The organism is Faecalibacterium sp. Marseille-Q4164 (assembly GCF_017377545.1).
GTDB classification, from domain to species: domain Bacteria; phylum Bacillota; class Clostridia; order Oscillospirales; family Ruminococcaceae; genus Faecalibacterium; species Faecalibacterium duncaniae.
Genome location: NZ_JAFREJ010000018.1, coordinates 1 through 48218 on the forward strand (window position 1 = coordinate 1; position 48218 = coordinate 48218).

Annotated in this window: 44 protein-coding genes, 3 tRNA genes and 1 other annotated feature; of the genes, 26 read left to right on the forward strand and 21 right to left on the reverse strand. The window is 59.0% G+C overall.

What is annotated here, in order from left to right:
• The first annotated feature begins 227 nt into the window (after positions 1 to 227).
• Both J3352_RS12080 and J3352_RS12085 read left to right on the forward strand, forming a co-directional pair.
• Positions 228 to 557: a PadR family transcriptional regulator gene (locus J3352_RS12080; RefSeq protein WP_005936428.1), complete on the forward strand. Its 330-nt coding sequence runs from the start codon at positions 228 to 230 to the stop codon at positions 555 to 557.
• The gene (locus J3352_RS12085; protein WP_156067337.1) at positions 554 to 1222 is read left to right on the forward strand and encodes a hypothetical protein; all 669 of its coding nucleotides are present in this window, start codon (positions 554 to 556) and stop codon (positions 1220 to 1222) included. Before J3352_RS12080 ends, J3352_RS12085 begins: the two co-directional genes overlap by 4 nt.
• Before the next feature lie 124 nt (positions 1223 to 1346).
• Here J3352_RS12085 and J3352_RS12090 read toward each other — a convergent pair whose 3' ends face one another.
• The 5 genes from J3352_RS12090 to J3352_RS12110 all read right to left on the reverse strand — a co-directional run bounded on the left by J3352_RS12090 (position 1347) and on the right by J3352_RS12110 (position 7299).
• On the reverse strand, positions 1347 to 2885 hold the full coding sequence (locus tag J3352_RS12090; protein ID WP_156067339.1) for an AAA family ATPase: 1539 nt from the start codon (positions 2883 to 2885) through the stop codon (positions 1347 to 1349).
• A 12-nt stretch (positions 2886 to 2897) separates the two neighbouring features.
• Entirely contained in the window at positions 2898 to 4340 is a 1443-nt protein-coding gene (locus tag J3352_RS12095) for a VWA-like domain-containing protein (protein WP_156067341.1), read from the reverse strand.
• Positions 4324 to 5400 carry a leucine-rich repeat protein gene (locus tag J3352_RS12100; RefSeq protein ID WP_156067343.1) on the reverse strand — a complete coding sequence of 359 codons (1077 nt, stop codon included), beginning with the start codon at positions 5398 to 5400 and terminating at the stop codon, positions 4324 to 4326. Before J3352_RS12100 ends, J3352_RS12095 begins: the two co-directional genes overlap by 17 nt.
• 63 nt (positions 5401 to 5463) lie before the next feature.
• Entirely contained in the window at positions 5464 to 5616 is a 153-nt protein-coding gene (locus J3352_RS12105; RefSeq protein WP_005936439.1) for a hypothetical protein, read from the reverse strand.
• A 24-nt stretch (positions 5617 to 5640) separates the two neighbouring features.
• A complete protein-coding gene (locus J3352_RS12110; protein WP_156067345.1) occupies positions 5641 to 7299 on the reverse strand; it encodes a glutamine--tRNA ligase/YqeY domain fusion protein in 1659 nt (552 codons plus the stop codon).
• Between the two features lie 204 nt (positions 7300 to 7503).
• Here J3352_RS12110 and J3352_RS12115 point away from each other — a divergent pair.
• A tRNA-Pro gene (locus J3352_RS12115) sits at positions 7504 to 7579 on the forward strand.
• 61 nt (positions 7580 to 7640) lie between these two features.
• Here the strand turns inward: J3352_RS12115 and J3352_RS12120 are convergent.
• Positions 7641 to 8072: an Rrf2 family transcriptional regulator gene (locus J3352_RS12120; RefSeq protein ID WP_005936443.1), complete on the reverse strand. Its 432-nt coding sequence runs from the start codon at positions 8070 to 8072 to the stop codon at positions 7641 to 7643.
• Between the two features lie 281 nt (positions 8073 to 8353).
• On the opposite strand from J3352_RS12120, the gene cysK reads away from it, so the two are divergent.
• The gene (gene cysK, locus J3352_RS12125; protein WP_005936447.1) at positions 8354 to 9286 is read left to right on the forward strand and encodes a cysteine synthase A; all 933 of its coding nucleotides are present in this window, start codon (positions 8354 to 8356) and stop codon (positions 9284 to 9286) included.
• A 92-nt stretch (positions 9287 to 9378) separates the two neighbouring features.
• Positions 9379 to 10320, forward strand: coding sequence for a tRNA-dihydrouridine synthase (locus J3352_RS12130; protein WP_005936449.1), 942 nt, complete (start codon positions 9379 to 9381; stop codon positions 10318 to 10320).
• 45 nt (positions 10321 to 10365) lie between these two features.
• Here J3352_RS12130 and J3352_RS12135 read toward each other — a convergent pair whose 3' ends face one another.
• Positions 10366 to 10611, reverse strand: coding sequence for an IreB family regulatory phosphoprotein (locus tag J3352_RS12135; protein WP_005936452.1), 246 nt, complete (start codon positions 10609 to 10611; stop codon positions 10366 to 10368).
• Positions 10612 to 10798: 187 nt separating this feature from the next.
• Between J3352_RS12135 and J3352_RS12140 the strand changes: the two genes are divergently transcribed.
• Together J3352_RS12140 and J3352_RS12145 are read left to right on the forward strand one after the other, a co-directional pair.
• The gene (locus J3352_RS12140) at positions 10799 to 11215 is read left to right on the forward strand and encodes a holo-ACP synthase (RefSeq protein WP_005936455.1); all 417 of its coding nucleotides are present in this window, start codon (positions 10799 to 10801) and stop codon (positions 11213 to 11215) included.
• 143 nt (positions 11216 to 11358) lie between these two features.
• On the forward strand, positions 11359 to 11709 hold the full coding sequence (locus J3352_RS12145) for a type II toxin-antitoxin system PemK/MazF family toxin (protein WP_005936458.1): 351 nt from the start codon (positions 11359 to 11361) through the stop codon (positions 11707 to 11709).
• A gap of 53 nt (positions 11710 to 11762) precedes the next feature.
• Here the strand turns inward: J3352_RS12145 and J3352_RS12150 are convergent, their stop codons facing one another.
• The gene (locus J3352_RS12150; protein WP_035395062.1) at positions 11763 to 12149 is read right to left on the reverse strand and encodes a metal-dependent transcriptional regulator; all 387 of its coding nucleotides are present in this window, start codon (positions 12147 to 12149) and stop codon (positions 11763 to 11765) included.
• A gap of 403 nt (positions 12150 to 12552) precedes the next feature.
• Between J3352_RS12150 and J3352_RS12155 the strand changes: the two genes are divergently transcribed.
• Entirely contained in the window at positions 12553 to 13695 is a 1143-nt protein-coding gene (locus tag J3352_RS12155; protein WP_005936461.1) for a ribose-phosphate pyrophosphokinase, read from the forward strand.
• A 96-nt stretch (positions 13696 to 13791) separates the two neighbouring features.
• Here J3352_RS12155 and J3352_RS12160 read toward each other — a convergent pair whose 3' ends face one another.
• Genes J3352_RS12160 through J3352_RS12170 form a run of 3 tightly spaced genes read right to left on the reverse strand, consistent with a single transcriptional unit; the run spans position 13792 to position 16385 of the window.
• A complete protein-coding gene (locus J3352_RS12160; protein ID WP_005936462.1) occupies positions 13792 to 14343 on the reverse strand; it encodes a Fe-S-containing hydro-lyase in 552 nt (183 codons plus the stop codon).
• Positions 14344 to 14357: 14 nt separating this feature from the next.
• The gene (locus J3352_RS12165; RefSeq protein WP_156067347.1) at positions 14358 to 15197 is read right to left on the reverse strand and encodes a fumarate hydratase; all 840 of its coding nucleotides are present in this window, start codon (positions 15195 to 15197) and stop codon (positions 14358 to 14360) included.
• A 15-nt stretch (positions 15198 to 15212) separates the two neighbouring features.
• Complete coding sequence (locus J3352_RS12170; RefSeq protein WP_097772743.1) at positions 15213 to 16385, reverse strand: NADP-dependent malic enzyme; 1173 nt, start codon at positions 16383 to 16385, stop codon at positions 15213 to 15215.
• A gap of 280 nt (positions 16386 to 16665) precedes the next feature.
• Here J3352_RS12170 and J3352_RS12175 point away from each other — a divergent pair, with 280 nt between their 5' ends.
• The 9 genes from J3352_RS12175 (at position 16666) to rfbB (ending at position 30276) form a co-directional block, all read left to right on the forward strand.
• A complete protein-coding gene (locus tag J3352_RS12175; RefSeq protein WP_242651707.1) occupies positions 16666 to 17808 on the forward strand; it encodes a trigger factor in 1143 nt (380 codons plus the stop codon).
• 237 nt (positions 17809 to 18045) lie between these two features.
• Positions 18046 to 20658, forward strand: coding sequence for an ATP-dependent chaperone ClpB (clpB, locus tag J3352_RS12180; protein WP_097772741.1), 2613 nt, complete (start codon positions 18046 to 18048; stop codon positions 20656 to 20658).
• 306 nt (positions 20659 to 20964) lie between these two features.
• On the forward strand, positions 20965 to 22284 hold the full coding sequence (locus tag J3352_RS12185) for an HlyC/CorC family transporter (RefSeq protein WP_097772740.1): 1320 nt from the start codon (positions 20965 to 20967) through the stop codon (positions 22282 to 22284).
• A 155-nt stretch (positions 22285 to 22439) separates the two neighbouring features.
• Positions 22440 to 23510, forward strand: coding sequence for a sporulation protein SpoIID (locus J3352_RS12190; RefSeq protein WP_097772739.1), 1071 nt, complete (start codon positions 22440 to 22442; stop codon positions 23508 to 23510).
• Between the two features lie 131 nt (positions 23511 to 23641).
• Positions 23642 to 26071, forward strand: a complete 2430-nt coding sequence (locus J3352_RS12195; RefSeq protein WP_156067349.1) for a glycosyltransferase family 2 protein — start codon at positions 23642 to 23644, stop codon at positions 26069 to 26071.
• Between the two features lie 4 nt (positions 26072 to 26075).
• Entirely contained in the window at positions 26076 to 26867 is a 792-nt protein-coding gene (locus tag J3352_RS12200) for a glycosyltransferase (protein WP_005936487.1), read from the forward strand.
• A gap of 287 nt (positions 26868 to 27154) precedes the next feature.
• Positions 27155 to 28042: a glucose-1-phosphate thymidylyltransferase RfbA gene (gene rfbA / locus J3352_RS12205; protein ID WP_156067351.1), complete on the forward strand. Its 888-nt coding sequence runs from the start codon at positions 27155 to 27157 to the stop codon at positions 28040 to 28042.
• A gap of 19 nt (positions 28043 to 28061) precedes the next feature.
• Positions 28062 to 28982 (forward strand): dTDP-4-dehydrorhamnose reductase, encoded by a 921-nt coding sequence (gene rfbD, locus J3352_RS12210; protein ID WP_005936494.1) that lies wholly within the window; start codon positions 28062 to 28064, stop codon positions 28980 to 28982.
• Between the two features lie 229 nt (positions 28983 to 29211).
• On the forward strand, positions 29212 to 30276 hold the full coding sequence (gene rfbB / locus J3352_RS12215) for a dTDP-glucose 4,6-dehydratase (protein ID WP_156067353.1): 1065 nt from the start codon (positions 29212 to 29214) through the stop codon (positions 30274 to 30276).
• 299 nt (positions 30277 to 30575) lie between these two features.
• On the opposite strand, the gene J3352_RS12220 is transcribed toward rfbB, so the two are convergent.
• From J3352_RS12220 to J3352_RS12235, 4 genes are all read right to left on the reverse strand, one after another.
• A complete protein-coding gene (locus tag J3352_RS12220; RefSeq protein ID WP_097772737.1) occupies positions 30576 to 31031 on the reverse strand; it encodes a DUF3592 domain-containing protein in 456 nt (151 codons plus the stop codon).
• 87 nt (positions 31032 to 31118) lie between these two features.
• Positions 31119 to 32195 carry a 6-phosphofructokinase gene (locus tag J3352_RS12225; protein WP_156067355.1) on the reverse strand — a complete coding sequence of 359 codons (1077 nt, stop codon included), beginning with the start codon at positions 32193 to 32195 and terminating at the stop codon, positions 31119 to 31121.
• Between the two features lie 148 nt (positions 32196 to 32343).
• Positions 32344 to 32416, reverse strand: a tRNA-Pro gene (locus tag J3352_RS12230).
• Between the two features lie 34 nt (positions 32417 to 32450).
• Positions 32451 to 32524 (reverse strand) — tRNA-Gln (locus J3352_RS12235).
• Between the two features lie 177 nt (positions 32525 to 32701).
• Between J3352_RS12235 and J3352_RS12240 the strand changes: the two genes are divergently transcribed.
• Positions 32702 to 33583 (forward strand): CPBP family intramembrane glutamic endopeptidase, encoded by an 882-nt coding sequence (locus J3352_RS12240; protein ID WP_156067357.1) that lies wholly within the window; start codon positions 32702 to 32704, stop codon positions 33581 to 33583.
• Positions 33584 to 33669: 86 nt separating this feature from the next.
• Complete coding sequence (locus J3352_RS12245; RefSeq protein WP_035395069.1) at positions 33670 to 35154, forward strand: C69 family dipeptidase; 1485 nt, start codon at positions 33670 to 33672, stop codon at positions 35152 to 35154.
• Positions 35155 to 35242: 88 nt separating this feature from the next.
• Here J3352_RS12245 and J3352_RS12250 read toward each other — a convergent pair whose 3' ends face one another.
• From J3352_RS12250 to J3352_RS12275, 6 genes are all read right to left on the reverse strand, one after another.
• A complete protein-coding gene (locus J3352_RS12250) occupies positions 35243 to 35797 on the reverse strand; it encodes a DUF4358 domain-containing protein (RefSeq protein ID WP_156067359.1) in 555 nt (184 codons plus the stop codon).
• 158 nt (positions 35798 to 35955) lie between these two features.
• Positions 35956 to 36396: an Lrp/AsnC family transcriptional regulator gene (locus tag J3352_RS12255; protein WP_097771813.1), complete on the reverse strand. Its 441-nt coding sequence runs from the start codon at positions 36394 to 36396 to the stop codon at positions 35956 to 35958.
• A gap of 601 nt (positions 36397 to 36997) precedes the next feature.
• Complete coding sequence (gene hflX / locus J3352_RS12260; RefSeq protein ID WP_156067361.1) at positions 36998 to 38263, reverse strand: GTPase HflX; 1266 nt, start codon at positions 38261 to 38263, stop codon at positions 36998 to 37000.
• Positions 38260 to 38865, reverse strand: a complete 606-nt coding sequence (locus J3352_RS12265; protein ID WP_156067363.1) for a GNAT family N-acetyltransferase — start codon at positions 38863 to 38865, stop codon at positions 38260 to 38262. The genes hflX and J3352_RS12265 overlap by 4 nt, the downstream gene beginning before the upstream one ends.
• Before the next feature lie 160 nt (positions 38866 to 39025).
• Entirely contained in the window at positions 39026 to 39358 is a 333-nt protein-coding gene (locus J3352_RS12270) for a type II toxin-antitoxin system RelE/ParE family toxin (protein ID WP_156067365.1), read from the reverse strand.
• Complete coding sequence (locus J3352_RS12275; protein WP_035395070.1) at positions 39355 to 39621, reverse strand: type II toxin-antitoxin system prevent-host-death family antitoxin; 267 nt, start codon at positions 39619 to 39621, stop codon at positions 39355 to 39357. Before J3352_RS12275 ends, J3352_RS12270 begins: the two co-directional genes overlap by 4 nt.
• Positions 39622 to 39706: 85 nt before the next feature.
• Here J3352_RS12275 and J3352_RS12280 point away from each other — a divergent pair, with 85 nt between their 5' ends.
• The 7 genes from J3352_RS12280 to J3352_RS12310 all read left to right on the forward strand — a co-directional run bounded on the left by J3352_RS12280 (position 39707) and on the right by J3352_RS12310 (position 47936).
• The gene (locus tag J3352_RS12280) at positions 39707 to 41497 is read left to right on the forward strand and encodes a bifunctional homocysteine S-methyltransferase/methylenetetrahydrofolate reductase (RefSeq protein WP_156067367.1); all 1791 of its coding nucleotides are present in this window, start codon (positions 39707 to 39709) and stop codon (positions 41495 to 41497) included.
• Between the two features lie 31 nt (positions 41498 to 41528).
• Positions 41529 to 41760 (forward strand) — a binding site (T-box leader).
• A 56-nt stretch (positions 41761 to 41816) separates the two neighbouring features.
• Positions 41817 to 44522, forward strand: a complete 2706-nt coding sequence (locus tag J3352_RS12285) for a valine--tRNA ligase (RefSeq protein ID WP_097772728.1) — start codon at positions 41817 to 41819, stop codon at positions 44520 to 44522.
• A gap of 4 nt (positions 44523 to 44526) precedes the next feature.
• Complete coding sequence (locus tag J3352_RS12290; protein WP_005936544.1) at positions 44527 to 45036, forward strand: VanZ family protein; 510 nt, start codon at positions 44527 to 44529, stop codon at positions 45034 to 45036.
• A 4-nt stretch (positions 45037 to 45040) separates the two neighbouring features.
• A complete protein-coding gene (locus J3352_RS12295) occupies positions 45041 to 46306 on the forward strand; it encodes a folylpolyglutamate synthase (protein ID WP_156067369.1) in 1266 nt (421 codons plus the stop codon).
• A gap of 184 nt (positions 46307 to 46490) precedes the next feature.
• Complete coding sequence (locus J3352_RS12300; RefSeq protein ID WP_005936547.1) at positions 46491 to 46805, forward strand: anti-sigma factor antagonist; 315 nt, start codon at positions 46491 to 46493, stop codon at positions 46803 to 46805.
• A 2-nt stretch (positions 46806 to 46807) separates the two neighbouring features.
• Complete coding sequence (spoIIAB, locus tag J3352_RS12305) at positions 46808 to 47248, forward strand: anti-sigma F factor (RefSeq protein ID WP_097772726.1); 441 nt, start codon at positions 46808 to 46810, stop codon at positions 47246 to 47248.
• Between the two features lie 19 nt (positions 47249 to 47267).
• Entirely contained in the window at positions 47268 to 47936 is a 669-nt protein-coding gene (locus tag J3352_RS12310) for a sigma-70 family RNA polymerase sigma factor (protein WP_156067371.1), read from the forward strand.
• Positions 47937 to 48218: the final 282 nt, after the last annotated feature.

Below are 48218 nucleotides of genomic sequence, written 5' to 3' on the forward strand. Positions count from 1 at the left end.
GTGCCCAAGATAGTTCGCTGGAAACGGCGCGTGAAAATAGGTAGTCGCCGACTTAAGTAAAGCTCTGAGATGAAAGTCTCAGGGCTTTTTTGTTGTGTATTACCAAAATGCGAAGATACAGTTTGTTCAAACCGCGCATAGCGTACTGCTTGACAAACTGACTACTATGTAATACAATGTAGATAGGCTACAACGCATTGCATAGTAGATAGAAAGGAGGAAGCGGATTGGAAAATAATGCACAGCTGCTAAAGGGTGTATTGGAATATTGCGTGCTGCGGCTGATTGAAAAAGAACCAACCTATGGCTATGAAATAGTGATGCAGTTAAAACAGGTCGGTTTTGCAGAGATCAGCGAAAGCACGCTGTATCCGCTGCTTTTACGCCTGGAGCAGCAGGAGAAGGTGACAGTGGAGCGGCGACCTTCTCCCAAGGGACCAAGCCGGAAGTACTATGTGATCACCGAAAGGGGGACGGATTCTCTTTTGGATTTTCAACAGGAATGGAACCGCCTGTGCGGTTTGGTAGAAAAGATTTTTCGGGAGGATAGAAGATGAATAACTATTTCACCTTGCGAAGAGCGAACCGTCTGCGCGTAAAACTGCTCAACAGCAAAAGCCAGGAGCAAATCAGAGAGGTTATTCGATATCTGCGGCGTACCAGTTGGGATGAGTGCGGCGTAGAGCTGATATACAGTGACCTGATCGATATGGCGGTGCAGGCCAATGAGAATGAGCAGGAACTGTTCAACGTGATTGAGGATGCAAAAACCTTTGCTGAGGAGGTTAAGTCAAGCCTTAAAACTTTGAGGACTGGAGATTATTTCTGGTTTGTGGCACCACTGTATTTCTTCTTTGGCTGGGGGATAGGGGGGCTGCTGCTGTATCCGGTGGTTCCGGACTGGGTGTTTGAACTCTCACTTGGGTATTTGGTGCAGCTTGTGGTCTGCATAACTGCTTTTTGCTGGCTGTTCCGGAAGATGATGGAGCAGGCGGGGTTTCCGCCAAGCAAGCATCGTCTGAAATACTGCGGCTGGCTGGTGCTTTATATTGCAGTGCTGTATGCAACAGGTGCATTTTTTACACGGATCGCTGGAGCTTTTGTTTTGCTGCGCCTGCCGATTTTGCCTTATGCCCTTTTTAGCCTCCTGCTGGGTGCGGGGTTGTATGGCATAAAATTTTGGAAGTATGGCAAAGATGAACGCTTGAGAGAACGTATCTGAATCCTCCTTATGATGTACGTCTGCCGGGCCGTGGAAAACGAGTTCATCCCTGACCTGAACAAAGTAAAGAAGCGCTTCATCCTCTCCCGGATGAGGCGCTTCTTTTCTCATAGATGATGGGTGCTTACTGCCCTCCGTGGCGGCGGGCCTCGGCGGCAAGCTCCTGCTGCAGCGCGGCCTTGCGATGGTCGAGCAGCAGGTCTTTGTTGTACCGGAAATAGCGGTCACAGCCATTTTCGGTGATGAAGGCATGGGAGGCGGGATTCAAGGTCAGCTCCGTGACGAACACCACCATCTCCTGGCTTTCGGCAAAGGCATTCTCCATAAAGTCAAATGCAGCTTCCAGTGCGGCGCTGGCGGCTTCCTGTGCCTGATCCCGGGCCTCTGCAAGGGACTGGAACTGTATGCGCAGGAGATCAAAGGCGGGCTGTGTGCTCACAGCATTGGCACGGCGCAGCTCCGCATCCCAGCTGCGGAGGGCGGCATATACCTGCAGGCGGGTATTCAGCGCGTCATGGCTCAGCAGACCGGCGGCACGCTTGCGCTGGGTCTCGGCATCATAGTCCGTGACCATCTGACCGAACAGGGTAAGCTCCCCATCCGGGATGTCTGCAGGCAGGGTGGAAAAGCCCTGTTTGGCCTCCCTCAGGAAGGCGTAGCAGGCATCGGCAACGGCATCGGCCTGCCGGGAAGCAGTGAACCGGGTGTTCAGACCGGATAGAATCAGACTGACCAGCGAGAGCCGTTCATCAAACGGTGCATTGAGCAGGCGGGCATAAACGGCAGGCTTGACCTGACCGGCCAGGATCTCCTCTACGCCGTAGTCATCACGATACTTATAATAGAGATCAAGATAGGCAGAGAAGTCCTCTGCGATCTTCTGGTGCTGGAGATACTGCCGGATGAGTGCTTCATCTGCCTGCAGGCCCAGCGATTCATAGGTGTCCAGCAGGTTGGACAGATCCTCCCAGCCGCGGGCAGTGACGAACTGTGTGCCGTCCACATCGGCGTTGATCTGGTAGAAATTCTGGGGATGCAGATCGAGGTAGCTCAGGATGGCACTGTGGATGTGGGCTGTGCGGGCGTAATCTTTCCATACCTGCAGGTCGGGCTCAATGTCCATCCGACGGACACGGTCCAGCGTGACGATATCGAAATCGCGGACGGATTTGTTATACTCCGGCGGGTTGCCTGCCGCCACGATGACCCAGCCGGCAGGCACTGCCTGGTTGCCGAAGGTCTTGCACTGCAGGAATTGCAGCATGGTGGGGGCCAGCGTCTCAGAAACGCAGTTGATCTCGTCGATGAAGAGGATGCCCTCTTTCAGGCCGGTGGCTTCCATCTTGGCGTAGACGCTGGAAATGATCTCGCTCATGGTGTATTCGGTCACAGAGACATCCTTGTCGCCGTAATGGCGCTGCCGGATGAAGGGCAGGCCCACGGCGCTCTGGCGGGTGTGGTGGGTGATGGTGTAGGCCACCAGTGCCACGCCGCACTCCCGGGCGGCCTGCTCCATGATCTGGGTCTTGCCGATGCCCGGAGGGCCCATCAGCAGGATGGGGCGCTGCCGGATGGAGGGAATGGCATACTCGCCCAATGCGTCCTTGGCCAGGTAGGCTTTGACAGTGTGTTCAATCTCTTCTTTGGCGCGTTTGATATTCATAAGTTCACATCCTCACGAGTTGTTCAATTCACGGTAAGGGTCGTCCTCTTCGGCCAGCGCGTCGGCCAGTGCCGATGCGGCCCGGGCCGTTGGCCCTGAAAATTCATCCTCATCCAGAACCACCTTCATGGCCCAGGGGGGAACGTTGGCATCATCGAATTTTTCGCCCAGGAACAGGAACGCGGTATCGTAGGCCGGGCGGCGGGCCGGGTAGGTGCCCATGCCATCGGTAAAATAGAGCAGGCCCCGCAGGTTGGAGAACTTCTTCTCGGCGCAGAGCTGGTTCACATATTCAAAGGCAGGCCGGAAATCGGTGCCGCCGCCGCCCCGCAGCTCAAAGTGGTTCATGGCATGGATGAGCTCGTCTTCGTTACGGATGAGCAGATCCTGCCGGATGGCGTTGTCTGCCTGAATGAGATGCAGATTCATCCGGTGGAAGAAGTTCTCCCGCCCTTTCAGCAGGGTATAGGTCTCGGCCAGAAAGGCCCGTACCAGCTCGCCGGAGGTGGAGTAGCTGGTGTCAATGACCAGCGCCAGTTCCTCGATCTTCTTGCTCTCCCGGGTCTCCAGGGGCTCGATCAGGGGCATGTTGCCGTAGACCGACAGGCCGTAGGTGTAGAAGTTCAGGTCGAACTCATCCGGATCGAGGTGGACCTCCTCCCGGGTCACGCAGAACCGCCGCAGGAAATCCTGATAGCTCCGGCGGCTGCGATTGGCGGCCTTGACCTGCTGCTTCAGGGCATCGGCACCGTCACCGGCTTCCTTGTCCCGCAGGTCCAGCTCGGTCTGCATCCGCTCACCGATCTTCTGCCACGTCTTCTGGGGCAGGGGCGTGGGCATCTGCTGGGGCTGCTCGGGGGCATCCTTGGGCCACAGGCGGTGGTCATCGGTGTAGAATTCCCGCTCCAGCTGGCGCAGAATGCCGGGGGTCTGGCCAGCCAGCCACCGGTAAGCCGGGGCAGCGGCCACCACCCTGCCCTCCGCGGCAATGGCGGCGTAGGCGTTCTGGCGCACCCAGGTCAGCGGGCGCTTGACACTGGAACGGTTCAGGCTGTCCAGCACATTCTCCACGGCGATATCGCAGGCCAGATTCCACAGCCGGGCATCCCGCTTGCCCTTGAGCCAGAGATGCCGGAATACGCAGTGGAATACCGTGTGCAGATACAACCGATTGAGATATTTTGGGTTCTCCTGGTAGAGCCGCAGCAGGGCGCTGGGCTGATAATAGAGGTTCACGCCGTCTGTGGCCAGCACGCCGCACCGCTCGTCCGGTACCGGGGCCAGGGCACTGAGCGCCATATCCAGAAAGCGGAAATCAAGGTACAGCCCGCTGCGCACCACAGCCAGAACCTCGCCGCCCATCCGGGCCTGCCACTCCTCGTGGGTCTCAGGGCGTTTGGATGCAAAGGGCTTGCGGGGGTCGAAGAATTTTTCTTTTTCAGAAATCAAAATCATACCTCCGCTTCTTCGGGGCGGAACCCCTCTTTTTGTGCTCTGCGTCGGCCAGCAGTGCAGCAGCAGCTGCGTTGTCTGCCTTGGCGGCAAGCGCCGCGCCCTCAGCAAAGGCAGCAGAATCCAGCACATCCAGCGCCAGCAGATCCTTTATGCTGTCGGTATCCTGTGCCTTCAGCAGGCGCTGGAGCACAAGGCCGGTGTGAGCGGCCAGAAATTCCCGGTAGGAGGCCTTTGCCTTTTCGGCCAGGTTCCATGGCCAGCGCAGGCGGTCGAAGCAGAGCATGGCCGCCACGCCCTGATCCTCGGCGGCGTGGCCGTCCGGGAAGATGGCATCATATTCTGCGGAAAGGACTTTTCCATCCAGAAAACACTGCCTGTAATGATATCCCTGTCCAGAAAAGGTGTGAAGCAGGATGTGGGCGGGGCTTTCCTCTACATCCTCCCAGTAGGCGGGGTACCACAGCCCCGCCCGGGGATGCGCTTCGCCCGGGAGCCAGAACAGTGCCCGCACAGCCTCGGTGATGTTGTTCACAAGGGCGAACAGGCCGGTCTTTTCCTCGGGAGCGGCCCGGACAAGGAGGTCTGCCAGCGCAAAGCAGTTCAGAAACACATCGCTGCCCACGGTCAGATCTCCGGCTCCCACACTGAGCCGCCGCAGCCTGCGGCAGTTGTAAAAGGCGCAGCTGCCGATGACCTGCAGGCTGTCCGGCAGGGTGATCTCCTCCACGAAATTGCCGCACACCGGGTGCAGATCCTCCGGGGCAGCAGGCCCTTCCCCGAAGTCAAGGTCATAGCGGCCGTGCTGTCCGGTCAGGTCACGGCCAAAGGCCTGCACAAGGGTGCAGGTGCCGTCCGGGCCGACTTCATAGCGGCAGAGCGCATCGGCCCCGGGCAGGCTTCTGGGCCTCTCGGAGAAGCAGTAGTCCCCCAGCTCGGTGATGGTCAGCACCCCGCCCTCCGGGCCCGGTACGCTTGCGGGAAGGGCCGCACAGGGCGTGTCGCCGTAAACACGGGTCAGGCGGGCGGTGTTCTTCTGTAACGGGATGATATCGATAAACATAGGGTCTCCTAACAAAAAAACTGCTGCACGGGCAGAGCCGTGCAGCAGTTGGGAGGGATGCGGTTACTGTGCGGCCTGTGAAGAAGCGGTAGAGGCGGCCGCATTGTCGGCAGCTGGAACCGTGCCGGTATTGGCAATATACAGGCTGAGGAACACACCCATGATGAGGGTGGCAACAGCCATCAGGATCGCATTCCGGATCAGATGCTTTTTCATCTGTTTGTACTCCTTTGAAAGGATTTACTTTGCAGGCTTGAAGCTGTCGCGCAGGGTGACCACGCGGTTGTACACGCCGGGGTTCTTGCTGTCCGGGGTGAAGAAGCCGGTGCGGACAAACTGGAACTTCTCGCCGGGCTTGGCATCCTTCAGGCTCTCTTCCAGCTTGCAGCCCTTGCGCACCACAACGCTCTCGGGGTTCAGGTAATCCTTGTAGTCGCTGCCCTCGGGGATGGCGTTCATGTTGGCCTCGGTAAACAGCTTGTCATACAGGCGGACTTCAGCATCCACAGCGTGGTCAGCGCTGACCCAGTGGATGGTGCCCTTGACCTTGCGGCCATCGGCGGGGTTGCCGTTGCCGGTCTCAAGGTCGGCGGTGCAGTGGATGGCGGCGATGCTGCCGTCGGGGTTCTTCTCCACGCTCTTGCACTTGACGATGTAAGCGCCCATCAGACGAACCTCGCCGCCAATGGTCAGACGCTTGAACTTCGGGGGCGGCACCTCGGCAAAGTCCTCACTCTCGATCCACAGCTCGCGGGTAAAGGCGACCTTACGGGTGGAGGCATCGTTGGCTTCGCGGTTGGGGTTGTTGGCCACCTCAAAGAACTCGGTCTTGTCGGCGGGATAGCTGTCCACGACCAGCTTTACAGGGTCCAGCACGGCGATCCGGCGCTGGGCGGTCAGGTCCAGCTCACTGCGGATGCAGGCTTCCAGCTGACGCATGTCGATCAGGTTGTCGGACTTGGAGATGCCGGCCTCCCGCACAAAGGTGAAGATGGAGGTGGGGGTGTAGCCGCGGCGGCGCAGGCCGCACAGGGTCGGCATCCGGGGATCATCCCAGCCGTCCACGATGCCCATTTCCACCAGCTCGCGCAGGTAGCGCTTGCTCATCACGGTGTTGGTCATGTTCAGGCGGGCGAACTCGCGCTGCTTGGGGAACTCGGTGCCAAAGATATTCTCGATGACCCAGTTGTACAGGGGACGATGATTCTCGAACTCCAGGCTGCACATGCTGTGGGTGATGCCCTCAATGGCATCCTGGATGGGATGCGCAAAATCGTACATGGGGTAGATGCACCACTTATTGCCCTGGCGGTGGTGTTCAGCATACTTGATGCGGTAGATGGCCGGGTCGCGCATGTTCATGTTGGGGCTGGCCAGGTCGATCTTGGCACGCAGGGTCTTTTCGCCCTCCTGGAACTCACCGGCACGCATCCGGCGGAACAGGTCCAGATTCTCCTCCGGGGTGCGGTCACGCCACGGAGAGGGACGGCTGGGCTTGCCGGCATCGGCACCACGGTACTCGCGCATCTCGTCACGGGTCAGGTCGTCCACGTAGGCCTTGCCCTCCAGGATGAGCTTCTCGGCGTACTCGTAGCACTTGTCAAAGTAATCGCTGCCATAGAAGATGCCGCCGTTGGGGTCAGCGCCCAGCCAGTGCAGATCCTCAATGATGCTGTTGACATACTCCTCACCCTCGCGGGCGGGGTTGGTGTCGTCCAGGCGCAGGTTGAACTTGCCGCCATACTGGTTTGCGATGGACCAGTTGATGTAGATGGCCTTGGCGCTGCCGATGTGCAGGTAGCCGTTGGGCTCCGGCGGGAAGCGGGTATGGATCTCGCTGATCTTGCCCTCGGCCAGGTCAGCATCGATGATCTCCGTCAAAAAGTTTTTATCTGCCATAGTGGTTTCCCCCTTGGTTTCAGGGCATCGCAGCCCGGAATTACACTTTCTTTCAATACACTTTATAATACACCATTTTTGGCTCTGCTTCAAGGCAAAAATACAAAGTAAGGGTGGTTTTCGGTGCCATGAGCAGATTTCCGCATTCTGCGCACTTGACGAATGCGCAAAAAAAGGGTATAGTATGATAGTATTCAGATTTTACGGGGTGTTGCGCAGTTGGTAGCGCGCCTGCTTTGGGAGCAGGAGGCCGCGAGTTCGAGTCTCGCCACTCCGACCACGAGAAAAGCCACGATAAACCGTTTATAAGCGCGGTTTTGTCGTGGCTTTGTTTCTGTCATTTAGATGATATAATCATTCCCCGCCTGATCGGGTGCGGCGAGGTCGGCCAGAGTGATCTTGCCAAAGTAGTCGGCGATCATGTCGTTCAGGCCCTTCCACATCGTATAGGTTCTGCAGTTGGGCAGCCGCTCGCAGGCGGGAGCACCGGGCACAAGGCAGCTCACGGGGGCAAGGCTGCCCTCGGTCAGCAGCAGGATCTCTGCCACAGTGTACTGGTCGGGGGTGCGGGTCAGCCGGTAGCCGCCGCCCTTGCCGCGCAGACCTTCCAGAAAGCCGTTCTGCACCAGCACCTTCAGGATGTTTTCCAGATATTTTTCCGAGATCTCCTGCCGTTCGGCGACCTCCTTCAGCGGCACATACCGCTCCGCCTGGTGTTCGGCCAGGTCGATCATTACGCGCAGTGCATAACGGCCCTTGGTTGAAACGATCATAGCTTTTCTCCTTATCAACCCCTCAGACGCTTTGCGCCAGCGGCCCAGTCAGGGGCGGCAATGCGCAGGCATGGATGGTGGGGTTGTCCTCTTCTCATTAACAAACCTATTATACAACAGGGTTTGTAACTTTTCAATCGCTTTTTCGTTTTTCCATTGACAAAGGGGGAAAAGAGGACTATAATACCATCAAACCTACAAACTATGTTGGTTTACAGGAAATATGGAATGCGTCAGAATAACATCCCGGGCTCTGCGCCCGCAGAGGGAGGACTTTTACTATGAGCAAGATTTACACTTCCGCAGATCAGCTGATTGGCCACACTCCGCTGCTGGAGCTGACCCATATTGAGAAGGAAGCAGACCTGAAGGCCACCGTTCTGGCCAAGCTGGAATACTTCAACCCCGCCGGCTCTGTCAAGGATCGCATTGCCAAGAAGATGATCGACGATGCCGAGGCCACCGGCAAGCTGAAGCCCGGTTCCGTGATCATTGAGCCTACCTCCGGCAACACCGGCATTGGTCTGGCCGCTGTGGCCGCTGCCAAGGGCTACCGCATCATCATCGTGATGCCCGAGACTATGAGCGTGGAGCGCCGCCAGCTGATGAAGGCTTACGGCGCAGAGCTGGTCCTGAGCGAGGGCGCAAAGGGCATGAAGGGTGCCATTGCCAAGGCGGATGAGCTGGCAAAGGAGATTCCCAACGCCTTTATCCCCGGCCAGTTCGTGAACCCTGCCAATCCGCAGGCACACATCGAGACCACCGGCCCTGAGATCTGGGAGGACACCGATGGTCAGGTCGATCTCTTTGTGGCTGGCGTTGGCACCGGCGGCACCGTTACCGGCGTGGGCAAGTACCTCAAGAGCAAGAACCCCAATGTCAAGGTCGTAGCTGTGGAGCCTGCCTCCTCTCCTGTGCTGAGCAAGGGCGTTGCAGGTGCGCACAAGATCCAGGGCATCGGCGCGGGCTTTGTGCCGGATGTGCTGGATACCAAGGTCTACGATGAGATCATCACCGTGACCAATGAGGATGCCTTTGCGACCGGCCGCTTGATCGGCCACAAGGAAGGCGTTCTGGTGGGGATCTCTTCCGGTGCAGCGGTCTGGGCTGCGCTGGAGCTGGCAAAGCGCCCCGAGAACGCAGGCAAGAAGATCGTTGCTCTGCTGCCCGATACCGGCGACCGTTACCTGTCCACCCCGCTGTTTGCCGAATAAGCTGTAACCCCACAAGCCGCTGCGCAGAAATTTTTGCGCAGCGGCTTTTTTTGTGCTACAATAAACCCATCAATTCCAAGGAGAACTCTGTTATGAACTACTACGCCGCCCCGATGGAGGGGCTGACAGACCGCATCTGGCGGCAGGCCCACCAGCGCTGGTTCGGTGCACCGGAGGCCCCGGTGCGGTACTATGCGCCGTTTCTCTCGCCGCCGGAGAACCGGGTGCTCATCAAAAAGAAGATGGCTGAGCTGGAACCGGCGGCCAACCCGGGGGTGCAGGTCATCCCGCAGCTGCTGGCAAAGGACGGCGAACTTGCGGCCTGGATGATCGGGGAACTGCGCCGGATGGGCTATACCGAGGTCAACCTGAACTTCGGGTGTCCCTCCGGCACCGTGACAGCCAAGGGCAAGGGTTCCGGAATGCTCCGGGACCCGCAGAAGCTGGATGCCTTTCTGGACGCTGTTTTTTCGCAGGCAGGTGGGTCGGTGTCGGTCAAGACCCGGTTGGGCGTGGCCCGGGCGGAGGAGTTCGGGGAGATCCTGGACGTTTACAACAAATACCCCCTCTGCGAGCTGACCATCCATCCCCGGGTGATGAAACAGCTCTACCGCGGCCAGGCCGACCGGGAAGCCTTTGCTGCCTACCTGCCCGCCTGCACTGCTCCGGTCTGCTACAACGGCGATGTGACCACCGTGGATGACCTGCGGGCACTGGAAGCGGCATTCCCGGAACTGTCTGGCATCATGGTGGGCAGGGGCCTCATCGCAGACCCTGCCCTTCTGCGCAAGGCTGTGGGCGGCCCTGCCGCTTCCCGGGAAGAACTGCGCGGCTACCATGATGAACTCTATCACGGCTACACCGAAGCCTTTGGGATGGCCAGCTGTGCCGTGAGCCGGATGAAAGCCCACTGGTTCTATCTCATCCACCTTTTCGATGGGGCCGACGCACTGGAAAAGCCCCTGCGCAAGGCCCGGGAAGGCTGGGAGTATGAGACGGTGGTGAACCAGATCTTTGCCTGCTGGCCAAAATAAAAGCCCGCCGCCTCCTGCGAGGCAGCGGACTTGTGTAAGCGCGGCTCAGACGTTCAGGTAGCTGCGGAGCATGGCCTGCAGCAGATCGTCACGGTCAACTTTGCGGATGAGGGAGCGGGCTCCCTTGTATGTGGTGATATAGGTGGGATCTTCGGACAGGATATAGCCCACCAGCTGATTGACCGGATTGTAGCCCTTTTCCTTTAATGCATCGTACACCTGCTGTACGATCTCGTGAATCTCGTAGTCCTTTTTGTCGTGGATCGAAAAAATAGCAGTCGCGTCGCCCACGCAATGCACCCCCTTCGGTATCCCTCTCGCATTCCGTTCCGAGAGGTCATTGGAACTTATAGCCCATTGTACACGAAATGAACGCTGACTTCAAGATTCCAAGCTGGAATTTGCACACTTTGCCTAAAAATTTTTGAAAATTTGAGTAAAAAGAACGGAGCGAATTTTCCCGTTCAGGAGGTTTTTCATGGTCTACGGAATCGGCTGCGACCTGTGCAGCATTGCGCGGATGGAAAAGAGCCTGCTGGGTCCCCATGGCGCGGTCTTTGCACGCCGGGTGTTCGGCCCGGCGGAGCAGGCGGCACTGGGCCTGCCTCTGGCAGAAGAAGAGGGCACGGCCCGCCGCACCGCCCATACCGTGGCCAGCGCGGCGGCGGACTTTGCGGCCAAGGAGGCTTTCCTCAAGGCGGCGGGCACCGGTCTGCGGGAGCCCTTCTCCCTCTGCGAGATCGAAGCCGTCCGCCTGCCCGGCGGGGCACCGGCCTATCGCTTTTCCGGCCGGAGCGCCCAGTGGGTGGAAGCACGCCGCCTGCGGGCACATCTCTCCCTGAGCCATGAAGACGGCATGGCCATGGCGTACTGCATCCTGGAAACGGAAACCTGAACTTCCCGTCTGCATACAATGGAATAAGCCCGCGCGTGCATAGCGGCCCTGCAGTCGGCTCATACTAAAGGCAGAGCGACTGAGGATGCGCAAAACGCACCACATAGCGGGCGCATCCTCCAAGATCAGGGAGGGAAGATTCCATGGAGGTACACAGAGGAGAAGTTTTTTACGCCGATCTTTCGCCGGTGGTGGGCTCGGAACAGGGCGGCATTCGGCCGGTGCTCATCGTCCAGAACGAGATCGGCAACCGGCACAGCCCCACCGTGATTGCAGCGGCCATTACATCCCGGCTGGACAAAGCCCGCCTGCCCACCCATATCAACATCCGGGCGGCAGATACCGGCCTTGCCAAGGACAGTGTGGTGCTGCTGGAACAGATCCGCACACTGGATAAGCACCGCCTGCGCGAGCGGGCCGGGCAGATCACGCCTGAGGATCAGCGCCGGGTGAATCAGGCACTGGATGTCAGCCTTGGGCTGGACAGCTACTGACAAAAAAATGAGACTGCCAAGGCCTGGCAGTCTCATTTTTTTGATGATTCCGGTTATTTTACGCTGTCCTGCGCGTCGTGGAGCAGGGCATATTCGCGGATCTTTTCCAGCGTCTGCTCGCTCAGGATATGCTCTGCCTTGCAGGCATCCTCGGCGGCGACCTCCTCGTCCACGCCCAGCTGCACAAAGAAGTGGGTCAGCAGGCGGTGGCGGCTGTAAATGCGCTCTGCGATCTCGCGGCCCGGTTCCAGCAGGGTCAGGTTGCCCTCACCGTCCACCGCGATATAGCCGTTCTCCCGCAGCTTCTTCATGGCAATGCTCACGCTTGCCTTGGTATAGCCCAGCTCATTGACCACGTCGATGGAACGGACACGGCCCATTCTCTGGTTGAGCATCAGGATCGTTTCAAGATAATCTTCTGCGGATTGGTGGATCTGCATGGTATCGGCCTCCTGCCTTCTTGATTCCCGGCCCGGGGCTGAAAACGCACGTCGGTTCGGTTTGTTATAGAATACCACATTCTCCCGGGGGATGCAAGCAATCCCTGAAAGTTTGTTAAAACAAACCAACTGAAACATGAAAAATCTGTGGGTTTGTGCGCAGGAACCACCGGTCAGCAGGCGGGGGGAAGGGGAAGAGGAAGGTAAAAGGAAGGTTTTTTGTGTGAAACTCACAGTCTCCAACGTGTTTTTGAACAACAGCTGTGCAAGCCGCAGAAAATGGCTCCAAGACAGAAATTAGGTGTGTCGAAATCTGTTTTTTGTGATAAAATAAAAACAGATATGCGCTTTCAGCATCTGATTTCATCGTCAAGACAACAGGAACATTGAAGGAGTTGTAAGTATGTCCAACGAGATCAATCCGATGGCATTTTTCCAGGAACCCAGCGTGGCAGACCTGCGTCTGCTGGCCTGCCCCGGTGCAGAGGAGCTGACCAAGCTGATCGACCAGCATCTGGTGGAATGGGCAAAGTCCGCAGGCGTGGAGAAGGATAGCTTTATCATCCCCTGCGAGTGCCCCCGCTTCCAGAGCGGTGACGCAAAGGGCCTGGTCAGGGAGTCTGTGCGCGGCGACGATATCTTTATCGTTATCGATCCGGGCAATTACAGCGTTACCTACAACCTGTTCGGTTACGAGAACCACCTCTCCCCGGATGACCACTTTGCCAACCTCAAGCGCCTGATCCAGGCAGTGGCCGGCAAGGCACACCGTGTGTCCGTTATCATGCCCAGCCTGTACGGCGGCCGTCAGCATCGCCGCGTGGTTCGCGAGAGCCTGGACTGCGCTGTGGCCCTGCAGGAGCTGCAGACCATGGGCGTGCGCAACATCATCACCTTTGATGCCCACGATCCCCGCGTTCAGAACGCTGTGCCGCTGCTCAGCTTCGACAATGCAATGCCCACCTATCAGGTGCTCAAGAGCCTGCTGAAGAAGAACCCCGAGATCAGCTTTGATAAGGAGAAGTTCATCGTGGTCAGCCCCGACGAGGGTGCCATGAACCGCAACATGTACTTCTCCAGCGTGCTGGGCTGCAACCTGGGTATGTTCTATAAGCGCCGCGATTACACCCGCGTGGTGAACGGCCGCAACCCCATTGTGGCACACGAGTACCTGGGTGATTCCGTTGAGGGCAAGACTGTCTTTATCGCCGACGATATCATCGCTTCCGGCGAGAGCATGCTGGAGGTTGCAGGCAACCTGAAGGAGCGCGGCGCTGCCCGCATCATTGCCAACGCGACTTTCCCGCTGTTCACCAGCGGCCTGAAGAAGTTCGATCAGGCAGTTGCCGATGGCAAGCTGGACTACGTTGTGGGCACCAACCTGACCTACCGCCAGCCCGAGCTGCTGACCCGCGACTGGTATGTTGACGTGGATGTCTCCAAGTATGCTGCCTACTTCGTGGTGGCACTGAACCACGATATGTCTGTTTCCAGCATCATCGATCCCATCAAGAAGATCGAGGCTCTGCTGGCAAAGCGCGGCTGATCAGAAAAAATGCAATGCAAAAGGAGCTGTACTCCCGCGGGGGTACAGCTCCTTTTTGTATGTACAGCATTTGGCAGAAGCCGGGGCTGCTGTTCCTCAGCGGTTCCGGTAGGCCTCTGGGCCTTCCAGATACAGATCCCCGCCGTGGGCATCCAGGATGACAGTCAGGGGCATGTCCTGCACGGTCAGGCGGCGGACAGCCTCACAGCCGAGGTCGGGCCAGGCGATGACTTCCAGCGTCTGGACACTCTTGGCCATCAGGGCACCGGCACCGCCCAAAGCGGCCAGATAGACTGCACCGTTGCGGACAACGGCCTCCTTGACAGCGGCATCCCGCTTGCCCTTGCCGATCATAATTTTGTTGCCCAGGTCCAGCAGGCGGGGGCTCATGGCATCCATCCGGCCGCTGGTGGTGGGGCCGGCAGAGCCGATGACCTCACCCGGGCGCTCCGGGGTGGGGCCGACGTAGTAGATAGCGCTGCCCTCAAGGTCGAAGGGGAGCGGTTCGCCCCGGTCCAGTGCTTCGATCATCCGCTTGTGGGCCTGATCCCGGGCGGTATACACCACGCCGGAGAGCAATACGGTATCGCCTGCCCTGAGGGGGGCCAGATCCTGGGCGGTGCAGGGGGTGGTCAGTCTGTATTCCATTGCAAAGCCCCTCCTTACAGCTGGGCCGACGCGCGGCGGGTGACATGGCAGGAAACGTTCACGGCCACGGGCAGGCCCGCCACATGGGTGGGCATCTGCTCAATGGCAAGGCCCAGACAGGTGGTCTGGCCGCCAAAGCCCTGCGGGCCGATGCCCAGCTCATTGATGGCGGTCAGCAGCTCCCGCTCCAGACCGGCATAATAGGGATCGGGGTTGGGAACATCCAGCGGGCGGAGCAGTGCCTTTTTGGCCAGATAAGCCACCTTGTCAAAGCTGCCGCCTACGCCGATGCCCAGCACGATGGGCGGGCAGGGGTTGGAACCGGCCAGCTGGACGGTCTCCAGCACGAACTTCCGGAAGCCCTCCACGCCGTCGGCGGGCTTGAGCATCTGGATGCGGCTCATGTTCTCGCTGCCAAAGCCCTTGGGGGCCACGGTGATGGTGCAGCCGTCGCCGTCTGCCAGATGAACGGTGATGGCGGCGGGGGTGTTGTCGCCGGTGTTGCCCCGGCGCAGCGGGTCGGCCACGATGCTCTTGCGCAGGTAGCCGTCGGTGTAGCCGCGGCGCACGCCCTCGTGGATGGCGGCTTCAAAGCTGCCGTCGATATGGACATCGGTGCCCAGCTCCACAAACACGCAGGCCATGCCGGTGTCCTGGCAGATGGGCAGGTCTTTTTCTCTGGCGGCGCTCAGGTTGGACCACAGCAGGTCCAGGGTATTCTTTGCCAGCGGCCAGGGCTCTTCCTGCCGGGCCTTGTCCAGCGCCGCCTGCACATCCTGCGGCAGGCGGGTGTTGGCCTCGATGCAGAGCCGGGCTACGGTATCGGTGATGGCTTGTGCGGAGATGTTCCTCATCTCGTGTTCCTCCCTTTACAGGCGGGCAACGCCGGTCTCGCGGGCAGCCTTTGCCACGGCAGCAGCCACGGCCTCGGCCACACGGGGGTCGAACGCGCCGGGGATAATGTTCTCCTCGCTGCGGTCGGCATCGGTGATCAGGTCAGCGATGGCATAGGCTGCGGCCAGCTTCATCTGATCGTTGATATCGCGGGCGCGGACGCTCAAAGCTCCCTTGAACAGGCCCGGGAAGCAGAGCACATTGTTGACCTGGTTGGGGAAGTCGCTGCGGCCGGTGGCCATCACGCGCACGCCGCCTGCCTTGGCATCGTCCGGCATGATCTCCGGGGTGGGGTTGGCCATGGCAAAGACGATGGCATCCTTGTTCATGGTCTTGCACAGCTCGGTGGTCAGGATGCCGGGGCGGGACACGCCGATGAACACGTCGGCTCCCTCGATGGCTTCCTTCAGGCCGCCCTTGATCTGGCGGGGGTTGGTCACCTCGCCCAGCCAGTTCTTGTGGGCCTCGGCGCTGTTGCAGCCCTTGTACAGTGTGCCGAACTGGTCCACGGCCACGATATCCTTGGCACCGGCGGTCATCAGCATCTTGATGATGGCAGTACCGGCAGCGCCGGGGCCGTTCAGGACGATGTGCACGTCCTCCATCTTTTTGCCCACCACGCGCAGGGCGTTGATGAGGGCAGCGGTCACCACGATGGCGGTGCCGTGCTGGTCATCGTGGAACACGGGGATATCCAGCTCCCGCTCCAGCGTCTCTTCGATCTCAAAGCACTCGGGGCTCTTGATATCCTCCAGATTGATGCCGCCAAAGGTGGGGGCAATGGCCTTGCAGGCTGCGATCACGCTGGCGGCATCGTGGGCATCGATGCAGATGGGGAAGGCATCCACGCCGCCGAACTCCTTGAACAGCACGGCTTTGCCCTCCATCACAGGCAGACCGGCCTCGGGGCCGATGTCACCCAGGCCCAGCACGGCGGTGCCGTTGGAGACAACGGCCACCATGTTGCCCTTGAAGGTGTACTTATAAACATCGTCGGGGTTTTCCTTGATCCTGCGGCAGGGCTCGGCAACGCCGGGGGTGTAGGCGGTAGACAGGTCATCGCGGGTCTTGACCTCCACCTTGCTGGTAATGCCCACCTTGCCGTGGTGGGTCTCGTGCATTTCAAGGGCGGCTTTGTTGTAATCCATGGGGTGTTCCTCCGTTTGTATCGGGCGCTTCCCGCGGAAGGGAGCGGCCGGGGTTTCTCGTATCTCTTTTATTTTAACAGAACCGGGTGGGCATTTCCACCGGAAAAGCCGCTTTTTCGGCCGGTGCCCCGCAAAAGTCGGACAAACCAGGCGCTCTATTTGTGGAATTTCCGCAAAATTCTTTTCTTTTTCACTTTTGCCCTTTATAATAAGGTCTGTACTATGCGACACGAATCTGAACCCGGCGGGATGCCGGTGTTCCAACAGGAGGAACTTTATTTTGAAAAAGATCATCACAAAGGCGGTCTGCCTGCTCTGCGCCGGTGCGCTGGTGCTGGGCGCAGCAGGCTGCTCCAAGTCCGCTGACTCTTCTTCTGCCGCTTCCAGCACAGCCGCCGCTGTTTACGGCAGCGCGGAAGATTACGATTACGAGAACTTCTCCTACAGCAGCGGTCTGGACGAGAACGGCTACTGGGAGGGCGTGAAGGCGCTTGACTATGTCACCCTGCCCGAGAACTTTGCAAGCCTTACCTTCAAGCGTTCTGAGATCGAGCCCACCGAGGAGGAGATCCAGAGCGAGATCGACAGCCTGCTCAGCGACCACGCCACCGAGAAGCAGGTGACGGACCGTGCCGCAGCGGACGGTGATACCGTCAACATCGACTATGCCGGTTCCGTGGATGGCGTTGCGTTCAGCGGCGGCACTTACAGCGGCTACAGCCTGACCCTGGGCAGCGGTACTTTCGTCGATGGCTTTGAGGATCAGATCGTAGGCCACACCCCCGGCGAGACCTTTGATGTCACCGTGACCTTCCCGGAGGGATACAGCGATTCTACCGATTCCGAGGGCAACACCGTTGTCCTGAGCGGCAAAAAGGCTGTGTTCTCCGTTACCCTGAACTATATCAGCGAGAAGGTCCTGCCCGAGCTGACCGATGCGTGGGTGGCCGAGAACTACGGCGAGAGCGATGATGTTCACACCGTGGAGGAGCTGAAAGCGCTCTACCAGAAGATGCTCTACAACACCAACCTGCAGAACGCCATCATGGACGACCTGCTGGCGAACTCCACCTTCAAGGAGCTGCCCAAGGAGGTCACCGATTATCAGGTGAACCAGTGCCTGAACTACTACTACACCATGGCCAACTACTACGGCTACGATCTGGACAGCTTTGTGCAGACCGCCGCTGGCTATGAGAACGCCGATGACCTGCTGGAGGGGATGAGCGACAGCATCACCACCTACTCCAAGGAGGCTCTGCTTTATCAGGCAGTGGCCGAGACACTGGACATCGTGCCCACCCAGGAGCAGATCGATACCTATTCCTCCTACACCGGCACCTATGGTGAGAACTACTGCACCATGGTCGCCCTGATGGATGCCGTCACCGATGCGCTGACGGAAAGCGCAGTGGTGAGCTGAGTGCCCTGCCCCCATATCAAGAGAACTTGTGCCGCTTCGGGTCCGCCGGGGCGGCATTTTTGTCTTGTTTGCAAACAATTTGTGAATTGTTGCCGTACCATCGAAAACCCTATTGACAAAGTGGGGTGTTTGGAGTATAGTTTTAGCAGTCGAACAGATAGAGTGCTAAAAATGAAATGGCAATCAATCTGAAAGACTGCTGAAATAACATTTTCGGTACGAATGGAGGTCGATTCTATGAATACCAATCAATATACGCAGAAAACACTGGAAGCTCTGCAGGCTGCCCAGCAGCTGGCTGTGGAGTACCAGCACAACGCTTTGGAGCCGGAACATCTGCTGCACGCCCTGGCTTCGCAGGAGCAGGGCCTGATCCCGCAGCTTCTGCAGAAGCTGAACGTGGACCCGGGCAGCTTTGCCGCTGCTGTGGCTGAAAAGCTGTCGGCCCTGCCCCGGGTGTCCGGCTCTGGCCGTGACCCGGACAAGGTCTATATCTCGCAGGCAGCGGATAAAGTCCTGAGCGCTGCCGCCCGGGAAGCCAAGGCCATGAAGGACGAATACGTCAGTGTTGAGCATGTGTTCCTGGGCCTGCTGGATGAGCCGACCCAGAACACCACGGAGCTGTTCCGCGCCTTCAACATCAAGAAGGATGCGTTCCTGCAGCAGCTGACTGCCGTGCGCGGCAACCAGCGCGTGACCAACGACAACCCCGAGGATACCTACAACGCTCTGCAGAAATATGGCCAGGATCTGGTCGATCTGGCCCGGAAGCAGAAGCTGGACCCCGTGATCGGCCGTGATCAGGAGATCCGCAATGTGATCCGCATCCTGTCCCGTAAGACCAAGAATAACCCCTGCCTGATCGGTGAGCCCGGCGTTGGCAAGACCGCCATCGCCGAGGGCCTGGCCCAGCGGATCGTGCGCGGCGATGTGCCCGAGAACCTGAAGAACCGCACCGTGTTCAGCCTGGACATGGGTGCGCTGGTGGCCGGTGCAAAGTACCGCGGCGAGTTTGAGGAGCGCCTGAAGAGCGTCCTGAATGAGGTCAAGAAGAGCGAGGGCAAGATCATCCTCTTCATTGATGAGCTGCACACCATCGTGGGTGCGGGCAAGACCGACGGTGCCATGGACGCGGGCAACCTGCTCAAGCCCATGCTGGCCCGGGGCGAGCTGCACTGCATCGGTGCAACCACGCTGGACGAATACCGCCAGTATATCGAAAAAGACCCCGCTCTGGAGCGCCGGTTCCAGCCGGTGCAGGTGGATGAGCCCACAGTGGAGGACACCATCTCCATCCTGCGTGGCCTGAAGGAGCGCTATGAGGTGTTCCACGGCGTGAAGATCAGCGATAATGCGCTGATCGCCGCCGCAACCCTCTCTGACCGCTATATCACCGACCGCTTCCTGCCGGATAAGGCCATCGACCTGGTGGATGAAGCCTGCGCCATGATCAAGACTGAGATGGACAGTATGCCCAGCGAGATGGATGATCTGGCCCACCGCATCACCCAGCTGCAGATCGAGCAGGTCAGCCTGAAAAAGGAGACCGATGCCCTGAGCCAAAGCCGCCTGCATGAGCTGGAAAAGGAACTGGCCGAGCTGCAGGATAAGTTCCGCAGCATGAAGGCAAAGTGGGAAAACGAGAAGAACGCCATTGGCAAGGTGCAGACCCTGCGTGAGCAGATCGAGCAGACCAATGCCGCCATTGAGAAAGCCCAGCGTGAGTATGACCTGAACAAGGCTGCTGAGCTGAAATACGGCAAGCTGCCCGAGCTGCAGAAACAGCTGGAAGCGGAGGAAAAGCTGGCCAACGAGAAGAAGGAGGACAGCCTCCTGCGTGACCGCGTGACCGATGAGGAGATCGCCCGCATTGTGGCCCGCTGGACCGGCATCCCGGTGGAGAAGCTGGTAGAGGGCGAGCGCGAGAAGCTGCTGCATCTGGACGATGTGCTCCACAAGAGAGTCATCGGTCAGGACGAGGCCGTGACCAAGGTGAGCGAGGCCATCCTGCGCAGCCGCGCCGGGATCGCCAACCCCAACCGCCCCATCGGCAGCTTCCTCTTCCTCGGCCCCACCGGTGTGGGCAAGACCGAGCTGGCCAAGGCGCTGGCACAGGCTCTGTTTGACGATGAGCGCAACATGGTGCGTATCGATATGACGGAGTATATGGAGAAGTTCAGCGTCAGCCGCCTGATCGGTGCGCCTCCGGGATACGTGGGTTATGAGGAGGGCGGTCAGCTGACCGAGGCTGTCCGCCGCAAACCCTACAGCGTGGTGCTGTTCGATGAGGTGGAAAAGGCCCACCCCGATGTGTTCAACATCCTGCTGCAGGTGCTGGACGATGGCCGCATCACCGACAGCCAGGGCCGTACCGTGGACTTCAAGAACACGGTGATCATCCTGACCTCGAATCTGGGCAGTGACATCATCCTGAACGATCTGGAGCAGCGCCGGGCACAGGGTTCCAACGAACTCAGCGACGAGGCAAAGCATCAGATCGACCTGCTGCTGAGGAGCAAGTTCCGCCCCGAGTTCCTGAACCGTCTGGACGAGATCGTCTACTACAAGAGCCTGACCAAGGACGAGATGCGCAAGATCGTGGATCTGCAGCTGGCAGACCTGCGTAGCCGCATGGACGAGGGCAAGCATCTGAATCTGGACGTGACCACCGCCGCCAAGGACTACATCATCGATTCTGCCTACGACAGCGTCTATGGTGCCCGCCCCATCAAACGGTTCATCCAGAGCCGGGTGGAGACTTTGATCGCCAAGGCGATCATTCAGGGCCGCTATGCCGAGGGCAGCACCCTGACCGTGGATTACGACGGAAATGCCCTTGTGCTGAAATGATTTTCCACAGTTTTACCAGTTTTGTACCTCTGTGCCGGCTGTAATGCTTGCATGGGGGTGCGGAATATGATATTATAACAAGTAACATTGATGTGCTTTTCATCGCGGAACAGCCACGGTGGAAAGCACATTTTTGTATCCCTAGGAAAGAACTCCTTCCGTCATCGCTGCGCGATGCCACCTCCCTCGGTGAGGGAGGCTGACCGTGCGGCAAGGCTCCCTCTTTGAGGGAGCTGGCTGCGAAGCAGACTGAGGGAGTCCGTTCTTTAATAAAAAACAGAAAGCTGAGTGTGATTTTCCTTTATTATGGACGATGGCAGTATGACGCTCTGGGTAGCGCTGGTGATCCTGGTGGGTTTCTCCGCCTTTTTCTCCGCATCCGAGACCGCATTTTCCTCCCTGAATCAGATCCGCCTGAAAAGCCGCGCCGAGGACGGCGATTCCTCTGCCGCCCGGGTGCTGGCCATGGCGGAGCAATACGATAAGCTGCTTTCCACCATCCTCATCGGCAACAATATCGTGAACATCGCCGCCGCTTCCATCGGCACCATCCTGTTTACCCAGATGCTGGGTGCCGAGCGGGGCGCAACGATGTCTACCATTGTGCTGACGATCATTGTGCTGATCTTTGGCGAAGTGACTCCCAAGAGCCTGGCCAAGGAGATGCCGGAAAAGGTGGCCACGGCAGTCTCGCCCTTCCTTGTGCTCCTGATGGCCCTGATGACCCCGCTGACCTGGCTGTTCACCCAGTGGAAAAAGCTGCTGGGCCACTTTGTCCACAGCGGCGAGGCCGATACCATCACAGAAGGTGAGCTGATGACCATGGTCAGCGAAGCTGAAAACGACGGCGAACTGACCGACCGGGAAAGCGAGCTCATCCGCAGCGCCATCGAGTTCGATGACGTGGAGGTGGAGGAGATCCTGACCCCCCGTGTGGATGTGGTGGCTGTGGAGGATGATATCCCGCTGGAGGAGCTGGCCCAGACCTTTGCGGAGTCCGGTTACTCCCGTCTGCCTGTCTACCACGGTACCATTGATAACATCATTGGTGTGGTACATGAAAAGGATTTCTATATCGCCCGCCTGAAAAAGGCGACCAAGATCGATGATCTGGTGGTGCCCACCCTGTATACTACGGGCTCCACGCAGATCTCCCAGCTGCTGCGCACCCTCCGGGAGCAGCACCACCACCTGGCCGTTGTTGTGGACGAATACGGCGGCACCGAGGGTATCATCACGCTGGAGGATATCCTGGAAGAGCTGGTGGGTGAGATCTGGGATGAGCACGACGAGGTCACTGAGGACTTCCGCAAGCAGTCGGACGGCAGCTGGCTGGTGTCCGGCTCTGCCAGCGTCGATGATCTGTATGAGGAGCTCGACCTGCCGGAGGAAGAGGACATCGATTCCAATACCGTCAACGGTCTGGTGCAGGAAAAGACCTGCCATCTGCCCAAGGTAGGCGACCGCTTTACCCTGGGCGAGTACGATGGTGTTGTTACCCGCACCGCCAAGCGCCGCGTGACGGAGGTGCGCCTGACCCCCGCCGCCCCGGCTGAGGATGCCGAGAAGGACGACGAAAAGGATAAGCGCTTCTCCCGCCTTGCACAGCGCGGGGAGAGCCGCTGACAGGAAGCATAAGATAGAAACAGTGAAACGCCGCCGGGTGGAGCTTTTTGGCTCTGCCCGGCGGCGTTTTCTTGATTCAAGTCCTTGCCCGCGGCCCTGCACTGTGCTAAACTGAATAAAATACAGAACGCAGGAGGACAAGGAACTTGAAACGGATGTCGAAGTTTGCGCGCCGGTGTGCGGCGCTGATGCTGGCGGTGGTGCTGCTCTGCATGGCAGTGCCTGCCGCCTTTGCAGCGGAAGGGAACACCCTGCCCGCCGGTGCCACCACCATGGGCGGTGCCAACACTACTCTGATCCCGGACGAGGAGGAAAACTGCCTGAGCTGGCTCTTCGGCTCCGGCGATACCATCACCATGCCCTACCTGAACGTCAAGGGGCAGGGCCTGCGCCGGAACGTGACCCTGGATCTTGAGGACTGTCTGGTGGGCATCACCTACACCGAGCTGGGCTCCATCGGCAGCTATGTCAGTGACGCGGCGGCACAGCAGGCGTGGAAAGCGCAGGCGGTGGCCATCCACTCCTATCTGGAATACCACAAGAAATACGGCTCTTCGGCCAACGCGCTGGTGTACACCCCCGTGGACCAGATCCCTTCCTCTGCCCGCAGCGCCATCCGCAGGGCAGTCTCTGAGGTCAAGGACGAGGTGCTGACCTGCAACGGCAGCGTCATCGATGCAGTGTGGTCGGCCAGCGCGGGGTACAACACCCAGACCGGCGTGTACGGCACCTGCTCCGGTCTGGATGCCTGGGGCACCGATGTGCCCTATCTGCAGAGCGTGGAAAGCCCCTACGAGGAGCAGTATCACAACCTGATGCGCCGGATCATCGGCAAGGATTACCGCTACATCGAGTATAACGACAGCAAGACCGGCCAGCCCTACGAGAGCGCCGACACCACCCATAAGGATCTGGGCGGCTTTGTCCAGTACAATACCTTTGTCTCGAACGGAAAGAGCTACCGCTACATCGGCCAGTTCGTTTCCTCTCGTTACTGCTTTGATTTCAGCGCGGACGAGAACGGAACCCCCTGCATGAACTACTATGGCTTCGGCCACGGTGTGGGCATGAGCCAGTGCGGCATGGTGGGCTATGCGCAGGAGCAGGGCATGGGCTACCGGGACATCCTGCGCCACTACTATACCGGCGTGTCCTTTGGCACGGTGGGCAGCGGCAGCTCGAACGGAGGCCTGTTCGGCTGGCTGTGGAGCCTGCTGGGGCTGTAATAAATTTTGCACCGGAAAGCGCAGGAAATGCGGAAAAGCGCTTCTCAAACGGGACGAAATCTGGTATACTATTATAGTTTGTAAAAATGCGTCTGGGCGGCGGAATGGCCCAGTGAAGTGGAGAAGTCGGAATGCAGTTGGAGAAAGCAAAGGAAACAAAGCAGGACATGGAGCGCTGCCGCCTGCTGGCACAGCGCATTGCGGAGGAGCTGGCCCCGGCAACAGCTGCGGTGCTGAACGCCGAGACCCCGGCACTGGAAAAGGCCCTGCACCGGGCGGGCGTGGATGCCAACCCCTTTACAGTGGCTGCCCGGCAGGCAGACCTGCTGGTGGTGGAGGACCCCGCCTGGGTGGAGATGCCCGCGCAGCTGCCCGGACAGGTGCTGCTGGTGTTTACCGGCAGCAACGTGGCTGAGGGCTGGGCCGAGGAACTGGCCCGCCGGGGCTACTACCGGGATTTCCGCTGGCGCAGCCGGGGCCGTGCCCAGCAGTCGGCTCTGTACTGCACGGTCCAGCCTGCCACCGCCGAGATGATCGCGGGCTATGAGAAGGAGCTGGATCTCCTGCGCGACCGGATGGTGCGTGCCGAGCGCACCTGCAACGAGGAAGCCGCCCTCATTGAGCGGCTCCGCAGCGATCTTTCCCTGAGCCGCAGCCATGCCAAGAACCTGGAAAAGACCCTGAACGAGGTGACCAGCTCTACCTTCTGGAAGCTGACCTGGCCCATGCGGTATGTTGTCAGCAAGAGCCGCCAGATCTGGCACACCTTCCCGCTTTTCGTCCTGCTGGGTGAGCTGCGCCGGGACGGCATTTCGGGAGTGCGGGAGCACGCCCGCGCCAGGCGGGAGTATGCCGCCCTCTTCCCGGGGAACCTCCTGCGGGCTGACCGCTTTGCCCCGGTGGAGCTGCTGGTCAGGCAGGCGAACGATCAGCCTGCCGGTCCCAAGATCAGCATCGTGGTGCCTCTGTACAACACCCCGCTGGATTTCCTGGACGAGATGCTGGATTCCGTGGTGAACCAGACCTACAAGAACTGGGAGCTTTGCTGCGTGGATGCCGGTAAGGACGAGGCCGTAGGCCAGCATGTGCAGGCCCGTGCGAAGGCCGATGCACGCATCCGGTATCAGAAGCTGGAAAAGAATGAGCTGATCCCTGGCAACACCAACAAGGGTTTTGAGATGGCCACCGGTGAGTATATCGCCCTGCTGGACCACGATGACCTGTTGCATCCCTGTGCCCTGTGGTACGCGGCCAAGGCCATTGCCGAGCAGAAGGCCGACTTTGTCTACACCGACGAGGCAACCTTTGAGGGGAAGCCGGAGCATGTGGTGCTCTACCACTTCAAGCCCGACTTCATGCTGGACAACCTCCGCTCCAATAACTACATCTGCCACCTGACCGTGTTCAGCCGCGCCCTGATGGAGCGGGCCGGCGGCGGCGAGCGGATGGAGTACAACGGCAGCCAGGATTACGAGCTGTTCCTTCGCCTGACGGAGCAGGCTGAGAAGATCGTTCACATTCCCCATGCCCTGTATTACTGGCGCTCCAGCCCCGGCAGCACGGCGGCAGATATCTCCGCCAAGACCTACTGCATCGACGCAGGCATTGCGGCCCTCAAGGCCCACTATGCCCGCTGCGGGATCGCTGTGGACGATGTTGCCCTCATCCCCGGCACCCCGGGCTATTACAAGACTGATTACACCATTGAGCACCCGGGCCGGGTGAGCATCCTCATCCCTACCTGCGACCACATCCGGGATCTGGAGCTCTGCGTGGATTCCATCTATGCCCGCACCACCTACCCGGATTTTGAACTCATCCTCATTGAGAACAACAGCAAGCAGCCCGAGACCTTCCGTGCCTACGAGCGGATGCAGAAGGAACACCCGGACAACCTCAAGGTCGTGACCTGGGAGGGCAAGGGCTTCAATTACAGCGCCCTGAACAACTTTGGCGAGCAGTATGCCACCGGCGAATATCTGCTGCTGCTCAACAACGATACCGAGGTCATCACCCCCAACTGGCTGGAAGAGATGGTCATGTACGCCCAGCAGAAGCGGGTGGGCTGTGTGGGTGCAAAGCTGCTCTACCCCGATGACACCATTCAGCACGCCGGCATCGGCTTTGGCATCGGCGGCGTGGCGGGCCACCTGCACAAGTATTTCCCGGCAGCGTCCGATGGCTACATGGGGCGGCTGAACTATGTGCAGGATGTTTACGGCGATACCGCCGCCTGTCTGCTCATCCGCAGAGAAATCTATGATGAGATGAACGGCCTGGACGAGAGCTATGCCGTGGCCTTCAACGATGTGGATTTCTGTGTCCGTGTGCGGGAGGCGGGCTACACCAACGTGTTTACCCCCTTTGCCCAGCTCTACCACTACGAGAGCAAGAGCCGCGGCACCGAGGACAACCCCGAAAAGCAGAAGCGCTTCCAGGGCGAGGTGCTCCGCTTCCAGGCCCGCTGGGGAGACCTGCTGGCCGCGGGCGATCCCTGCACCAACCCCAACTTTGATATCCAGCGTGAGGACTTCACGCTGAAGATCCTGCCTTTGGAGTGAATTGATGAAACTATCAGCCTGTATTGTTGTATATAACGGCTATGACGAGGCGCTGAAGGCGGCGCAGACGGTGCTGCACTGCACACGCCGCTACCCGGTGACCCTGTATCTGGTGGACAATGCCAGCCCGGACGGCAGCGGCAAAAAGCTGGAGCAGGCCGTGGCGGACGGCCTGCTGGCAGCAGGCCCGGGCCAGCAGGTGGTGGTGCACTGCCGCACCGAGAACGGCGGCTTTGGCACCGGCCACAATATGATCCTGCCCGAGCTGGACAGTGATTTCCATTTTATCCTCAACCCGGATATCCAGCTGACCGCTGATACCCTGAGTGATCTGGCCGACTGGATGGCCGCCCACCCGGATGCCGTGATGGCCCGGCCCTCGCTGGTGTTTCCGGACGGCAAGCCCCAGCAGCTGCCCCTGCGCCGGTGCGCCCTGCGGCCCATGCTCTACCGCCAGCTGCCCCGGCTCAGCTTCTGGAAAGGCCAGAACGACCACTACCTGATGCTGGATGAGGACCTGACCAGACCCATCGAGATCGAGTTCTGCACCGGCAGCTTTTCCGGTGTGCGCACCAGCACCTTCAAGGCGGTGGGCGGCTTTGACGAGAGCTACTTCATGTATGTGGAGGATGCGGACCTCACCCAGAAGATGCGCACCCGGGGCAAGGTGTATCTGGTGCCCCAGTATACCGCCATCCACGCCTGGCACCGCGCTGCCCACCGGGATCTCAAGCCCGCCCTCTGGCAGACGGGAAACCTGCTGAAGTATTTCCATAAGTGGGGCTTCAAGTGGTAAGAAACGCTCTGCCATCGCAATATGCTGCCGCCGTGGGCGGCTGAACGGTTCTGTTTGACGGCCTGTTTCGGAAAAAATTCTGGAACAGGCCGTTTTTTCTTGCTTTTTTTTCGATTTGAGAGTAGAATAAGGTGTAAAACTATCTGATGCCGCCCCGCGCGGCCGGAACTTTTACCCTGTAACTTTGTTGACAGCGGACGCAGCTCCGCTTTGAATATTACGAGGTGAGCGTTTCACCCCGTATAGCTGCACAACTTTTTCAATACAAATAAAGGAGTGCACAAATTATGAAAGGCATTATTCTGGCCGGCGGTGCCGGCACCCGGCTTTATCCGCTGACGATGGTCACCAGCAAACAGCTGCTGCCTGTCTACGATAAGCCCATGATCTACTATCCTCTGTCCACCCTCATGCTGGCGGGCATCCAGGATATCCTGATCATCTCCACCCCCACTGATACGCCGCGCTTTGAGGCGCTGCTGGGCGATGGCAGCCAGTACGGCATCCATCTGCAATATAAGGTCCAGCCCTCTCCCGATGGTCTGGCACAGGCCTTTATTCTGGGCGAAGAGTTCATCGGCGACGACTGCTGCGCCATGATCCTGGGCGACAACATCTTCTACGGCAACGGCTTCTCCAAGATCCTCAAGACTGCCGCCGCCAATGCAGAGACCAAGGGCCGCTGCACCGTGTTCGGCTACTATGTGCAGGACCCCGAGCGTTTCGGCATCGTGGAATTTGACCAGAACGGCAAGGTGCTGAGCGTGGAAGAAAAGCCCGAGTACCCGAAGAGCAATTACGCCATCACCGGCCTGTACTTCTACAACAAGGAAGTGGTCCAGATGGCAAAGCAGGTCAAGCCCTCTGCCCGCGGTGAGCTGGAGATCACGACCCTGAACGATATGTACCTGAAGAAGGACGAGCTGGATGTCCAGCTGCTGGGCCGCGGTTTTGCATGGCTGGATACCGGCACGATGGAGAGCCTGGTGGATGCCGCCGACTTCGTCCGCATGGTCGAGAAGCGTCAGGGTATCAAGATCAGCGCCCCCGAAGAGATCGCCTTCAAGTACGGCTGGATCGACCGCGAGACCCTGCTGGAGAGCGCTTCCCGTTATGGTAAGAGCCCCTACGGCCAGCACCTCAAGAACGTGGCCGATGGAAAACTGAGATATTGATGCAGGAGGGGAATCACCCATGAAAATCATCGTCACCGGCTGCAAGGGCCAGCTTGGCACCGAGATCATCAAGCAGCTGCGGGAGGGCCGCAGCGAGATCGGCCCCATTCCCGAAAAGCTGATGAATGCCACCGTGATCCCGGTGGACCTGCCGGAGCTGGACATCTCCAACTATAAGATGGTGGATGACTTCATCCGCCGCCAGCGCCCGGATGTCATCATCAACTGCGCCGCCTACACCAACGTGGACGGCTGCGAGGTGAACCACGACGCAGCCTTCAAGGCAAACGCTCTGGGCCCCCGCAATCTGGCACAGGCCGCCGAAAAGACCGGTGCCCGCCTGGTGCATGTCTCCACGGACTATGTGTTCTCCGGCCGTGAGAACGGCGGCATTGCACAGGACGAGGCCACCATCCCCGGCCCCATCAGCGCCTACGGCTCCACCAAGCTCATGGGCGAAAAGTATGTGGAGCAGTTCTGCCACCGCCACTTCATCGTCCGCACGGCATGGCTGTACAGCTACTACGGCAAGAACTTCGTCAAGACCATCGTCAACGCCGGCCGGAAATTCGGCAAGCTGGAAGTGGTCAACGACCAGTGCGGCAACCCCACCAACGCGGTTGACCTGGCCCATGAGCTGCTGCAACTCTGCGTGACCCATGAGTACGGCCTGTATCACTGCACCGGTGAGGGCATCTGCTCCTGGTACGATTTTGCTTCCGAGATCATCCGCCTGTCTGGTGTGGATGCCTCTGTGGCCCCCTGCACCAGCGAGGAGTACAAGGCCAAGCACCCCGAAAGTGCCGACCGCCCCAAGTGGAGCGCACTGGACAACCGGATGCTCCGCTGCACCGTGGGCAACGATGTGCGGGACTGGAAAGAGGCCCTGGCCTGCTTCTTCGCCCACTGGGACGGCGAGAATGGGATGAAAACGAATTAAACCTCTCAGTCAATGCTTCGCATTGCCAGGCCCGGGTTGCGGCTCCCAGCATCCATTTCGTGTTGTAAACAACACTTATGTCTTGCTGGCCACGGCCCCAACAGCAACGCCCTTTATCCGCCACTGGCGGCGGTTGTTGCTGTTGCTCCTAGTAAGGGAGCCCTTGGCATAGCGAGAAACAGCTGCGCAAAACCTGAGAATGATAGAAATAAAGGGAAGATAATACTTTATGAAAAAATATCTGATCACCGGCTGCGCCGGTTTTATCGGCTCCAACTTTGTCCACTATATGCTCAAGAAGTACCCCGAGATCCTGCTGGTCAACCTGGATAAGCTGACCTACGCGGGCAATCTGGAGAACCTGAAGGATGTGGAGGGCGACCCCCGCCATGTGTTCGTGCAGGGCGACATCTGCGACAAGGAGCTGGTGGAAAGCCTGTTTGCAAAGTACGATTTCGATTATGTCATCAACTTTGCCGCTGAGAGCCATGTGGACCGTTCCATCAAGAACCCCGAGATCTTTGTCCAGAGCAACGTCATGGGTACCGTGAACCTGCTGCAGCGTGCCAAGGAAGCCTGGTACGATGCCGATGCCAAGACCTGGAAGGAAGGCAAGAAGTACCTGCAGGTCTCCACCGATGAGGTCTACGGCGCTCTGGGTGCCGAGGGCTACTTCATGGAGACCACCCCGCTGTGCCCCCACAGCCCCTACTCCTCCTCCAAGGCCAGCGCTGATATGTTCGTTATGGCATTCCACGATACCTACGGTATGCCCATCAACATTACCCGCTGCTCCAACAACTACGGCCCCTATCAGTTCCCTGAGAAGCTGATCCCCCTGATGATCAACAACGTCAAGCACCACAAGCAGCTGCCTGTCTACGGTGACGGTATGCAGATCCGTGACTGGCTGTACGTTGAGGATCACTGCAAGGCCATCGATATGGTCTGCAACGGCGGCAAGATCGGCGAGGTCTACAATGTGGGCGGCCACAATGAGCGCCCCAACATCTTCATCGTCAAGACCATCATCGCGCAGCTGCACGACCGCCTGAAGGACGACGGCATCAGCGAGGATCTGATCAAGCACGTTGCTGACCGTCTGGGCCACGACCGCCGCTACGGCATCGACCCCACCAAGATCAAGAACGATCTGGGCTGGTACCCCGAGACCCCGTTCGAGAAGGGCATCGTCCTGACCATCGACTGGTATCTCGAGCACGAGGAGTGGATGGAGCACATCACCAGCGGCAACTACCAGAAATACTACGAGGAAATGTACAAGAATAAGTAAGTTCTTGTTCGGTATATTGAAAAAGAGAGAACGTCCATCCGCAGACTGTTCGTAAAACAGTATTCAACAAATGACACGGCAACTGGATGTCAGGATTGGTTACTGTTCACTCCGCTCGGTCTAAAAAGCAAAAAGTCCCATGCCCGCACCGCCAAAGTGCTGGGCATGGGACTTTTTGCGTCTGGGAACGTTACACCTCTATCGAGGTGTAACATACTAGACTTTGTACCAAAGTCGTGTGCCAAAGGAGATTGTGCTCCTTTGGAATTTCCGTCATCATAGAGGAAAGAAACAATCTATTAACTTTCCCATGCAGCAACAATGCTTCTTTCTGGGTTTTGAGGATCAATAGTCACCTCTATAGGTGTTCCCTTGCTCACGAGAGGATTGAACCAAAACCAATGGGACTGTCCATAATAAGTGTCTTTTCCAATCTTATATTGGTACCGGATCACCCAAGGATAAATTACATCTTCATCAGCAAGGTGATAGGTACTCATGTGGAATTTTATGTGAACCCTTTTTACTGCATTAACTTTTCCGGAAACAATCTTTCCGTTTTTCAGCAGGTCTGCTTTGCGGATGTCTGTAATCCATGCTACCCCGATAATTGCGATAGCAATAAGCCACGCAGCTATGAGTGCCCCGATTCCAACTTGCTTATAGGCGATAGAAATCAGAAAAGCAACAAAAATCCCAACAGCACCAAGAATATGGAGCAAATCTTTAGAAAAGAACTTATGGATTTTTTTCATGGAGAGACACTTCCTTTCACGAGGTTTTGTTACACTTGGAATACGGATAAACCGGGAAGAAGATTGCGGTCATACCGGAAAGATTTCTCAGCCCAAGCTGATACCCATGCGTTTTGCCACGGTGAGGAGCTCGCAGCCCTCGGGGATATTGCGGGTCTTACCGGCGATATCCTCCAGACGGTTGGAGATGACGTGGTTGTTCACGAGAGCCACCGTAACGCCGTACTGCTCGATCTCCACCAGCTTGGCGGCGTAGCTGCCGAACTGGGTGGCCAGCACGCGGTCGTAGGCGCTGGGGCTGCCGCCGCGCTGCATGTGGCCCGGGATGCAGACCCGGGTCTCCATGCCGGTCTTTTTCTGGACGGCAGCGGCAATGCGGTTGGTGGCGGTGGTGTAACCGGCCTCGGCGCGCTTGGCGGCCCACTCCTTGCGCTTCAGCTTGGCCTCATCCACGTTCATGGCACCCTCGGCCACGGCGATGATGGAGAAGTTGGAGCCGCGCTTTGCCCGGCGCTCCACGGCCTCGCAGACGCGGTCGATGTCGTAGGGCTGCTCGGGCAGCAGGATGATATCCGCGCCGCCTGCAATGCCGGAGTAGAGGGTCAGCCAGCCGGCCTTGTTGCCCATGATCTCGATGCACATCACGCGGCTGTGGCTGCCGGCGGTGGTGTGGATGCGGTCAATGACCTCGGTGGCAATGTCCACAGCGGTGTGGAAGCCAAAGGTCACATCGGTGCCGTAGATATCATTGTCGATGGTCTTGGGCAGGCCGATGATGTTCAGGCCCTCCTGCGAGAGCAGGTTGGCGGTTTTGTGGGTGCCGTTGCCACCCAGGCAGAGCAGGCAGTCCAGCTTTGCGTCCTTGTAGGTCTTTTTCATGGCCGCGACCTTATCGACCTTGTCATCCTCGACCACGCGCATCAGTTTGAAGGGGGTGCGCTTGGTGCCCAGAATGGTGCCGCCCAGTGTCAGGATGCCGCGGAAGTCATCCTCGCACATCTCCTTGTATTCGCCGTTGATCAGGCCGTGGTAGCCGTTCAGGATGCCCACGATCTCCACATTATCACCCATCCGGGCATACAGTGCCTTTGCCACGCCGCGAATGGTTGCGTTCAGGCCCGGGCAGTCGCCGCCGGAGGTCAGGATGCCAACACGTTTTTTCATCTCACAAATCCCTCGTTTCCTCTTGATCTTTCCCGCCGCAGAGCAGGGGATATCTGGTACTATAAGAGTATTCCCAAAGGGGAAATGTGTCAAGAAAAAATTTTGTAAAAAGAAAAAAGAGACACACCGAAGTATGTCTCTTTTTCGATCGGAGCAGCGGGATTTGAACCCACGGCCTCCTCGTCCCGAACGAGGCGCGCTACCAACTGCGCTATGCCCCGAAAATACCGCAGCCGGAAGGCGACTGCGGTTTTCTGGTTGGGGATGAGAGAATCGAACTCCCACAAGTAGAGTCAGAGTCTACCGCACTACCACTATGCAAATCCCCATCATTCTGTTGTCGTCAGCTTTGAACCTCGCCGCTGACAAGGGATATTATACTATACGGCCCGGGTCTTGTCAACACTTTTTTTGAGATTTTTCGCCTGAGCAGAAAATGCCAAAAACTTTCTCTTTCCGGCAAAGTATGTTAGAATAGAGCCACTAAGATTCAGGAGGATATTTTTATGCTGAAACGTCTGCGCGCAAAGCATCCCATCGGCTTCTGCGTTTTATCCGAGGTGCTGTTTCTGGGCAGCCTGCTGCTGGCATCCTATCTCATTGTGTTTGCACTGGTGCTCTTTGGGGTGGACCTGGAACGGGTGGACTCCTACTTCCTCAGCGCCGTGCAGGAGGCGGTGGGCATGGTGGTGGCGCTGGTTATTCTGGGCCGCACCGGTAAGATGTACCTGCTCCGCCGCCGGGGCAGCGGCTTTTTCAACGGGCTGCTGGTGGGAATGTATCCGCTGGTGCTCATTGGTTACAGCCTGTATACCAAGCTGATGTTCGGGATGCCCGAGGATGGCCAGCTGCAGCCTGCGTTCAGCATCTTCAGCTTCTTTTTGAGCATGGCGCTGGTGGGTGTGGCGGAGGAGTTCCTCTTCCGCGGGGTCATTGCCCAGAGCCTGCTGGAGCGCTTTGGCACCGGCAGGGCGGGGGTCTGGAAAGCCTGCCTGCTGTCGGGCCTGCTGTTTGGCGCGGCCCACCTGACCAATCTGCTGTCCAGCGCTCCCTTCGGTGTGCTGATGCAGTGTGTCTTTGCGGCATCGCTGGGTACGCTGTTCGCAGCCATCTATTTCCGCACCGGCAACCTGTGGGTCACGGTGTTCCTGCACGGGGCCATGGACATTGCCTCTATGCTGGTGGGCGGCCTGTACGGCACGGAGGACGTGGCCGAGAGCATTTCGGGCTATGATGCCAGCATGATGCTCTCGATCTTGATCTATCTTATCCCGACTCTCTTCCTGCTGCGCAAAAAGAAGATCGGCGAGGTGGCGCTCTACTTTGGCCGGGACTGCGCCCCGGCAGCTGCTCCGGCCCCGGAGGAAAACGGGGAACGGCTCCGGTAAGCCCTCTTGCCTTTTGAAACAAAAAGGATTACAATCAGTCAAGGCAAACCGAGAGACAAATACTTCGATTCGGAGGAGAAGATATTATGGCATGTACAACGCTTCTGGTTGGTAAAAACGCATCCTATGACGGCTCCACCATGATCGCCCGCAACGACGATTCCGGTTCCGGCCATTTCACGGCAAAGAAATTCGTGGTGGTCCAGCCAGAGGAGCATCCGGCGGTCTACCGTTCGGTGCTGTCCCATGTGGAGATCCCGCTGCCCGGTGACCCCATGCGGATGACCGCCATGCCCAACGCCGTGGAGGGCAAGGGAATCTGGGCCGCAGCCGGTGTCAATGCCGCCAATGTCGGCATGACCGCCACCGAGACCATCACCTCCAACCCCCGCGTGCTGGGCGCTGACCCGCTGGTGGTGTACCAGCCTGCCAGGGGGGAGCAGCCCGAGGTGCCCGGCGGCATCGGCGAGGAGGACATCGTCTATCTGGTGCTGCCCTACATCCACACCGCCCGCGAGGGCGTGGAGCGGCTGGGCAAGCTGCTGGAGACCTACGGTACTTACGAGATGAACGGCATCGCGTTCCAGGATGTGAACGAGATCTGGTGGCTGGAGACCATCGGCGGCCATCATTGGATGGCACGCCGTGTGCCCGATGACAGTTATGTGGTGATGCCGAACCAGCTGGGCATTGATGCCTTTGATCTGGACGATGCCTTTGGCGCGCAGGAAAACCATCTCTGCTCGGCTGACCTGAGGGAGTTTATTGCAAAGTATCACCTCGACCTGGCACAGGACGGCGTGTTCGACCCTCGTGCCGCCTTTGGCAGCCACACCGATTCCGACCACGTTTACAACACGCCCCGCGCCTGGTACATGCTGCGCACCCTGAACCCCACCACCTGGGTCTGGGATGGCCCCGATGCCGACTATACCCCCGCTTCCGACGACCTGCCCTGGTGCATGGTGCCTGAGAAGAAGATCACCCCCGAGGACGTGAAGTATGTGCTGTCCAGCCATTATCAGGGCACGCCGTACGATCCGTATGCAAGCTACGGTGCCAGAGAGAACCGGGGCGTTTACCGCTCCATCGGCATCAACCGCAACGACTTTGTGGCGCTGATTCAGCTGCGGCCTGATCTGCCCGCCGACCTGCAGGCAGTGGAGTGGGTGGCCTACGCCTCCAATGCCCTGAACGCCATGGTGCCCTTCTACGCCAATGTGGAGACGACCCCGGCCTATCTGGCCGGCACCACCGGTGAGGTGTCCACCGACAGCTTCTACTGGGTCAGCCGGATGATCGCTGCGATGGCGGATGCTTCCTATGGCAAGTCGGTATTCCATGTCGAGCGCTATGAGCTGGGGGTGCTCTCCGCCTGCCGTGCCCTGCTGAATCAGTATGACGCAAAGCAGCTGGCCGAGACCGACCCCGCCCGCCGCGCTGCCCTGCGCCAGGAGGCCAACGAGGCCCTGGCCGCTGAGGTCAAGGCCCGCGCCGCCGACACGCTGGATAAGGTGCTGTTTGAGCTGAGCAGCAATATGAAAAACGCATATTCCCGTTCGGATATGTGATATTTGAACGATATAATCCATCTGGTAGAAATAAGAATGCCCTGTACCATGCAAAACGGTACAGGGCATTGTTGTTTTGAAAGATAATTTAAGCGGCCAGAGCGGTCTTGATGGCGTTCATCACGGCATCGCTGTTCTCACAGCACACCATGACCACTTCGCCGGTGGGGACAGTGGCCACCTTGGCGGAGGCGGCGATCTGATACTGATCCTCGAGGTAGTGCTCCATCGTCTGCTGCTGGTTCTGGATATAGGCATCCATTGCGTCCGCGACCTCCTGCGTCTTGCCCTCAGCAGGCTTGACGATGGCAACGCCGTAGCTCTGCACCATCATGGCAGAGAGGGAAGCGGCAAGATCGGTGTAGCTGCCCTCGGGCAGGTCCAGCAGGGGGAGCAGCATGTTCTGGATCTCATCGTTCAGGTCCTCCGCCGGATAGCTGGCGCTGTAGCCGTACTGGGCGGTGAACTTGCCGTCCTCTGCCGGGGAGAAGATCATATAATAATCATTGTCCTCGGCTTCCCGGGCATCGTGGATGATCTGGGTGTAGTCTTTTGGGGTGGTATCTTTTTTGCTGCCGCAGCCGGTGAACACCAGCAGGGCACAGCCAAGAGCCAGCAAAGCGGCAAGAATGCGTTTTTTCATGGTCGTAGTTCCTTTCGTCTGACAAAGGCAGGGTGATCGTGATCAGTCTGCCCGCCTTTGGGGGCGTTTATGCAGCCGCTGAACGGCGGCCTTGTATCAGGAATACGGCCCGGAAGGCCGGAAGATTGCACGGCAGTTGTAACGGTTCTGTGAACGGCTTACAGCTGCAGCGCTTCCAGATCACCATGGTTGACCGGAGTAGAAAGGATGATCTGGGTGCTGGTGGTGCCCAGCTTCTGGAACTGCAGGATCAGGTGCTCCAGCTGGGGCATGCTGCCGCAGCTGACCTTGATGAGGAAGGTGTAGGCACCGGTGACATGGTAGCACTGCAGTACCTCCTTGCTGTTCTGCATCAGCTCCACCAGCTCGTCCCGGTGGCTGGGTGTGACGGACAGGCTGATGAGCGCGTCCACATAGACACGGTCTGCCGGGCGGTTCAGCACCACGGTGTAGCCGCTGATGATGCCGTCGGTCTCCAGCTTGTGGATGCGGCTGGAAACAGCCGGGCTGGTCAGTGCCACCTGCTCGGCGATCTCCTTGACGGGCATCCGGGCATTTTTTGCGAGAAGGGAGAGGATCTTGCGGTCTAAATCGTCCATGAGAAAGGTCTCCTTTTATGTTTTTGTTGAATTGTACAAAAATTTTTAAAAGTAAAGTTTTACTGTTGTCGCAATCGCATAAACTGCGGAAAAACTCGCTTTTGTGTTTTCTGTGTTAATTATATAAAGTTTTGATCGAAATGTAAAGTGCTAAATTAAAGCAAATGTCAAAAATTTTGTTTGACAAGAAAAGAAAAAAGCGTATAATACATATCGCAGGGCACGGTAAGCGCCGAGGACTGCGCAAAAACACGTTGTTTCTCAAGTGCCTGCATTTGAATTGCGATTCCCAACTTTATATACTTTCCCACCCCTCTATACACAAAAACCCGCTGCCAGGCGGGTTTTTGTGTTTGTTGGGGATTTTTTTATTTGTTCGAGACGATAGGACGGTGGGGAGTTTCCCAAAGCAAGTGTCCGGAGGGTGGGACCCGACTGCCGTCAGGCAGTTGGGCGGGGGATGGAATGCCCTGCAACGGCAACGACCGCCGCCAGTGGCGGATACAGGGAGTTGCTGTTGGGGCCGCGGCCAGCAAGACGCAAGCAACGCGCAGCGGATGCTGGGAGCCGCAACCCGAATTCGCGTCCGGAGAGCAGATGCTTAAACTAAATATCCTTCAAAACAGTGCAGGTCCTCGGTTTTGACGATGCCCTCCAGATAGAGCCCGTCCTCCCGGTAATCCTCCACCTGCACGCTGCCCCGCTCCCGCATGGGGGCGGCCAGGCCCAGCTTATCATAAGGTAGCAGCACCCGGATGGTGTGCACCCGGTCACTGAGCAGCTCGTCCAGCTTTTTCAGCAGGGCATCCAGACCGTAGCCGGTCTTGGCACTGGTCAACAGGATGTCCGGGTCAAAGTTCAGGGCATTGGGCTTGTCACACTTGTTGTAAACGGTCAGGCGGGGGATGTCGGCACAGTCCAGCCCGTCCAGGACCTCATCGGTAACGGCCAGCTGCTCTTCCCGCTGGTCGTCGCCCGCGTCCGCCACCCGCACGATGACATCAGACCATGCGGCTTCCTCCAGCGTGGATTTGAAGGCCTCCACCAGATTGTGGGGCAGGCGGGAGACAAAGCCGACCGTGTCCACCAGCAGAACGGCCATGCCGCTGGGCAGAACCAGCTTCCGGCTGGTGGGGTCCAGGGTGGCAAACAGCATGTCGGCCTCGGCCACGCTGGGGCCGCACAGGGCATTCATCAGGCTGGATTTGCCCACGTTGGTGTAACCCACAAGGCTGACCACCGGCATCCCGGTCTTGGCCCGGGCCTTGCGGCTCTCGCCCCGGCGCTTTTCCATCTCAGCCAGCTTTTCGGCCAGTGCGTCGATGCGGGCGTGGACGTGGCGGCGGTCCAGCTCCAGCTTGGTCTCACCGGCACCACGGCGGGCACCACCGCCGCCGCCGCCACCGCCGCCCTGGCGGCTCAGGCTCTCGCCCATTCCCTGCAGGCGGGGCAGACGGTAGCGCAGGAGTGCCAGCTCGGTCTGCAGCTTGCCCTCGTTGGTCACGGCGCGGCTGCGGAAGATCTCCAGGATCAGCATGGTGCGGTCAATGACCTCCATGCCGCCCAGCGCCGTGGAGATGTTGCGGATCTGGCTGCCGGTCAGTTCGCCGTCAAACACGGCACACTCGGCACCCAGCTCCGCGGCGGCAGCGGCGGCCTCCTCCAGCTTGCCGCTGCCCAGCACGATGCCGGTCTCGGGGGTCTGCCGCTTCTGGGTCACGGATGCCACAGCCTCCATGTGGTTGGCCTCGCAGAGTGCAGCCAGCTCGTTCAGGCTGCGCTCGCAGTCCCAAAGCCCCTGATCCAGGGCCAGTAAGATGACCTTTGTGGGGGGCGTTTCTACTAAAATGTCATAAAGTTCGCTCAAAATAAACCTCTCAGTTCTTCGTAATGTTCTCTTGTCAATGCGTAGCACCTGCAGGCAACCGGTGTGCCGTCAAATTTATGGTAGACAGAATCGTGGTCGTAGACAAAGCCGGCTTTCTGCTGGACCCGGCCGCTGGCAGGATTTTCAAACGCATGGCAGCAGGCCAGCCAGCTACTATCTGTATTTTTGAACCAGTATTCTACCACTGCTTTTAGCGCTTCGGTGGTAAAGCCTTTGTTCCACCAGGCCTTGCCGATGCAGTAGCCGACCTCCCACACGCCGTTCGTATGGTCGAAACCGGGCCAGGGGTCCCGCTCCGGCTCAGCGGAACTGGATGTGAACACGCCGATGGAGCCAAACACCTGCCTGGTAGATTTTTCCACGATGGCCCACTGGTAGTAATCTCCATTGGGGTAGAGCAGTGCCCATGCGGCCAGCAGTTCCCGGGTCTCGTCCACGTTTTTGTGGGGCTCCCACCGCAGCCAGCGGGTCACGTCCGGGTCGTTGGCCCAGTTGGCGTACATCATAGGGGCATCCTCCGGGGTCAGCGGGCGCAGAAGCAGCCGCTCCGTTTCGATCGTTTGTGTGCCTGCATGGCGCATGATACATCTCTCCTCACATGTAAAAGTTACGCATAGGATAGCACAAAACTGCCCTGCCTGCAAGCTGTGGTACGAAAAAACGCTTGACAAGAGGCGAAACTTTATTAAACTGAAGGAAGAGAGCAACAAAAAAACTCCCCGGAGCCCGGGGAGTGGAAGGTTATTCTGCGCTGAAGTCGGTTTTGAGGATGGAGACCCAGTTGCTTTTACCATAGAGGAACCGGAGAATGTGGACGACCTGAGCGGGTTCCTCGATCTGGTAAAACACGAGATAATTCTGAACAGAAAAGAAGCGAATTTTCCAACCTGCCAACATGGGGTCGGTAACAATGGGAAAGCGCTGTGGAAAGATATCGAGCGAACGAAACTGCTTCCACGCATTGTCGATCAGACGGTCCGCCGCAGAAGGGTTCATAAGCATCCCGTCGATGTAGTCAAAGGCATCGGCAAGATCACGTTTGGTTGCAACGGTGATATCAATAGAATAATTCATCGACGACTCCTGCGATTTTTCAGCTCAGCCATTGCCTCATCCAGAGGGATGGTACGTCCGGCGGCAACATCGTCCAGACCTTCCTGGAGCTTGGAATACAGCTCAAAGCGGCCTGCCAGCTCTTCGTAGGTCTCAATGCTCATCACGGCCAGATCGCCCTTGCCGTTTTTGGTGATGAACACCGGCTCTGCGTAGGTGTGGCAGAAGGTAGAGATATCATTGTAGTTGTTGCGCAGGTCTGCGCTGGAACGAATCTTCGGCATGAAAATACACCTCGCTTTCATAACAAAATTATACCTGAATTTTTTTATATTCGCAAGAGGGAACTGAGGGAAAAGGAGACATTTTATGAAAGACATCCGCGAACTGTTGCAGACCCGCCCCCTGCTTTTTGATGGTGCCATGGGTACTTATTATAAGGCGGCTCCCGGGGTGGAGTGCGAGCAAGCCAACCTGACCGACCCGGCGGGGGTGCTGGCTGTCCACCGGGAGTATCTGGCGGCAGGGGCTGATGCCGTCAAGACGAATACCTTCAGCCTGCCCCGGCTGGCGGCGGCACACGCGCCCGGCTGGGAACAACTGGCGCAGGCAGGCTGGCAGCTGGCTGTGCAGGCCGCAGAGGAGACGGGTGCCGCCGTTTTTGCCGACCTCGGCCCGGCTCCGGATACCGAGGCAGTTCCGGCGGGGCAGGTATATACGGCTGTGGCAAAGCAGTTCGCGGCGCTGGGGGCCAGGAATTTCCTGTTCGAGACCCTGAGCTCCGATGCGGGCCTTCTGGATGCCGTGGGGGCCATCAAGGCGGAAGTGCCGGATGCCTTTGTGCTGGTGTCCTTTGCGGTCCTGCCCGACGGCTACACCCGGGAGGGCATGTACTGCAAAGACCTTGCCCGGCGGATGCAGGAAAGTGGCATCGTGGATGCCGTGGGCCTGAACTGCGTGTCGGCACCCGGTGCCATGCGCACACTGGCAAAGCAGCTGGGGGGCACGCTGCCCCTGTCGGTCATGCCCAACGCGGGTTATCCCGTTGTCACCCGGACGCAGGTGAAGTATCAGGGCAGGCCGGAGTACTTTGCAAGGGAGCTGGGCCGTCTGGCCGCCGAGGGCACGGTTCAGATCCTGGGCGGCTGCTGCGGCACTACCCCTGCCCACATTGCCGCACTGCGGGCGGAGCTGGACAGCCTGCCCGTGGTGGAAAAAACGACTCCGGCAGAAGAGTTTTCCACCGCGAAGGAACAGACGGTGGAAAACGAGGATGCTTTCCTGCGCAAGCTGAACGCAGGGGAAAAGGTCATTGCCATTGAGCTGGATTCTCCCCGCAATGCGGACCTGACCGGCTATCTGGAAGGGGCAAAAAAGCTGCAGGCGGCGGGCGCTGACCTGCTGACCATTGCCGACTGCCCCATTGCACAGGCCCGGATGGATTCCTCTCTGGTGGCCTGCCGGGTCCACCGGGAGCTGGGGCTGTGCACCCTGCCCCACATGACCTGCCGCGACCGCAACCTGAACGCCACCAAGGCCCTGCTGCTGGGCCTGTATGCCGAGGGCGTGCGGGAGGTGCTGGCCATCACCGGTGACCCCATCCCCACGGCAGAGCGGGACGAGGTGAAGAACGTTTACCAGTTCAACTCCCGCAAGCTGGCCCAGTACATCGTCTCGCTGGCAGGGGAAGGCCGGGAGATGCCCGGCCCCATGACCGTGTTCGGTGCCCTGAATCTGAACGCCTGCAACTTTGATGTGGAGCTGCGCCGGGCAAAGGAGAAGCTGGAAAACGGCATGAGCGGCTTTCTGACCCAGCCGGTGCTCTCGGCACAGGCGGTGGAAAACCTGAGAAAGTCCCGGGAGACGCTGGGGGCCGATGCAAAGATCCTGGCCGGTATCATGCCGGTGGTCAGCCAGCGCAACGCCATCTTCATGGAGAACGAGATCAACGGCATCCATGTGGAGGACTGGATCATTGAAAAGTTTGCCGGGCTCGACCGTGCCCAGGGCGAGGAGCTGGGTCTTGCCATCTCGCTGGAAATGGCAAAGGCCGCCCTGCCGTATGCGGACGGCCTCTACCTGATGACCCCCTTCAACCGGGTGGCCCTGATGGAGCGGCTGATCGGCAGATTGAAGCAGGAAGTTCTCGGAGCATATTGACAAAACGCCAAAAAAACGTTATATTCTTTGTATAAATGCAACGAGAAAGAGTGTGCGCGGCAAACCGCCTTGCAGAGAGCCGGGGGCAGGTGAGAGCCCGGCAGGTAAGCGCTGCGCACTGTCGCTTTTGAGCAGGGGCGGTGAAGCCAGTAGCCGCCCTCGGAGCTGCCCCACGTTACCGGGGCATCAAGGGGCACGGGCTGTGTTTGCAGCCGGTGCAATTTGGGTGGTACCGCGGTATGTAGTTTACAGCCGTCCCATGGAACGTTCCGTGGGGCGGCTTTTTTCGTCCCACTCATCACATTTTTGGGAGGATACAATGAAAGAACTCGCAAAACAGTACGATCCCAGCCAGGTGGAAGACCGTATCTACCAGTTCTGGCAGGACGGCGGCTACTTCCACACGGAAGCGGACCCCGACAAGAAGCCTTACACCATCGTTATGCCCCCTCCGAACGTGACCGGCCAGCTCCACATGGGCCATGCGCTGGATAACACCATGCAGGATGTGCTCATCCGCACCAAGCGGATGCAGGGCTATGCCGCCCTGTGGGTGCCCGGCACCGACCACGCATCCATCGCCACCGAGGCCAAGGTCGTGGAGGCCATGCGTGCCGAGGGCCTGACCAAGGAGATGGTGGGCCGCGACGGTTTCCTGGAGCGCGCCTGGGACTGGAAGACCAAGTACGGCAACCGCATCGTCAGCCAGCTGAAAAAGCTGGGCACCAGCTGTGACTGGCAGCGGGAGCGCTTTACCATGGACGAGGGCTGCTCGGATGCCGTCAAGGAAGTGTTCGTGCGCCTGTACGACAAGGGCCTGATCTACCGCGGCAACCGGATGGTCAACTGGTGCCCCCATTGCAACACCTCCATCTCGGATGCCGAGGTGGAGTACGAGGAAAAGGACGGCAATTTCTGGCACCTGCTCTACCCGGTCAAGGAGACCGGCGAGATGCTGGAGCTGGCAACCACCCGCCCCGAGACCATGCTGGGTGATACCGCTGTTGCCATCAACGGCGAGGACCCCCGCTATGCCCACCTCCACGGCTGCCATGTTGTCCTGCCCCTGCTGAACAAGGAGATCCCCATCGTCTGCGACGAGCACGCTGATATGACCAAGGGCACCGGTGTCGTCAAGATCACCCCCGCCCACGACCCCAACGACTTTGAAGTGGGTCTGCGCCATGATCTGCCCATCGTCCGGGTGTTTACCTACGACGGCCACATGACCGGTGCTGCCGATAAGGCCGCTGCCGATGCACTGTTTGCCGCAGGCAAGAACACCGTGAACGAGCCCGAGGTGCTGGACTGCGGCAAGTACGCCGGCATGACCACCCTCGAGGCCCGCAAGGCCATTCTGGCAGACCTGAAGGAGGGCGGCTTCCTGAAGGAGATCGAGCCCCTGAAGCACGAGGTCGGCACCTGCTACCGCTGCCACTCCACCATCGAGCCCATGGTCTCCAAGCAGTGGTTCGTCAAGATGGAGCCGCTGGCAAAGCCTGCCATCGAGAGCGTGGAGAAGGGCGAGATCAAGTTCGTGCCCGAGCGCTTTACCAAGAACTACCTCAACTGGATGAAGGGCACCCGCGACTGGTGCATCAGCCGTCAGCTGTGGTGGGGCCACCAGATCCCGGCCTTCTACTGCGATGACTGCGGCGAGACCGTGGTCGCCAAAGAGATGCCCTGCACCTGCCCCAAGTGCGGCGGTAGCCACTTCACCCAGGACCCCGATACGCTGGATACCTGGTTCTCCTCCGCTCTGTGGCCCTTCAGCACTCTGGGCTGGCCCAACGAGGACAGCGCGGACCTGAAGTACTTCTACCCCACCAACACGCTGGTCACCGGCTATGATATCATCGGCTTCTGGGTCAGCCGCATGATCTTCTCCGGCCTGGCCTACACCGGCAAGGCTCCCTTCGACACTGTCTGTATCCACGGCATCGTCCGCGACAGCCAGGGCCGCAAGATGTCCAAGAGCCTGGGCAACGGCATCGACCCGCTGGAGGTCATTGCCCAGTACGGCGCGGATGCACTGCGCTTCATGCTGCTGGACGGCTCCACCCCCGGCAACGATATGCGTTACAGCGAAAAGAAGGTGGAGGCTGCCCGCAACTTTGCCAATAAGCTGTGGAACGCCACCCGTTTTGTCCTGATGAACCTGCCCGAGGACTTCCAGCCCGGCCTGCCCGAGGAGAGCAAGCTGGACATGAGCGACAAGTGGGTGCTGACCAAGCTGAATCAGGTGGCCGGTGCCATGACCGACAACCTCGACCACTTCGAGATGGGGCTGGCCGCGGCCAAGATCAACAGCTTCATCTGGGATGTCTACTGCGACTGGTTCATCGAGATCGCAAAGCCCCGCCTGAACTCCGGCGATGCAGAGCAGGCAGATACCGCCCGCCGTGTGCTGGTGTATGTGCTGGACAAGGCCCTCAAGCTGCTGCATCCCTTCATGCCCTTCATCACGGAGGAGCTGTATCAGGCCCTGCCCGGCTCCGCCGAGACCATTATGACCCAGAGCTGGCCCACCTTTGACGAGGCACACAACTGGGCTGAGGAAGAGGAAGCCTTTGAAAAGGTCATGGACTACATCAAGGCAGTCCGCACCATGCGCACCGAGATGAATGTCCATCCTGCCAAAAAGACCAGTATGATCATCGAGACGGCTGATCCCGCTCCCTTCCGGAATGCAGAGGTCTATCTGGCAAAGTTTGCCTTTGCCACCGACGTGACCTTTACGGAAAAGTACGAGGGCAGCACCGATGGCATGGTGCAGGTGTCCACCCACACCGCCCGCGGCTTTATCCCCATGATGGAGCTGATCGACCGCGAGAAGGAGCTGGCCCGCCTGAACAAGGAAAAGGCCAAGGCAGAGAAGGAACTGGCCATGTTCGAGAACCAGCTGGCCAACCCCAAGTTCGTGGAGCGTGCCCCCGCCGCTCTGGTGGAAGAGATCCGCGCAAAGCGCACCAACAGCCAGAGCAAGCTGGCCAACATCGAGCAGAGCATCAAGGCTCTGGGCTAAGCGGATGCAGGAACAGAATCAACGCACCTCCCCGTGGCTCATCGCGTGGCGGGTGATCTTTACCTTTGCCCTCATCGGCTGCATCGTGTTCATCTTCTCGAACTCTCTGCAGATCGCGGATGTGTCCGAGGGGGCCAGCGGCCGGGTACTGGGGATACTGCAGGGCATCCTGCGGCATCTGGGCCTTCCCGGTGCCGCCGACCGGCTCACCATGCACATCGTGCGCAAGCTGGCGCATTTCTGCGAGTATCTGCTGGAAGGCTTCCTGCTCATGCTCTGCCTGCGGGTGTACACCCGGCACTTCTTCAAGCATGTGTCCTGGCCCATGCTGGGCGGCCTGCTCACAGCCCTGACCGATGAGACCATCCAGCTCTTTGTGCCGGGCCGCAGCGGCCAGGTCACCGATATCTGGATCGATTTTTCCGGTGTGATGACCGGCCTGCTGGTGGGACTCATCCTGCTGGGGCTTGTCCGGATGTGCATCATTCTCTATCAACATCGAAACGAGGTTTGACGCAATGACCATTGAACAGGCAAATGCTTATTTTGCATCTCTGCCCGAGGGCTTTGCCCCGGCCCGGCAGCTGCAGGAAGCCCTCTCTGCCAAGGCAGGCCGGGTGGATTATCTGGGCGTAGCCGGTACGGCTGGCAAAACGACTGCCGCCGCCCTCACGGCGGCGGTGCTCAGGGCTGCCGGCCTCGTTACCGGCAGCTACCACGCAGGCTGTGAGCCGCTCTCTGCCCGCATCCGGGTGAATGGGGAGCCTGTGGCACCGGAGCTGCTTGCACAGGCCGCCGAGATCCTGAGCACCCGGGAGACCCTGCCCCGTGCTGCCGCCGAGCTGGCTGCCGCTGCCCGCTGCTTTGGCGAGGCAGGCTGTGCGCTGGCCGTGGTGGAACTGCCCGATGCGGGACTTGCCGAGGCCCTGCCCAAGATGCCGGTCTGTGCGGTCACCTCCATCGGCCCGGACGGCATCAGTGCCTCACTGGAGCGCTCCGCCGCGCTGGCGGCCGGTGTCATGCGCAAGGGCAGCATCTGCGTCACCGCGCCTGAGCAGCCCAAGGCTGTGGTCAGTGAGCTCGTCGTGGCCGCCGGTAAGGCAGACTGTGAGCTGGTCGTGCCGGACCCCGATGACATCACCTTCCTCGAAGCCGAAAAATTTGCCAGCCGTGTGGACTACGGCGGCTATACCGTGCCGCTGGCCTTCCTGGGCCGTCACGCGGCGGGCAGTGCCGCCATTGCGGTGGAGCTGGCCCTGGCCCTCTGCAAAAAGGGCTATGACATCCCCGATGAAGCCATTCTGGAAGGTCTGGCCGCTGTGGAGAACCGCAGCAGCATCCGGGTCCTCTCCCAGCGCCCGCTGGTGGTGCTGGATGCCTGCCGCACCCCGCAGCAAGCCATTGCCCTGCTCCGCGTCCTGAACATGGCCAAGGTGCGCCACCTGAGCGCTGTCATCGGTCTGGCAGAGGAAGAAGGAGCCGAGGCCTTCTTCTCCGCGCTGGAAAGCGGCTTGACGGCTGAGACCCAGAAAAAAGACCGTACCACCATGCCCGGCATGAGCGAGAATCCCTTTGATAAGGTGTTCCTCGTTCCCCCGGTGGGTACGGATGCCGCCATGACCGAGCGCCTGCTGGAAAAGGCACGCTACCACTTTGATGCCGAGCTCTGCGGGAGCCTGGCCGAAGCTGTGGATCTTGCCCGGACCAACAGCCGCCGCGGCCTGCTGATCTGCGGCGGCGAAGCCATCGCACTGGAGGCTGCCGATCTGCTGGCTGAAAAGTAAGCGACACCCTTTTCTAAAATATGCCCGGAAGAGCCTGTACACTGATGGAAACGTGTACAGGCTCTTTTATTTTGGTTTAGAGGAAACCGCTCGGGCTATGTTTCGCACTGCCGACCTCCCGGAAAGGGGAAGCCTCCGGCAGACCGGACAAGCCTGAGCGATTCACGCAAGGAAAGGACAGAAAATGGCAACAGTTACATTCAGTGCGGCGGACGATCTGCTCTATGCCTATCTGGCAGGGGAGATCGACCACGATGCCGCACAGAACCTGCGCATCCAGCTGGACGATGCCCTTTTGGCCCGCACCCCCAAAACGCTGGTGCTCGATCTGGGCGGGGTTGGGTTTATGGATTCGTCCGGGGTGGGGCTGATTCTGGGCCGCCAGCGCTGCGCCCGCAGTCTGGGCGGAACCCTGCGTATCCAGCACGCCCCGGAGCAGCTGCGCCGCGTTCTGCGGCTGGCCAATATCCCCTGCACGGATGCAGGACAGGAGGAATGATGATGAAAGCGGAAAACACGACCAGGATCCAATTTGATTCCCTCAGCGTCAACGAAGCGTATGCCCGCGGTGCGGCAGCGGCTTTTCTGGCCCGATATGACCCCACCGTGCCCCAGCTGGCTGACCTGAAAACGGCGGTATCCGAAGCCGTCACCAACTGCATCGTCCACGCCTACCCCGACCGGGTGGGGCCCATCACCATGACAGTCTCCGTTTATCCGGGGCGGGTGGTCAGAATCGTGATCGCAGACAAAGGGGTCGGCATCCCGGATATCCCCAGAGCGATGGAGCCGCTCTTTACCACCGGCAACCCGGAGGAGCGCTCCGGTCTCGGTTTTGCGGTCATGCAGAGCTTTATGGATAAAGTTAGTGTGCGCTCCGCTCCCGGCCGGGGCACTCGGGTCACCCTGACAAAGCATCTGGAGGAAAAGCCCTCTACATAAAAGGAAATGAGGGAATATCATGGTAACGGACAAGACCCGGCGCAGTGCATTCATTGAACAGAACCTCGGGTTGGTACACGCCTGTGCTGGCCGCTTCCGGGGCAGGGGCATTGAATACGATGATCTCTACGGCGCTGGCTGCATGGGGCTGGTCAAGGCGACCGACGGCTTTGATGAGGGGCGTGGGGTCTGCTTTTCTACCTATGCAGTGCCAGTGATCCTGGGCGAGATCAAAAAGCTCTTCCGGGAGGGCGGCACAGTCAAGGTCAGCCGTTCCTTAAAAGAACTGGGACTGCGGATCAATGCGGCGCGGGAACATCACAGGAAGCTCTGCGGCACCGAGCCGACCCTTTCTCAACTGGCAGAAGAGCTGGGGGAGAGCGTGGAGAACATCACGCTTGCGATCCAGGCTGCACAGCCCGCCCTGAGCCTGACCCCGGAAGGGGAGAACAGTGACCGGCAGATAGATATCCCGGTGGAATCTCCGGAGGAAGAACTTGCGGATAAGATCGGTCTGGCCGAGGTGCTGGAAAGTCTGCCGGAAGAGGACCGGCTCCTGATCCGCCTGCGGTTCTATGCCAACCGCACCCAGAGTGAGACGGCAAAAGTGCTGCATACCACGCAGGTGCAGATCTCCCGGCGGGAGCGCAAGATCCTGCGCAAAATGCGGGAGCGGTTATTGGAATGAGCCGTGCAAAAGAAAATAGGGCTTTTCTTGAAAAAATGTAAAAAAAGGGCTTGCTTTTTGTCTGAGTCTGTGCTAAAATACATTACTGTCAGGCGGATGTCTGACACAAACGCTTCAGAAAAAACGGATGAAAAGTGACGAAGGTCGATTGGTTCTTCTAAGAACTTCAAAAAATCTTCAAAAAATGCTTGACATTCTAACACAAACGTGCTAAAATGTATAAGCTATCAGCCGCTAAGGCTGAGGCGCACAGGACCTTGAAAATTGAACAATATCGAAAAA

What these genes read in the sequence shown, in the direction of transcription:
- J3352_RS12085 (WP_156067337.1), top strand. Translation starts at nt 554, where the DNA reads ATGAATAACTATTTCACCTTGCGAAGAGCGAACCGTCTGCGCGTAAAA.
- J3352_RS12090 (WP_156067339.1), bottom strand. Translation starts at nt 2,885, where the DNA reads ATGAATATCAAACGCGCCAAAGAAGAGATTGAACACACTGTCAAAGCC.
- J3352_RS12095 (WP_156067341.1), bottom strand. Translation starts at nt 4,340, where the DNA reads ATGATTTTGATTTCTGAAAAAGAAAAATTCTTCGACCCCCGCAAGCCC.
- J3352_RS12100 (WP_156067343.1), bottom strand. Translation starts at nt 5,400, where the DNA reads ATGTTTATCGATATCATCCCGTTACAGAAGAACACCGCCCGCCTGACC.
- J3352_RS12105 (WP_005936439.1), bottom strand. Translation starts at nt 5,616, where the DNA reads ATGAAAAAGCATCTGATCCGGAATGCGATCCTGATGGCTGTTGCCACC.
- J3352_RS12110 (WP_156067345.1), bottom strand. Translation starts at nt 7,299, where the DNA reads ATGGCAGATAAAAACTTTTTGACGGAGATCATCGATGCTGACCTGGCC.
- J3352_RS12120 (WP_005936443.1), bottom strand. Translation starts at nt 8,072, where the DNA reads ATGATCGTTTCAACCAAGGGCCGTTATGCACTGCGCGTAATGATCGAC.
- cysK (WP_005936447.1), top strand. Translation starts at nt 8,354, where the DNA reads ATGAGCAAGATTTACACTTCCGCAGATCAGCTGATTGGCCACACTCCG.
- J3352_RS12130 (WP_005936449.1), top strand. Translation starts at nt 9,379, where the DNA reads ATGAACTACTACGCCGCCCCGATGGAGGGGCTGACAGACCGCATCTGG.
- J3352_RS12140 (WP_005936455.1), top strand. Translation starts at nt 10,799, where the DNA reads ATGGTCTACGGAATCGGCTGCGACCTGTGCAGCATTGCGCGGATGGAA.
- J3352_RS12145 (WP_005936458.1), top strand. Translation starts at nt 11,359, where the DNA reads ATGGAGGTACACAGAGGAGAAGTTTTTTACGCCGATCTTTCGCCGGTG.
- J3352_RS12150 (WP_035395062.1), bottom strand. Translation starts at nt 12,149, where the DNA reads ATGCAGATCCACCAATCCGCAGAAGATTATCTTGAAACGATCCTGATG.
- J3352_RS12155 (WP_005936461.1), top strand. Translation starts at nt 12,553, where the DNA reads ATGTCCAACGAGATCAATCCGATGGCATTTTTCCAGGAACCCAGCGTG.
- J3352_RS12160 (WP_005936462.1), bottom strand. Translation starts at nt 14,343, where the DNA reads ATGGAATACAGACTGACCACCCCCTGCACCGCCCAGGATCTGGCCCCC.
- J3352_RS12165 (WP_156067347.1), bottom strand. Translation starts at nt 15,197, where the DNA reads ATGAGGAACATCTCCGCACAAGCCATCACCGATACCGTAGCCCGGCTC.
- J3352_RS12170 (WP_097772743.1), bottom strand. Translation starts at nt 16,385, where the DNA reads ATGGATTACAACAAAGCCGCCCTTGAAATGCACGAGACCCACCACGGC.
- clpB (WP_097772741.1), top strand. Translation starts at nt 18,046, where the DNA reads ATGAATACCAATCAATATACGCAGAAAACACTGGAAGCTCTGCAGGCT.
- J3352_RS12185 (WP_097772740.1), top strand. Translation starts at nt 20,965, where the DNA reads ATGGACGATGGCAGTATGACGCTCTGGGTAGCGCTGGTGATCCTGGTG.
- J3352_RS12190 (WP_097772739.1), top strand. Translation starts at nt 22,440, where the DNA reads ATGTCGAAGTTTGCGCGCCGGTGTGCGGCGCTGATGCTGGCGGTGGTG.
- J3352_RS12195 (WP_156067349.1), top strand. Translation starts at nt 23,642, where the DNA reads ATGCAGTTGGAGAAAGCAAAGGAAACAAAGCAGGACATGGAGCGCTGC.
- J3352_RS12200 (WP_005936487.1), top strand. Translation starts at nt 26,076, where the DNA reads ATGAAACTATCAGCCTGTATTGTTGTATATAACGGCTATGACGAGGCG.
- rfbA (WP_156067351.1), top strand. Translation starts at nt 27,155, where the DNA reads ATGAAAGGCATTATTCTGGCCGGCGGTGCCGGCACCCGGCTTTATCCG.
- rfbD (WP_005936494.1), top strand. Translation starts at nt 28,062, where the DNA reads ATGAAAATCATCGTCACCGGCTGCAAGGGCCAGCTTGGCACCGAGATC.
- rfbB (WP_156067353.1), top strand. Translation starts at nt 29,212, where the DNA reads ATGAAAAAATATCTGATCACCGGCTGCGCCGGTTTTATCGGCTCCAAC.
- J3352_RS12220 (WP_097772737.1), bottom strand. Translation starts at nt 31,031, where the DNA reads ATGAAAAAAATCCATAAGTTCTTTTCTAAAGATTTGCTCCATATTCTT.
- J3352_RS12225 (WP_156067355.1), bottom strand. Translation starts at nt 32,195, where the DNA reads ATGAAAAAACGTGTTGGCATCCTGACCTCCGGCGGCGACTGCCCGGGC.
- J3352_RS12240 (WP_156067357.1), top strand. Translation starts at nt 32,702, where the DNA reads ATGCTGAAACGTCTGCGCGCAAAGCATCCCATCGGCTTCTGCGTTTTA.
- J3352_RS12245 (WP_035395069.1), top strand. Translation starts at nt 33,670, where the DNA reads ATGGCATGTACAACGCTTCTGGTTGGTAAAAACGCATCCTATGACGGC.
- J3352_RS12250 (WP_156067359.1), bottom strand. Translation starts at nt 35,797, where the DNA reads ATGAAAAAACGCATTCTTGCCGCTTTGCTGGCTCTTGGCTGTGCCCTG.
- J3352_RS12255 (WP_097771813.1), bottom strand. Translation starts at nt 36,396, where the DNA reads ATGGACGATTTAGACCGCAAGATCCTCTCCCTTCTCGCAAAAAATGCC.
- J3352_RS12265 (WP_156067363.1), bottom strand. Translation starts at nt 38,865, where the DNA reads ATGCGCCATGCAGGCACACAAACGATCGAAACGGAGCGGCTGCTTCTG.
- J3352_RS12270 (WP_156067365.1), bottom strand. Translation starts at nt 39,358, where the DNA reads ATGAATTATTCTATTGATATCACCGTTGCAACCAAACGTGATCTTGCC.
- J3352_RS12275 (WP_035395070.1), bottom strand. Translation starts at nt 39,621, where the DNA reads ATGCCGAAGATTCGTTCCAGCGCAGACCTGCGCAACAACTACAATGAT.
- J3352_RS12280 (WP_156067367.1), top strand. Translation starts at nt 39,707, where the DNA reads ATGAAAGACATCCGCGAACTGTTGCAGACCCGCCCCCTGCTTTTTGAT.
- J3352_RS12285 (WP_097772728.1), top strand. Translation starts at nt 41,817, where the DNA reads ATGAAAGAACTCGCAAAACAGTACGATCCCAGCCAGGTGGAAGACCGT.
- J3352_RS12290 (WP_005936544.1), top strand. Translation starts at nt 44,527, where the DNA reads ATGCAGGAACAGAATCAACGCACCTCCCCGTGGCTCATCGCGTGGCGG.
- J3352_RS12295 (WP_156067369.1), top strand. Translation starts at nt 45,041, where the DNA reads ATGACCATTGAACAGGCAAATGCTTATTTTGCATCTCTGCCCGAGGGC.
- J3352_RS12300 (WP_005936547.1), top strand. Translation starts at nt 46,491, where the DNA reads ATGGCAACAGTTACATTCAGTGCGGCGGACGATCTGCTCTATGCCTAT.
- spoIIAB (WP_097772726.1), top strand. Translation starts at nt 46,808, where the DNA reads ATGAAAGCGGAAAACACGACCAGGATCCAATTTGATTCCCTCAGCGTC.
- J3352_RS12310 (WP_156067371.1), top strand. Translation starts at nt 47,268, where the DNA reads ATGGTAACGGACAAGACCCGGCGCAGTGCATTCATTGAACAGAACCTC.